The organism is Vibrio sp. TRT 1302, from assembly GCF_050113875.1.
In the GTDB taxonomy this organism is placed as follows: domain Bacteria; phylum Pseudomonadota; class Gammaproteobacteria; order Enterobacterales; family Vibrionaceae; genus Vibrio.
In genome coordinates, this window is sequence record NZ_JBNJOF010000014.1 from 1 (window position 1) to 57671 (window position 57671).

At 44.5% G+C, this 57671-nt stretch carries 56 protein-coding genes (1 of these 56 running past the window's edge); 17 read left to right on the forward strand and 39 right to left on the reverse strand.

Annotation, left to right across the window (positions count from 1 at the left end; genetic code table 11):
* Positions 1–356: 356 nt before the first annotated feature.
* The gene (locus tag ACQEXP_RS15070) at positions 357–1427 is read left to right on the forward strand and encodes an efflux RND transporter periplasmic adaptor subunit (RefSeq protein WP_426970746.1); all 1071 of its coding nucleotides are present in this window, start codon (positions 357–359) and stop codon (positions 1425–1427) included.
* Positions 1427–4549, forward strand: a complete 3123-nt coding sequence (vexH, locus tag ACQEXP_RS15075; protein WP_269378087.1) for a vibriobactin export RND transporter permease subunit VexH — start codon at positions 1427–1429, stop codon at positions 4547–4549. The genes ACQEXP_RS15070 and vexH overlap by 1 nt, the downstream gene beginning before the upstream one ends.
* Before the next feature lie 61 nt (positions 4550–4610).
* On the opposite strand, the gene ACQEXP_RS15080 is transcribed toward vexH, so the two are convergent.
* Complete coding sequence (locus ACQEXP_RS15080) at positions 4611–5210, reverse strand: YitT family protein (RefSeq protein WP_426970748.1); 600 nt, start codon at positions 5208–5210, stop codon at positions 4611–4613.
* 345 nt (positions 5211–5555) lie between these two features.
* Between ACQEXP_RS15080 and glyA the strand changes: the two genes are divergently transcribed.
* Entirely contained in the window at positions 5556–6806 is a 1251-nt protein-coding gene (gene glyA / locus ACQEXP_RS15085; protein ID WP_269378085.1) for a serine hydroxymethyltransferase, read from the forward strand.
* Between the two features lie 409 nt (positions 6807–7215).
* Positions 7216–7731 carry a hypothetical protein gene (locus tag ACQEXP_RS15090; RefSeq protein ID WP_426970749.1) on the forward strand — a complete coding sequence of 172 codons (516 nt, stop codon included), beginning with the start codon at positions 7216–7218 and terminating at the stop codon, positions 7729–7731.
* A gap of 73 nt (positions 7732–7804) precedes the next feature.
* Here the strand turns inward: ACQEXP_RS15090 and ACQEXP_RS15095 are convergent, their stop codons facing one another.
* The 13 genes from ACQEXP_RS15095 to leuS form a co-directional block, all read right to left on the reverse strand.
* Entirely contained in the window at positions 7805–8131 is a 327-nt protein-coding gene (locus tag ACQEXP_RS15095) for a hypothetical protein (RefSeq protein WP_269378083.1), read from the reverse strand.
* A gap of 132 nt (positions 8132–8263) precedes the next feature.
* Entirely contained in the window at positions 8264–9229 is a 966-nt protein-coding gene (gene lipA, locus ACQEXP_RS15100; RefSeq protein ID WP_269378082.1) for a lipoyl synthase, read from the reverse strand.
* A gap of 7 nt (positions 9230–9236) precedes the next feature.
* A complete protein-coding gene (lipB, locus tag ACQEXP_RS15105) occupies positions 9237–9902 on the reverse strand; it encodes a lipoyl(octanoyl) transferase LipB (protein WP_331416088.1) in 666 nt (221 codons plus the stop codon).
* Positions 9903–10081: 179 nt separating this feature from the next.
* Complete coding sequence (gene ybeD, locus ACQEXP_RS15110; RefSeq protein ID WP_138973409.1) at positions 10082–10360, reverse strand: DUF493 family protein YbeD; 279 nt, start codon at positions 10358–10360, stop codon at positions 10082–10084.
* 148 nt (positions 10361–10508) lie between these two features.
* A complete protein-coding gene (locus tag ACQEXP_RS15115) occupies positions 10509–11687 on the reverse strand; it encodes a serine hydrolase (RefSeq protein ID WP_138973408.1) in 1179 nt (392 codons plus the stop codon).
* Positions 11688–11777: 90 nt separating this feature from the next.
* Positions 11778–12560: a septal ring lytic transglycosylase RlpA family protein gene (locus ACQEXP_RS15120; protein ID WP_426970751.1), complete on the reverse strand. Its 783-nt coding sequence runs from the start codon at positions 12558–12560 to the stop codon at positions 11778–11780.
* Positions 12561–13682 carry a rod shape-determining protein RodA gene (gene rodA, locus ACQEXP_RS15125; protein WP_138973406.1) on the reverse strand — a complete coding sequence of 374 codons (1122 nt, stop codon included), beginning with the start codon at positions 13680–13682 and terminating at the stop codon, positions 12561–12563.
* Between the two features lie 2 nt (positions 13683–13684).
* A complete protein-coding gene (gene mrdA / locus ACQEXP_RS15130; protein ID WP_426970753.1) occupies positions 13685–15565 on the reverse strand; it encodes a penicillin-binding protein 2 in 1881 nt (626 codons plus the stop codon).
* A 6-nt stretch (positions 15566–15571) separates the two neighbouring features.
* Entirely contained in the window at positions 15572–16042 is a 471-nt protein-coding gene (rlmH, locus tag ACQEXP_RS15135; RefSeq protein WP_269378078.1) for a 23S rRNA (pseudouridine(1915)-N(3))-methyltransferase RlmH, read from the reverse strand.
* Between the two features lie 3 nt (positions 16043–16045).
* Positions 16046–16363 carry a ribosome silencing factor gene (gene rsfS / locus ACQEXP_RS15140; RefSeq protein ID WP_138973403.1) on the reverse strand — a complete coding sequence of 106 codons (318 nt, stop codon included), beginning with the start codon at positions 16361–16363 and terminating at the stop codon, positions 16046–16048.
* 72 nt (positions 16364–16435) lie between these two features.
* Positions 16436–17449 carry a DNA polymerase III subunit delta gene (holA, locus tag ACQEXP_RS15145; protein WP_426970755.1) on the reverse strand — a complete coding sequence of 338 codons (1014 nt, stop codon included), beginning with the start codon at positions 17447–17449 and terminating at the stop codon, positions 16436–16438.
* 2 nt (positions 17450–17451) lie between these two features.
* Positions 17452–18090, reverse strand: coding sequence for an LPS assembly lipoprotein LptE (gene lptE, locus ACQEXP_RS15150; RefSeq protein ID WP_426970836.1), 639 nt, complete (start codon positions 18088–18090; stop codon positions 17452–17454).
* Positions 18091–18227: 137 nt separating this feature from the next.
* Entirely contained in the window at positions 18228–20801 is a 2574-nt protein-coding gene (gene leuS, locus ACQEXP_RS15155) for a leucine--tRNA ligase (RefSeq protein ID WP_426970757.1), read from the reverse strand.
* A 189-nt stretch (positions 20802–20990) separates the two neighbouring features.
* Between leuS and ACQEXP_RS15160 the strand changes: the two genes are divergently transcribed.
* A complete protein-coding gene (locus ACQEXP_RS15160; RefSeq protein WP_138973400.1) occupies positions 20991–21461 on the forward strand; it encodes a zinc ribbon-containing protein in 471 nt (156 codons plus the stop codon).
* A 223-nt stretch (positions 21462–21684) separates the two neighbouring features.
* Here ACQEXP_RS15160 and lnt read toward each other — a convergent pair whose 3' ends face one another.
* The 5 genes from lnt to miaB all read right to left on the reverse strand — a co-directional run bounded on the left by lnt (position 21685) and on the right by miaB (position 27373).
* The gene (gene lnt / locus ACQEXP_RS15165) at positions 21685–23208 is read right to left on the reverse strand and encodes an apolipoprotein N-acyltransferase (RefSeq protein WP_426970759.1); all 1524 of its coding nucleotides are present in this window, start codon (positions 23206–23208) and stop codon (positions 21685–21687) included.
* Between the two features lie 32 nt (positions 23209–23240).
* Positions 23241–24140 (reverse strand): CNNM family magnesium/cobalt transport protein CorC, encoded by a 900-nt coding sequence (corC, locus tag ACQEXP_RS15170; RefSeq protein ID WP_331416081.1) that lies wholly within the window; start codon positions 24138–24140, stop codon positions 23241–23243.
* 111 nt (positions 24141–24251) lie between these two features.
* Positions 24252–24716, reverse strand: coding sequence for an rRNA maturation RNase YbeY (gene ybeY / locus ACQEXP_RS15175; RefSeq protein ID WP_269378089.1), 465 nt, complete (start codon positions 24714–24716; stop codon positions 24252–24254).
* Complete coding sequence (locus ACQEXP_RS15180; protein ID WP_269378073.1) at positions 24716–25819, reverse strand: PhoH family protein; 1104 nt, start codon at positions 25817–25819, stop codon at positions 24716–24718. The genes ybeY and ACQEXP_RS15180 overlap by 1 nt, the downstream gene beginning before the upstream one ends.
* A 129-nt stretch (positions 25820–25948) precedes the next feature.
* Entirely contained in the window at positions 25949–27373 is a 1425-nt protein-coding gene (gene miaB / locus ACQEXP_RS15185; protein ID WP_426970762.1) for a tRNA (N6-isopentenyl adenosine(37)-C2)-methylthiotransferase MiaB, read from the reverse strand.
* Positions 27374–27662: 289 nt separating this feature from the next.
* Between miaB and ACQEXP_RS15190 the strand changes: the two genes are divergently transcribed.
* Positions 27663–28817, forward strand: coding sequence for a 2-octaprenyl-3-methyl-6-methoxy-1,4-benzoquinol hydroxylase (locus ACQEXP_RS15190; RefSeq protein WP_426970764.1), 1155 nt, complete (start codon positions 27663–27665; stop codon positions 28815–28817).
* Positions 28818–28878: 61 nt separating this feature from the next.
* Here the strand turns inward: ACQEXP_RS15190 and crr are convergent, their stop codons facing one another.
* From crr to cysZ, 5 genes are all read right to left on the reverse strand, one after another.
* On the reverse strand, positions 28879–29388 hold the full coding sequence (gene crr / locus ACQEXP_RS15195) for a PTS glucose transporter subunit IIA (protein WP_138973394.1): 510 nt from the start codon (positions 29386–29388) through the stop codon (positions 28879–28881).
* Positions 29389–29493: 105 nt separating this feature from the next.
* Positions 29494–31218: a phosphoenolpyruvate-protein phosphotransferase PtsI gene (gene ptsI / locus ACQEXP_RS15200; protein WP_269378071.1), complete on the reverse strand. Its 1725-nt coding sequence runs from the start codon at positions 31216–31218 to the stop codon at positions 29494–29496.
* A gap of 137 nt (positions 31219–31355) precedes the next feature.
* Complete coding sequence (locus ACQEXP_RS15205) at positions 31356–31613, reverse strand: HPr family phosphocarrier protein (RefSeq protein WP_004415108.1); 258 nt, start codon at positions 31611–31613, stop codon at positions 31356–31358.
* Between the two features lie 299 nt (positions 31614–31912).
* Positions 31913–32881 carry a cysteine synthase A gene (gene cysK / locus ACQEXP_RS15210; protein WP_269378070.1) on the reverse strand — a complete coding sequence of 323 codons (969 nt, stop codon included), beginning with the start codon at positions 32879–32881 and terminating at the stop codon, positions 31913–31915.
* Positions 32882–33097: 216 nt separating this feature from the next.
* Positions 33098–33835, reverse strand: a complete 738-nt coding sequence (cysZ, locus tag ACQEXP_RS15215; RefSeq protein ID WP_426970766.1) for a sulfate transporter CysZ — start codon at positions 33833–33835, stop codon at positions 33098–33100.
* 205 nt (positions 33836–34040) lie between these two features.
* On the opposite strand from cysZ, the gene zipA reads away from it, so the two are divergent.
* The 3 genes from zipA to ACQEXP_RS15230 all read left to right on the forward strand — a co-directional run bounded on the left by zipA (position 34041) and on the right by ACQEXP_RS15230 (position 38643).
* On the forward strand, positions 34041–34919 hold the full coding sequence (gene zipA, locus ACQEXP_RS15220) for a cell division protein ZipA (protein WP_269378068.1): 879 nt from the start codon (positions 34041–34043) through the stop codon (positions 34917–34919).
* A 177-nt stretch (positions 34920–35096) separates the two neighbouring features.
* The gene (gene ligA / locus ACQEXP_RS15225) at positions 35097–37106 is read left to right on the forward strand and encodes an NAD-dependent DNA ligase LigA (RefSeq protein WP_426970769.1); all 2010 of its coding nucleotides are present in this window, start codon (positions 35097–35099) and stop codon (positions 37104–37106) included.
* 496 nt (positions 37107–37602) lie between these two features.
* A complete protein-coding gene (locus ACQEXP_RS15230) occupies positions 37603–38643 on the forward strand; it encodes a porin (protein WP_426970771.1) in 1041 nt (346 codons plus the stop codon).
* Between the two features lie 180 nt (positions 38644–38823).
* Here ACQEXP_RS15230 and ACQEXP_RS15235 read toward each other — a convergent pair whose 3' ends face one another.
* The 7 genes from ACQEXP_RS15235 to ACQEXP_RS15265 form a co-directional block, all read right to left on the reverse strand.
* Positions 38824–39474, reverse strand: a complete 651-nt coding sequence (locus ACQEXP_RS15235; protein WP_426970772.1) for a YccT family protein — start codon at positions 39472–39474, stop codon at positions 38824–38826.
* Between the two features lie 132 nt (positions 39475–39606).
* A complete protein-coding gene (locus ACQEXP_RS15240) occupies positions 39607–39780 on the reverse strand; it encodes a hypothetical protein (RefSeq protein WP_426970774.1) in 174 nt (57 codons plus the stop codon).
* A gap of 342 nt (positions 39781–40122) precedes the next feature.
* Positions 40123–40575 carry an NfeD family protein gene (locus tag ACQEXP_RS15245; protein WP_426970776.1) on the reverse strand — a complete coding sequence of 151 codons (453 nt, stop codon included), beginning with the start codon at positions 40573–40575 and terminating at the stop codon, positions 40123–40125.
* A gap of 8 nt (positions 40576–40583) precedes the next feature.
* Entirely contained in the window at positions 40584–41507 is a 924-nt protein-coding gene (locus ACQEXP_RS15250) for an SPFH domain-containing protein (protein WP_426970778.1), read from the reverse strand.
* 140 nt (positions 41508–41647) lie between these two features.
* On the reverse strand, positions 41648–42502 hold the full coding sequence (locus tag ACQEXP_RS15255) for a co-chaperone YbbN (RefSeq protein ID WP_426970779.1): 855 nt from the start codon (positions 42500–42502) through the stop codon (positions 41648–41650).
* 323 nt (positions 42503–42825) lie between these two features.
* Entirely contained in the window at positions 42826–43653 is an 828-nt protein-coding gene (locus tag ACQEXP_RS15260) for an SDR family oxidoreductase (RefSeq protein WP_426970780.1), read from the reverse strand.
* A 43-nt stretch (positions 43654–43696) separates the two neighbouring features.
* Positions 43697–44611, reverse strand: coding sequence for a TIGR01777 family oxidoreductase (locus tag ACQEXP_RS15265; protein ID WP_426970782.1), 915 nt, complete (start codon positions 44609–44611; stop codon positions 43697–43699).
* Positions 44612–44837: 226 nt separating this feature from the next.
* Between ACQEXP_RS15265 and ACQEXP_RS15270 the strand changes: the two genes are divergently transcribed.
* Genes ACQEXP_RS15270 through yfcE form a run of 5 tightly spaced genes read left to right on the forward strand, consistent with a single transcriptional unit; the run spans position 44838 to position 47709 of the window.
* A complete protein-coding gene (locus tag ACQEXP_RS15270) occupies positions 44838–45572 on the forward strand; it encodes a DUF1538 domain-containing protein (RefSeq protein ID WP_138973381.1) in 735 nt (244 codons plus the stop codon).
* Positions 45569–46363 (forward strand): DUF1538 domain-containing protein, encoded by a 795-nt coding sequence (locus ACQEXP_RS15275; RefSeq protein ID WP_269378058.1) that lies wholly within the window; start codon positions 45569–45571, stop codon positions 46361–46363. Before ACQEXP_RS15270 ends, ACQEXP_RS15275 begins: the two co-directional genes overlap by 4 nt.
* Entirely contained in the window at positions 46353–46703 is a 351-nt protein-coding gene (locus ACQEXP_RS15280) for a P-II family nitrogen regulator (protein WP_269378057.1), read from the forward strand. The genes ACQEXP_RS15275 and ACQEXP_RS15280 overlap by 11 nt, the downstream gene beginning before the upstream one ends.
* Positions 46700–47104, forward strand: coding sequence for a CBS domain-containing protein (locus ACQEXP_RS15285; RefSeq protein ID WP_269378056.1), 405 nt, complete (start codon positions 46700–46702; stop codon positions 47102–47104). The genes ACQEXP_RS15280 and ACQEXP_RS15285 overlap by 4 nt, the downstream gene beginning before the upstream one ends.
* Positions 47105–47154: 50 nt before the next feature.
* Positions 47155–47709 carry a phosphodiesterase gene (gene yfcE / locus ACQEXP_RS15290; protein ID WP_426970784.1) on the forward strand — a complete coding sequence of 185 codons (555 nt, stop codon included), beginning with the start codon at positions 47155–47157 and terminating at the stop codon, positions 47707–47709.
* A 28-nt stretch (positions 47710–47737) separates the two neighbouring features.
* On the opposite strand, the gene ACQEXP_RS15295 is transcribed toward yfcE, so the two are convergent.
* Genes ACQEXP_RS15295 through ACQEXP_RS15310 form a run of 4 tightly spaced genes read right to left on the reverse strand, consistent with a single transcriptional unit; the run spans position 47738 to position 50219 of the window.
* Complete coding sequence (locus ACQEXP_RS15295; RefSeq protein WP_138973376.1) at positions 47738–48016, reverse strand: SelT/SelW/SelH family protein; 279 nt, start codon at positions 48014–48016, stop codon at positions 47738–47740.
* Between the two features lie 11 nt (positions 48017–48027).
* Positions 48028–48783, reverse strand: coding sequence for a sulfite exporter TauE/SafE family protein (locus ACQEXP_RS15300; protein ID WP_426970785.1), 756 nt, complete (start codon positions 48781–48783; stop codon positions 48028–48030).
* A 45-nt stretch (positions 48784–48828) separates the two neighbouring features.
* Positions 48829–49344: a regulatory protein ToxS gene (locus ACQEXP_RS15305; protein WP_426970787.1), complete on the reverse strand. Its 516-nt coding sequence runs from the start codon at positions 49342–49344 to the stop codon at positions 48829–48831.
* Between the two features lie 11 nt (positions 49345–49355).
* Complete coding sequence (locus tag ACQEXP_RS15310) at positions 49356–50219, reverse strand: winged helix-turn-helix domain-containing protein (RefSeq protein WP_426970789.1); 864 nt, start codon at positions 50217–50219, stop codon at positions 49356–49358.
* Between the two features lie 264 nt (positions 50220–50483).
* On the opposite strand from ACQEXP_RS15310, the gene htpG reads away from it, so the two are divergent.
* The 3 genes from htpG (at position 50484) to hemH (ending at position 54439) form a co-directional block, all read left to right on the forward strand.
* Positions 50484–52388, forward strand: coding sequence for a molecular chaperone HtpG (gene htpG, locus ACQEXP_RS15315; RefSeq protein ID WP_426970791.1), 1905 nt, complete (start codon positions 50484–50486; stop codon positions 52386–52388).
* A gap of 314 nt (positions 52389–52702) precedes the next feature.
* Positions 52703–53347 carry an adenylate kinase gene (adk, locus tag ACQEXP_RS15320; protein WP_138973371.1) on the forward strand — a complete coding sequence of 215 codons (645 nt, stop codon included), beginning with the start codon at positions 52703–52705 and terminating at the stop codon, positions 53345–53347.
* Positions 53348–53479: 132 nt separating this feature from the next.
* Positions 53480–54439: a ferrochelatase gene (gene hemH, locus ACQEXP_RS15325; protein WP_426970793.1), complete on the forward strand. Its 960-nt coding sequence runs from the start codon at positions 53480–53482 to the stop codon at positions 54437–54439.
* 89 nt (positions 54440–54528) lie between these two features.
* Here hemH and ACQEXP_RS15330 read toward each other — a convergent pair whose 3' ends face one another.
* The 4 genes from ACQEXP_RS15330 to ACQEXP_RS15345 all read right to left on the reverse strand — a co-directional run.
* Positions 54529–56016 (reverse strand): winged helix-turn-helix domain-containing protein, encoded by a 1488-nt coding sequence (locus tag ACQEXP_RS15330; protein WP_426970795.1) that lies wholly within the window; start codon positions 56014–56016, stop codon positions 54529–54531.
* A 142-nt stretch (positions 56017–56158) separates the two neighbouring features.
* A complete protein-coding gene (locus tag ACQEXP_RS15335; protein ID WP_426970797.1) occupies positions 56159–56785 on the reverse strand; it encodes an outer membrane beta-barrel protein in 627 nt (208 codons plus the stop codon).
* 278 nt (positions 56786–57063) lie between these two features.
* Positions 57064–57507 carry a DUF411 domain-containing protein gene (locus ACQEXP_RS15340; RefSeq protein ID WP_426970799.1) on the reverse strand — a complete coding sequence of 148 codons (444 nt, stop codon included), beginning with the start codon at positions 57505–57507 and terminating at the stop codon, positions 57064–57066.
* Positions 57508–57515: 8 nt separating this feature from the next.
* Positions 57516–57671, reverse strand: partial view of a copper-translocating P-type ATPase gene (locus ACQEXP_RS15345; RefSeq protein ID WP_426970801.1) — the end only. 2529 nt of this gene lie beyond the right edge of the window; the window shows 156 of its 2685 coding nt (coding positions 2530–2685); its start codon lies off the right edge, out of view; the stop codon is at positions 57516–57518.

Consider the following 57671-nt stretch of genomic DNA (forward strand, 5'->3'; position numbering starts at 1 on the left):
CGGATTCGAACCATCGAAGGCAGTGCCAGCAGATTTACAGTCTGATCCCTTTGGCCACTCGGGAACCCCTCCAGGGTGTTTTCTATTCTCATTAAGGAATAGCTTAAGTAATGTTTTCCCAACACATTGCTCAAGTGCGGAGCGCATCATAGCAAACTCGTAAATGCTGTAAAGACTTTTCTTGTATTTTTGAATTGAATGATGTCTTTTTGGACAAAGAAGCTAGGAAATGAGCATAAAGCTCAAACAATCAACGGCTTCACTTACAGAATATTTCTCGCTCTTTACATTACTTGACGTTCATAATGGATTTTAGCGGATACAATATATCTAGTTTATCTATGCAGAATCTCACTATGAAAAATAAAATTGTTTTGAGTCTTTTGTCTCTGTCTATTCTTACAGCAGCACCACTCTCTTATGCAAAGAGGCAAGGACCTTCGACAGTTACAGTCGTCACTGAGCTTGTTCAAACACACAATGTCTCTCAGTCCCTTGTCTTGGTCGGTAAGTTGGAAGCTGAGCAATCGGTAGAGATCTCTCCCGAAGTCGCCGGAAAAGTCGACACTATTGCTGTCAAAGCGAATCAAGCTGTGCGCCAAGGTCAAATGATCATCCAGCTTAACGATGATAAAGCTCGCGCTTCTGTCGCTGAGGCAAAAGCGTATTTGAAAGATGAACAACGTAAGTTGAAAGAATTCGAGCGTCTTGTTAAACGCAATGCCATTACGCAGACAGAGATCGATGCGCAAAAAGCCAGTGTGGAAATTGCTCAGGCTCGCCTAGATGCGGCCAACGCAAACCTTAAAGATCTTCATATTACAGCCCCGTTTGCAGGCACCGTCGGTTTTATCGATTTTAGTCGCGGAAAAATGGTGACGGCAGGCGAGGCGTTACTCACATTGGACAATCTATCCGTGATGCAGTTGGATCTTCAGGTGCCAGAGCGTTACCTGTCACAGCTTTCTGAAGGAATGAAAGTGACGGCGACTACGGCTGCTTGGCAGAATAAAGTGTTTGAGGGACAAGTTGTTGCCATTGACTCTCGTATTAACCAAGAAACGCTTAATCTTAGAGTGCGTATTCACTTTAGTAATCCATCCAAAGATCTAAAACCCGGCATGCTGGTATCAGCCAATATGGATTTCCCTGCTATAGAAGCACCAATTATTCCAGTACAGGCTCTGGAGTATTCGGGCACTAAGCGTTACGTCTATGTTATTGATCAAGACAACAATGCTAAACGAACCGAGGTATTGCTGGGCGCTCGTGTCGATAACTTAGTGGTCATAGAGCAAGGGTTATCGATTGGCGACAAAATTGTCGTGCAGGGCATAGTAAATATGCGTGATGGCGTAGTGGTTTCTGAGTTAGGTAGCGATGGTCGCCCTAAAGAGAAAGCAAAGCCGCAAGAAGGGGCTAACTAATGCTGCTGTCGGATGTTTCAGTTAAGCGACCCGTTGCCGCGGTTGTTTTAAGTTTGTTGTTGTGCGTTTTCGGTATTGTTTCCTTTAATAAGCTGGCCGTGCGAGAAATGCCGGACATTGAAAGTCCCGTGGTCTCTATTAGTACTCGCTACGAAGGTGCTTCAGCGACCATTATTGAAAGCCAGATAACCTCAGTATTAGAAGATCAATTGTCGGGTATTAGTGGTATTGATGAGATATCGTCGACAACTCGCAACAGTATGTCGCGTATTACCATCACTTTTGATCTTGGTTATGACCTCAATACGGGCGTGAGTGATGTTCGTGATGCCGTTGCCCGTGCCCAGCGTTCACTACCCGATGAAGCGGATGATCCTGTTGTGTTCAAAAACAACGGTTCAGGTGAAGCCTCACTCTATATCAACCTCAGTTCTTCTGAAATGGATAGAACTCAGTTAACGGACTACGTTGAACGCGTATTGATTGACAGGTTCAGTCTTATCTCAGGTGTCAGCTCTGTCGATATCTCGGGTGGCTTATACAAAGTTATGTACGTCAAGTTGAAGCCAGAGCAGATGGCAGGCCGAGGCGTAACCACATCTGATATTACGTCAGCTCTTCGTAGTGAGAATATGGAAAGCCCTGGAGGTGAAGTGCGTAACGACCAGATTGTGATGTCGGTACGTACTGCTCGTAGTTATAACAAGGCAGAAGACTTTGAGTATCTGGTGGTCAAGCGCGCATCCGATAACACACCTATCTACCTAAAAGATGTCGCTGATGTCTACATAGGTGCAGAAAACGAGAACTCGACGTTTAAGAGTGATGGCGTGGTTAACGTCAGTATGGGGATTGTGCCGCAGTCAGATGCCAACCCACTAGAAGTGGCCGATTTAGTCCATCAAGAAGTTGAAAACATCCAGAAGTTTCTGCCGCAAGGTACTCGTTTAGCGATCGATTATGATTCGACAGTGTTCATTGAACGCTCAATTGCAGAAGTGTACAGCACCTTGTTTATTACCGGTGGTTTAGTCATCTTGGTGCTCTACATTTTTATTGGTCAGGCAAGGGCGACCCTTATCCCTGCGGTAACCGTTCCTGTCTCTTTGATTTCATCGTTTATCGCGGCTTACTATTTTGGTTTCTCGATTAACTTGATTACCTTGATGGCGTTGATTCTGTCGATTGGTCTGGTTGTCGATGATGCTATCGTTGTTGTAGAGAACATTTTCCATCATATCGAAAATGGTGAAAAACCATTGCTTGCGGCATACAAAGGGACCCGCGAAGTGGGTTTTGCGGTTATTGCGACCACGTTGGTTTTGGTTATGGTGTTCCTGCCTATCTCCTTTATGGACGGCATGGTAGGTCTGCTATTTACTGAGTTTTCGGTTTTGCTTGCGATGTCGGTGATTTTTTCTTCACTCATCGCATTGACGTTGACACCTGTTTTGGGAAGTAAGCTGCTTAAAGCGAATGTCAAACCGAATCGATTTAATCTGTTCATTGACCAAGTATTTGGTCGTTTGGAGTTGCTATACCGTCGAGTATTGACTGGGGCATTGAAATGGAAATGGGCTGCACCGCTGATTATTGTCTCCTGTATTGGTGGCAGTTGGGGACTGATGCAACAAGTACCTGCACAGTTAACACCATCTGAGGACCGTGGCGTCATTTTTGCGTTTGTTCGCGGTGCTGATGCGACGAGTTACAATCGCATGGCGGCAAATATGGACATTGTCGAAGACAGACTAATGCCTCTGCTTGGGCAAGGTTTTCTGAAGTCTTTCAGCATCCAATCGCCTGCGTTTGGTGGTAATGCGGGAGATCAGACCGGCTTCGTTATTATGATTCTGGAAGATTGGAATGATCGCCAAGTCACAGCACAGCAGGCGTTAGGTGAAGTGCGTAAGGCGTTGTCTGGAATGGCGGATGTGCGCGTGTTCCCATTTATGCCAGGGTTTAGAGGTGGGTCAAGTGAGCCTGTTCAATTTGTACTTGGTGGTTCAGATTACAGTGAACTGAAAACTTGGGCTGAGAAATTGGAGCAGATCGCGGAAGACTCACCTTACATGGAAGGCAGCGACATTAACTACTCTGAGAAAACACCAGAGCTAGTGGTGAGCGTAGACAAACAGCGTGCGGCTGAACTCGGGATCAGCGTACAAGACATTTCCGATACTTTGGAGATCATGCTGGGCGGTAAGAGCGAGACGACCTTTGTCGAACGAGGTGAAGAGTATGACGTTTATCTGCGTGGTGATGAAAATAGCTTTAACAATGCGTCAGACTTGAGCCAAATCTACATGCGTACATCATCAGGTGAACTTGTTACGCTTGATGCGGTAACGAAGATTGAAGAAGTGGCTTCGTCGATTCGACTCTCTCACTACAACAAGCAAAAAGCGGTCACGATAACAGCGAACTTATCGGACGGGTACACTCTTGGTGAGGCGCTTGATTTCCTTGACCAGCAAGCGATTGAACTACTACCTAGTGATATTTCAGTTAGCTACTCTGGGGAATCGAAAGATTACAAAGAGAACCAATCGAGCATTCTATTGGTGTTTGCGTTAGCACTTTTAGTCGCTTATCTGGTACTGGCTGCGCAGTTTGAAAGTTTTATCAACCCATTGGTGGTGATGTTTACGGTTCCTATGGGGGTATTCGGTGGTTTTCTTGGTCTATTTCTGATGGGGCAGGGACTGAATATCTATAGCCAGATTGGGATGATCATGCTGATTGGTATGGTTACTAAGAACGGTATTTTGATTGTAGAGTTCGCGAACCAGCTGCGTGATCGTGGGATTGAGTTCGAAAAAGCGATTCTTGATGCCTCTGCGCGTCGTTTACGCCCGATTATGATGACCGCATTCACCACATTAGCGGGAGCGATACCGTTAATTCTTTCGACGGGTGCTGGTTATGAGAGCCGTGTTGCGGTAGGGACAGTAATATTCTTCGGTATGGGCTTTGCGACCTTTGTTACCTTGTTTGTCATCCCTGCCATGTATCGTCTGATTTCGCAAGGCACACAATCACCAGGTCATGTCGAGGCTGAACTGAATAAAGAGTTAAGCCATGATGTGAAAGCTAGAAGCTCACATGGTGAGCTGAACTAAATAACGTAATAAGCCCGCGAGTGATCGCGGGCTTAATTGTATCTGCAGCAGAAATTGACGATTAACCGTAAGTCACCGAGTAGCGAGTTGGTTTGTGGTTCATTGCTAAGACAAGATTTAGAGCGATAGCCCCGAGAATCGATAAACCAATCACTTCTGAAGAGACAAAAAAGAACGAAGCAAAAAGAATCGCACAATCTATAGCCAGTTGAGATTTACCCACCGAAATGCCGAATTTGTCCTGAATGAACAGGCACAGCACATTGAAGCCCCCCAAACTAGAACGATGGCGAAAAAGAATCAGCATCCCTAATCCCATCAAAAGACCTCCAGCGATCGCGCAGTAGACTTGGTTGATGGTCTCTAGACTGATGACTAAATAGAGGTGATCAGTAATCAGTGACACAAGAGCACCAGAAATCGCACTATTAATCGCAAATCGAGTACCGAAACGCTTCCACGCTAATAAATAGAATGGACAGTTGGCTATAAAGTACAGAGTGCCGAGTGAAAAGTGGGTCATCTGGCTGGCTAAAAGTGCCAGTCCCGCTGTGCCTCCAGTCAACAGTGATGCTGATTGGAGAAAGAAGAAGCCTTGGGCGACTAAAAAGGTGCCGGTCAAAATTGCGACCCAATCTTCTCGTCTTGAGTGTTTTTCCATCAATTTGAAATTTAACAAGTAAATAATGGCGTGCATACTATTTAAAAAAATAGGATTTCGGTAGCTTGAGAGCGAAATTTAAGGTAAACCTATGTAATTATCGTTTTACGGGGTGTAAAGGATGGAATTGACACTTAGCTGGCGAAACGTACGGATAAGTGCTCAACATGAGATTCCCTGTAAAGCATTATGAAAAAACTGCATGAGAAAAACTGAAATTTTCTCTTTATGACAAAGATCAAATTATGTAGAATGCGCGTCATTAGCTTGATGCAAACGTTTGCGTGAGTGTCAAAGGTCGGTTTTTTTGCAATTTAAAGTCTCAATCTGAGTCAGGAGATACAGATGCTAAAGCGTGATATGAACATCGCAGATTACGATGCGGAACTGTTCGCAGCAATTCAAGAAGAAACTCTTCGCCAGGAAGAACACATTGAACTTATTGCTTCAGAAAACTACACAAGTCCACGTGTAATGGAAGCTCAAGGTTCTCAGCTTACAAATAAGTACGCTGAAGGTTACCCAGGCAAGCGCTACTACGGTGGTTGTGAGTACGTTGATAAAGCTGAATCTCTGGCTATTGATCGTGCATGTCAGCTATTTGGTTGTGAATACGCAAACGTACAGCCTCACTCAGGCTCACAGGCAAACAGTGCTGTTTACATGGCTCTACTTAACCCTGGTGATACTGTTCTTGGCATGAGCTTAGCACACGGCGGTCACCTTACACACGGTTCTCCAGTTAACTTCTCTGGTAAACACTACAACGTTATTCCTTACGGTATCGACGAAGCGGGTCAAATCAACTACGACGAAATGGAAGCACTTGCTCTAGAGCACAAACCGAAGATGATCATCGGTGGTTTCTCTGCTTACTCACAGATCGTAGATTGGGCTCGCATGCGTGAAATCGCAGATAAAGCAGGTGCGTACCTATTTGTAGATATGGCTCACGTTGCGGGTCTAATCGCAGCGGGCGTATACCCAACGCCTGTACCACACGCTCACGTTGTCACTACAACAACTCACAAAACGCTAGCAGGTCCACGTGGTGGTCTTATCCTGTCTAACGCGGGTGAAGAGATGTACAAAAAACTGAACTCAGCCGTCTTCCCTGGTGGCCAAGGTGGTCCGTTAATGCATGTTATCGCTGGTAAAGCGGTTGCATTCAAAGAAGCGATGGAGCCAGAGTTTAAAGAGTACCAAGCTCGCGTAGTTAAAAACGCGAAAGCAATGGTTGCTCAGTTCCAAGAGCGCGGCTACAAGATCGTTTCTAACGGTACTGAAAACCATCTATTCCTTGTTGACCTAATTGACAAAGATATTACAGGTAAAGATGCAGATGCGGCACTAGGCGCAGCAAACATCACAGTTAACAAGAACTCTGTACCAAATGACCCTCGTAGCCCGTTTGTAACGTCTGGTATCCGTGTTGGTTCTCCTGCAATTACTCGTCGTGGTTTCACCGAAGAAGACGCAAAAGAGCTAGCAAACTGGATGTGTGATGTTTTAGATAACATCGGTAATGAGGACGTTATCGCAGCAACGAAAGCGAAGGTGCTCGATATCTGTAAGCGTCTACCAGTTTACGCTTAATGGTTCTACCTGACTTGGTCTATTTCGTTGTCAAAGGTGCCCATTTACTAGCGTAAACTCCGCCCCTTTTCCTCGAGCTAGAGCCAACACAGTTTGAAATACGACAAGCCCCTTATTAAGGGGCTTTTTGTTTTTTTGGGGAATTGTCACGTGCTCTCTTTGAGCGGCAGTCCGCTATTTTCCGCAGGTAGGTAGCACTGCCGAACTTTGATATGACGGTGTAGCAGTAAATCGGGGTGCTTACTGATTTATTATTTGAAATCTTACACTTGTCTCAACCTTCTACGTTGAAGTTGAATAATCCTCGTTTTGATTTTATAAGACAGAGAGTTCCGATATATCGACGTGGGAGAGTTGAATGAGGCCAACGAAAGAAAATTTAACCAAGCTAATAGGCAAAGAGATCGAAATGGATAATCGCCTAACTAGCCAGCCTGACGATAGTCCCAATGGTTACTTAGAGAAACAGTACGGGGTTACGATTCTTGAAAAGAACGGAAAGTATATTCTAACTCGAGATGATCAAGCGGCGGATCGCGGTGTTTGGGTACCTTACGCAGAAACCAAAGCCGTCATTGGGCGCAGTACCGGTTCAGGAGTGAGCTGGATGGCCTCTGGTCCGTTTAGTGGCTGTGAAATGGCGGTGGGTGTAGACAAGTCGGTCGATCGTGTGTTCGTAGCCCATATCGCCAAACAGCGCGGCTCTACTGCACCTGCGGATTATCGTAAATTTCGAGTCGACACGCGAGCGAGTGAGTTTTACTGGAATAAAATTCCGATGCCATTTGAGGACCGATTCTCTTGTGCGTATGTCTTTGTCATCTGCTCACCCAATGGGATAGTGTCGATGAACTCTCTTGAAGTGGCGGTTACGTCTATGGGCGGGGGAAATGGTACAGTGATTTCTGTACGCACGTTTAAGTAGTTTAGTAGTAATGTCTTAGATAATAAAAAGGGCCGATGTGACAACATCGGCCCTTTTTATTGGTCATTTTCTGTTACTTAGGTAGGCTAAGAAGAGTGCCAGACTTACATTTGAACGAGTAATACTTACTGCTTTCGTTGAATTTACCTAAGCCTTCACCGTCACAGTAGTCGATATTAATGTCACGCATTGTTTCCAGAGTGCTTTCATTCGTCAGTGCGAATTTAGAACCGTCAGAGCAAACAATGCGCACGCGACCGTCATCACTCACTGAGTAGATCTCCACTTCGGTATTGCAAAGCTCAAATGAAGCTTCTCGAAAATTGTCTTGCTCGGTATTTGAAGCACAGCCAGCAGACAGGGCCGCCAGAGTCATTGCCGCTAGTCCAAACTTTTTCATACTAGTTCCTTGGAATACGCTTAGTAGTAATGGTTGTAGATTAAGCCTATCGAAGTGTGGTGATTCATTCAACAACCGATAACAAAAAGGGTCGACTTATTATGTCGACCCTTGCCACAAAATTGACTTACTCTAGCTCACTTCTAAACCTTGAGCCTGAAGGTCTGCATGGTACGACGAGCGAACAAATGGTCCACATGCTGCGTGTGTGAAACCAAGCTCTAGAGCAATTTCTTTTAACTCATCAAACTCTGATGGTGGCACATAGCGTTCAACCGGCAAATGGTGGCGGCTTGGTGCAAGGTATTGACCCAATGTCAGCATAGTGACACCGTGTGCACGAAGGTCTTTGAGAACCTCAATGATCTCTTCTTTCGTCTCACCAAGGCCCATCATCAAACCAGACTTAGTTGGAATGCTAGGGTGCTGCTCTTTGAATTTTTTCAATAACTCCAGTGACCACTTGTAGTTCGCTCCTGGACGCGCCTTACGATAAAGACGAGGTGCCGTTTCAAGGTTGTGGTTGAAGACATCTGGCGGGTTATCTTTGAGAAGTTCAAGGGCGATATCCATGCGACCACGGAAATCAGGAACCAAGGTTTCAATCTTGATGTTAGGGTTGAGAGCACGAATTTCACGGTTACAGTCTGCAAAATGCTGAGCGCCGCCATCACGAAGATCATCACGGTCTACCGATGTGATCACCACATACTTCAGCTTCATGTCTTGAATAGTCTTCGCCAGTTTTTGTGGTTCATCATTTTCTGGGGCGAGTGGGCGTCCATGAGCAACGTCACAGAAAGGGCAACGACGAGTACAGATTGCACCAAGGATCATGAAAGTTGCTGTTCCGTGGTTAAAACATTCTGCTAGGTTTGGACACGAAGCTTCTTCACAAACGGAGTGCAGGTTGTTTTTTCGCATTGCAGATTTGATATCTTGAATACGTTGGCTGTCAGAAGGCAGTTTGATCTTCATCCATTCTGGCTTACGAAGAACTTCTTTCTGCTCGGTAGGCATGTTCTTTACCGGGATCAGAGCCATTTTGTCAGCGTCGCGGTACTTAACGCCTTTTTCCATTTGGATTGGTTTACTCATGCTTCTCTTACTTCTCGTTGTTGCTTGCCGATTTTGCGGCTGTATCTAGTTCTACGTGGTCATAACCAAGTAAAGTCACCAGTTCTTCGACTAGCTTTGTCTCAACTTGAGCGATATCGTCAGGTCCACCTAATTGGCTGACTTGTACCATCTCCATACCAGCATAACCACATGGGTTGATGCGTAGGAAAGGTGATAAGTCCATGTTGACGTTAAGTGCCAAGCCGTGGAATGAACAACCTTTACGAATTCTAAGCCCTAAGGAACAAATCTTTTTGCCATCGACGTAGACACCAGGAGCATCAGGTCGAGCAGCGGATTCGATATTGTATGCTTTTAGGGTGTTGATTACGAGGTTCTCGATATGTGTAACGAGTTCTCTAACACCTAGCTTTTTACGACGAAGGTTGATAAGAAAATAAGCGACCAGTTGTCCGGGACCATGGTAGGTGACTTGCCCACCACGATCGCTTTGAACGACAGGAATATCACCGGTGTTCAACAGGTGTTCAGCTTTGCCGGCTTGTCCTTGTGTGAAGACAGGGTTGTGTTCGACAAGCCATACTTCATCAGGCGTTTCTTCTGTTCGATTGTCAGTGAAATCGTGCATCGCTTGCCAGATAGGCTTGTAGTCCTGTCTACCAAGATGTTTCACAACAAGCTGGTTTTGCATTCCGCTCTTCCATCGTCGGTTAGTAAAGTGGAAAGATTATAAACTGCTTCTGGTTATTGAACTATATGCCAGTAACACATTTTTAACCCTAGAGTTTTTGCAGGATATTTATCTAATTGATATCTAAAAAGAAAGCAGCTTTCGCTGCTTTCAATAAAATTTGAATGTATTCAAATTTTTTATAGCACCATGCGCACGATGTCAATCTCACCAAGCTCTTTATAAAGCGTTTCAACCTGTTCAATTGAGGTTGCAGTGATGTTGATTGATACCGAGTGGTAATTCCCCTTAGCACTTGGTTTTACTGTTGGGCTGTAATCACCTGGAGCATGGCGTTGGATGACTTCAAGAACCTTTTCTGGCAGCTCTGGTTTAGCGTAGCCCATTACCTTGTATGTGAAAGAACAAGGAAACTCAAGCAGGTCTCTCAATTTTGCATCTGAGTTAATGTTCAGCATGTTGAAACTCCAAGTTGGAAAGTCGTTATTAGCAGCGCGGAATAGTACTGTCTATCTGAGATGATCTCAAGACGTGGCTCACGCTAGTCACTACTGAGATAAATAAAAAAAGCCGCTAACGGCGGCTTTTTTCTGCTAAGTACTTAGATTACAAGAAGCTTTTGAACAGCATGACAATGTAATCCCATAGGCGGCTGAATAGGCTACCTTGTTCTACGTCTTCAAGAGCAAGTAGTGGGTACTCGGCAATATCTTCACCTTCTAGTTGATAGTATAGCTTACCAACTACGTCACCTTTCATTATTGGGGCTTCAAGCTCTTTTTCAAGGATAAAGCTAGCCTTCAGATTTTTCGCTTGTCCGCGAGGTAAAGTCACATAGGTGTCTTGATCCAGCCCAAGTGCCACAGTGTCTTTATTACCCATCCAGATTTTTTCTTCTACGAACGTTTCACCTGCTTTGTGAGGCGCGACTGTTTCGAAGAAACGGAAGCCGTAGCTGAGTAACTTCTTACTTTCTGATTTACGAGCGTTAGCATCTTTAGTCCCCATCACGACGGCAACAAGGCGCATTTTACCCTCTGTTGCAGAGCTTACTAAGCTGTAACCAGCATTGCTTGTGTGACCCGTTTTAATGCCATCAACGTTCATGCTTTTATCCCAAAGCAGGCCGTTACGGTTGTACTGGGTAATGCCGTTATAGGTGAATTTTTTCTCAGAGTAGATACGGTATTCTTCCGGTACGTCGCGAATAAGCGCAGTACCAAGTAGTGCCATATCGTAAGGTGTCGAGTAAAGATTCGCGTTGTCTAGGCCATGAACGTTGGCGAAGTGTGTGTCCTTCATACCAATTGTGTCAGCCCATGCGTTCATTAGGTCAACAAATGCATCTTCAGAACCCGCGATATGTTCAGCCATCGCAACACAAGCATCATTACCAGACTGGATAATGATTCCTCGGTTGAGGTCTTCTACTTTTACGGTAGTGCCGACTTCGATGAACATTTTTGATGAATCAGGGAAGTTTTTCGCCCAAGCGTTCTTGCTGATGGTGACATCGTCTTGCAGTGAGATGTTACCGCGTTCCAACTCTTGACCAATAACATAGCTGGTCATCATTTTCGTTAAGCTTGCTGGAGAGAGTTTCGTGTTCATCTCTTTTTCAGCTAAAACTTTACCTGAATGATAATCCATCAAAACGTAGCCTTTAGCGGCGATTTGAGGCGCGTCTGGCATCACAATTGGTGATGCGAAGGCAGAAGATGCGATGGTTGCAGAAAGCGCAATAGAAGACGCAAAAACTGATTTAATTAGCGTTGTTTTTTTCATATTGACTACAGGTTTATCGTTAACTGTCCATATCTTAACAGAATCAATCTCTCAAACCAGTATAGGAATAGGGGTACACTGGATTGAGGACTAGTGGGATTTAATGAAAGCACTGGTATAACCCAGTTCTTTCACTCTTTCTAGTGCTTTTTGGCTCGACATATAGTCGTCGAAAGGGCCCAAAAAGACGCGGTGTACATTACTATTCGAGTTGACATAGCTTTTCACCGATAGTTTTTGACTTAAATCTCGCGCTAAAGTTTCAACGCGATCTTGATGTTGTGAAGAGGCTACCTGAACGGCAAACTTAGACAGGGAGTCCTGTTTATTGGTTTGCGTTGGTTTATCGACCGTAATGACTTCGATAGCGACGTTGGCAGTACCCGTTTTAATCACATCTAACTTCGTTGCAGCTGCGTAGCTCAGGTCAATGATACGGCCTGGGTGAAATGGACCACGGTCGTTGACGCGAACGATCGCTGTCTTGCCATTGTCTTTGTTTGTGACTTTGACATAACTCGGGATCGGCAACTCTTTGTGGGCAGCTGACATGGAATACATATCATAGACTTCGCCGTTGGATGTTAAGTGGCCGTGAAATTTTTTACCATACCACGAAGCAATGCCTTCCTGTTTGAAGCCTTTAGGCTCTTTAATGATGGTGTAGCTATTGCCTCTTAGCGTGTAGTTACTGTTACCTCCTAAACTATAGGATTCGTATTGTGGAGTAGCATCTTCAATATGATCGACTGAAATTGGTGCATCAGGCGCAATGTCATCATCAATGGTGTAGCGTTTTGATGGTGCTGAAGAGCAGCCAGCTAAAACCGTACAAGTTGCAACAAGAGTAAGCAGTAGTCGCTTGTTTATCATTTAAATTGCCTTCGAAAATGCTTTTCTATGAGTGTGAATTGACATCAGTATCCCGAAACCCGCCATTAGAGTTACCATGGATGTGCCACCATAACTGATTAAAGGGAGCGGTACGCCAACAACAGGTAAAATTCCACTCACCATGCCAATATTTACGAAGACGTAAACGAAAAAGCTGAGAACGATACTACCCGCCATCATTCGACCGAATGCGGTTTGTGCTTTGCTGGCTAACACCAAGCCTCGACCAATAATAAACAGGTACAAGCCTAAAAGGATAAGAATACCAATCAGTCCCCACTCTTCGGCAATGACGGCAAAAATGAAGTCAGTATGACGTTCAGGCAAAAACTCCAACTGTGACTGGGTACCTTGGAGCCATCCTTTCCCTGATATGCCTCCTGAGCCGATAGCGATCTTACTTTGAATAATGTGATACCCCGCACCAAGTGGGTCAGACTCAGGGTTAAATAGCGTTCTCACTCGTACCTTTTGATACTCTCGCATCAGGAAGAACCATAAAATAGGCAAAAAGGCACCTAGGCCACAGGCGGCTGCAAAAATGATTCTCCAACTGATACCCGCGAGAAAGATAACGAAAATGCCTGATGCGGCAATCAGTATTGAGGTACCTAAATCGGGTTGCTTAGCAATCAGAATGGTCGGGACAAACACCATGACCAATGACATGACCAGAGTCTGAAATGTGGGCGGAAGAGGGCGTTTACCAATATAACGAGCCACCATAAGAGGCACTGCGAGTTTAAGCAGTTCAGAGGGCTGGAAGCGAATAAACCCCAAGTTTAACCAGCGCTGAGCTCCCTTAGAGGCTTCACCGAAAAAGAGCACGCCTAGCAGTAGCACCACACCACCAGCAAACATGATCGGCGCCATCGCCTCATAAGTGCGTGGTGGAATTTGTGCTAGAAGTAACATCACGCCAAGGGAGAGAGCCATTCTCATTGCTTGACGATCCATCATGGCTAAACTTTGCCCGCTAGCGCTGTACATGACGACAAGACCAAATCCCATCAGTACCAGAATTCCCAGTAACAAAGGTAGATCGAGGTGGAAGCGTTCAAACAGAACTCGGTTTTGACCCGTTGCTGGATTCAAATCCATGATTAGTTCGCCTCTTTGTTTTCCACGAGTACGTGGTCAAATATCTTTCTTACCACTGGGCCACCCTGAGAAGAGCCACCCCCAGCATTTTCTAATACGATTGTGACAATCACCTTTGGATTGTCAATCGGAGCAAACCCAGTGAAGAGCGCATGGTCGCGAAGGTGTTCCGCAATTTCATCTGCGTTGTATTCTTCATCCTCACCTAGACCAAACACCTGCGCTGTCCCTGATTTACCCGCACTGACATACGGTGTCTTAGTGAATGCTCGACGTGCGGTTCCCTTCTTACCATGGTTAACCAGTCTCATGCCTTCAATGGCCATGTCCCAGTAACGAGGTTTGACACCAGCAATAGGTGGATAGGTTTCAATATCGGATAACTGTTGTTTTTCAAACACTTCACCATTGTCGATAGTAGCTCTTAGCAGGTGAGGAGCGACCACCTCCCCGCGTTTTACGAGTACCGATGTTGCCTTAGCAAGTTGCATTGGTGTCGATGTCCAGTACCCTTGTCCAATACCGACAGGAATAGTGTCACCCTGATACCAAGGCGTTCGGTGTCGTGCCATTTTCCATTCACGGGTTGGCATGTTGGCTTTACTTTCTTCGTAAATATCAATGCCAGTGTAGTCACCGAATCCGAACATCATCATCCAACGCGATATGCGATCAATGCCCATATCGTAAGCGACTTGATAGAAAAAGGTATCAACAGATTCTTCAATCGACTGAACAATATCTACTTTGCCGTGACCCCAGCGTAACCAATCGCGAAATGGCTTTGTTTTAGAGTTCGGAATCTTCCAGTATCCAGGATCATTTCGAGTGGTGTAAGGGGTAACCACGCCTTCTTGCAACGCCGCCACGGCCATAAATGGTTTGATTGTTGAAGCGGGTGGATATATTCCGAGTGTTGCTCGATTCACCAAGGGGCGGTTTTTGTCGTTAAGTAACGAGCTGTATGCCTCTCCTGAAATGCCATGAACAAAAGCATTGGGGTCGTAACTTGGGCTAGACACCATCGCTAATACGCCGTTGTCTTTAGGATCGAGAACGACCGCACTGCCGCGACGCCCATCGAGCAACTTATGGACATAGAGCTGAAGGTCAATATCTAGGTTAAGTACAATGTCTTTGCCCGGAACCGGAGGTACATACTTAAGTGTACGAATGACGCGACCACGACTGTTAACTTCGACTTCCTGATAACCCGCCGTACCATGCAGCATATCTTCGTAATAGCGTTCAATGCCGAGTTTACCGATATCGCGTGTGGCCTGATAGTTGGCATCTTTCTCTTCACGAACTAGACGTTGCATGTCACGGTCATTGATACGCGACACGTAACCAATAACGTGAGTCAGCACTTCACCATAAGGGTAGTGACGTTTGAGCGCGGCATTAACCGATACACCAGGAAAGTTATGCTGGTTGACCGAAAATTTGGCGACTTGCTCTGGAGTCAGTTGGTTTAAGATCGGAACAGATTTAAAGCGTCGAGTTTGCCGACGTTCTTTTTGAAAACGATCTACTTGCTCTGGAGTAATGGTTAAGATTTTTTGCAGACGAGCAATGGTATCGTCCATATCTTTGATCTTTTCCGGCGTCAGTTCGAGACTGAATACTGGGCGGTTTTCCGCCAGCAGTTTACCGTTACGGTCGTAGATTAAGCCGCGGTTAGGCGCGATAGGGACAACTTTAATTCGGTTGTCATTAGAGCGGGTTTTGTAATCTTGGTATTGGTTAATCTGGATGTTGTACAGGTTGGTCACCAAGATGCCCAGCATAGCGACAATACCGATGAAAGCGACGATAGCGCGGCTTTTAAATAGTCGCGCTTCTTCATGGTAATCCCTTATTTGGGTACGCTTCCTTAACATTGATGGTTATTCTCGATGATATGGGTGGTTAGCAGTAATGCTCCACGCTCTATACAGGCTTTCTGCCATTACAATGCGCACGAGTGGGTGTGGTAGCGTGAGTGCTGATAGTGACCAGCTCTGGTCTGCGGCTGCTTTGCATGCAGGTGCTAGACCTTCTGGGCCACCGATCAGAATAGACACGTCTCTGGCGTCAAGTTTCCAAAGCTCTAGTTGTTCAGCTAATTGTGGTGTATCCCACTTTTTGCCAGGAATATCGAGAGTAACAATTCGGTTGCCTTTTGGCACTGCCGCAAGCATCGCTTCGCCCTCTTTTTGCAAAATTCTTGCAATGTCGGCGTTTTTTCCACGTTTTCCAGCTGGAATTTCAACCAGTTCAAGCGGCATGTCGTGTGGGAAACGACGACGATACTCCTGAAAGCCCTCTTCAACCCATTTCGGCATTTTAGTGCCAACGGCAATTAGCTGTAATTTCATCGCTTAGCCCCAAAGCTTTTCAAGTTGGTATAGCTCGCGTTGCTCTTCCTGCATAACATGGATAATCGTTGTACCCATATCAAGTACAACCCATTCACCTTCAGCTTCGCCATCGATGCCTAGTGGAATAATACCAGCAAGTTTAGATTCTTTTGCGACGTGTTCAGCAATAGAGGCAACATGGCGCTTTGACGTGCCAGTACAAACGATCATGTAATCTGTAATGCTTGATTTACCCTGAACATCAATAGTTTTAATGTCTTGAGCTTTCATATCATCAACTTTGTCGACTAGAAATTCGTTTAACTGTTCAAGTTGCAAGGTTTTTTCCTCGTTATTTAATCGATTGACACTTGGTAGTGTATTTTGGGGCGGCGAAGTATACCACGCTTTTTATAGCTTAACTTGAGGTAAGCAAATCTCAGTACTCAACTGGTGTAATAGTGGCCAGCTAGATTGTTCGTACTGAGTTTTTATTGTCCTCTCTGCCTGTGCCAATAACTGAAGTAGTTGCATCAGTCTCACTGGCGTTAATCGGTTTAGAGCCGCAGAGTAAAGAGGACGCTTTGACTGCCAAATTCTGTATTTCTCAAACACTTGTCCGATAGGCAGTGTTTGTAGAAGCTGAGACATTGTCAGTAGTTGTGTGAGTTCCTTTTGTACTGTACGGGCTAAGATGACGGTTTCTACACCTTCAGCTTCCAGTTGACGAAGGATGCGCTGAGAACGCTTAGCCTTGCCCGCCAATAGGGCGTCTATCCAATGAAACGCAGTAAAATGGTTATGACGGCTAAGGGACTCTTCTAACCGAATAAGATTAAGTACGCCATCTGGATAGAGCAGAGCCAGCTTTTCCAAACTCTGAGTCAGTGCAAACAAGTTACCTTCATGCCATTGAGCCAGCATTTGAACTGCTTCAGGATCCGGCTTGAGACCAAGAGCGCGGCAACGGATTTGAACAAACTGAGGTAGGCGCTGAATATCTGGCGTGAGGCAGTTGACCAAACAACCCGTTCCAGCAAGAGCTTTAAACCACTTAGCACTCTCTTGGGCCTTGGTGAGCTTGCTTCCAATTAGAACCAGAATTACATCACTATGGAGCAAGTCGGAGACCGCAAGCAACTCTTTAGCGATGGTGGTATTCACACCAGATTCAGGTAGCTCCAACTCAATAATTTGTCGGGCAGAAAAAAGGCTCATCGCCTGACAGCAATCGTAAACTAAGTTCCAGTCAAAGGAGTTATCGATAGCAAATCTATGTTTTTCCTCAAAACCTTGCTTATAGGCAGCTTGTTGAATCGCTTGGCGAGATTCCTGAAGAAGTAGCGGTTCATTACCGAAAATTAAGTAGGTAGGGTGGAGCTGTTTGGTTAACTGCTCCACCAATCGATCAGCGAAAACTCGCATAGTTACTGCTGGTTCTCAGAAGAAGTTGTGACGGTTTGTTGAGGTTCATCACTAGCGAATGTCTTCACTCGGTACTGTTCCTCTTCTGCCTTAAGTTGTGCCTCTTGCTCAGCTTCACTAAGCATAGTGCCGGATTCGATATTGGTTTTTAGGCGAGCCATCTGACGAATGATCTGTGACGCTGCGAGTTTACGCATTTCATCTTCGATCATGTCACGTTCTACCGATTTCGCTAAAGCTGTCAGTGGGTTATCTAAGTAGCTGCGCGTTACGCTGGTAGAAAACGTTTTGGAACCTAGCTCTGGAATAGTCACACGGTAAGAGGTACGGAATGTCAGCTCTTTTTCGGCTGCACGGGTGTTTTGGTATAGCGAGAGTGTACGTTCACCCACACCTTCGCTAATTAGGTGCAAATTCGGAACATCTGCCGCAGGAGAAACCAACTTAATTTCACTCATACGTAGCTGACCTTTCATCATGCGCGTGAAGTTGCTGTACTGGTCATAACTGGTCAGTGACATCGTATCGAGCTCTTCAGGGATTGAGTAGTCACCGCGTAGGTGGAAACCACAAGCAGATAGAAGGCTTGCAGCAAGAACAACCGTAGATAGCTTTACAGAACGAGTTGAAATGAGTCGCATGACTTGAGGAAACATAGGTTGATGGCTCTCGATTATTGGAATACTTATCTTAGAGTTCTGAGTTATTGTGGGTCAAAACGCTAAGATAAATAAAACAGGGTAGGTGGCTACCCTGTTTATGACGTTATTAGAACAGATTAGTTCGCAACGATGTTTAGAAGTTTACCTGGTACGTAAATAACTTTACGTACAGTTTTATCTTCAGTGAACTTAGTCACGTTCTCATCGTTTAGACCTAGCTGTTCAATCTCTTCTTTAGAGATATCTGCCGGTACTGTTAGTTTCGCACGTAGTTTGCCGTTAACTTGAACAACGATGGTTTTCTCATCTTCGACGAGTGCTTTTTCGTCAAACGTTGGCCATACCGCGTTATCGATATCTGATTCACCTAGCGCAACCCATAGTTCGTATGAAATATGCGGAGTGATTGGGTAAAGCATTGCGACAACTGCTTTTAACGCTTCATCTAGGATCGCGCGGTCTTGCGCTGATTCTTGAGGCGCTTTCGCTAGCTTGTTCATGAGTTCCATAATAGCTGCGATTGCTGTGTTGAACGTTTGACGACGAGCGATATCGTCTGTCACTTTAGCGATAGTTTTGTGAACGTCACGACGTAGTGCTTTTTGGTCACCAGACAGTGCTGAGGTGTCAATAGCTTCAGCCGCGCCTTTCGATGCATGCTCTTTAACCAGCTTCCAAACACGTTTCAAGAAGCGGTTAGCGCCTTCAACGCCTGATTCTTGCCACTCAAGAGTCATGTCTGCTGGAGAGGCAAACATCATAAATAGGCGTACTGTATCAGCGCCGTACTTGTCTACCATCTCTTGTGGGTCGATACCGTTGTTCTTTGACTTAGACATCTTGATCATGCCTGAGTGCTCAACGTCGCGGCCTTGGTCATCTTTCGCAGAAGTGATGCGGCCTTTGCCATCGCGCTCTACCGTCACATCTGTAGGTGCAACCCACTCTTTACCGCCTTTCTCGTTCTCAAAGTAGAACGCATCAGCCAGTACCATACCTTGACATAGCAGCTGTTTGAACGGCTCGTCAGAGGTTACGTAACCCGCGTCACGTAGTAGTTTATGGAAGAAGCGAGAGTACAGTAGGTGCATACAAGCGTGCTCGATACCACCGATGTATTGGTCTACTGGTAGCCAGTAGTTTGCTTTTTCTGGATCTAAGATGTCATCAGCTTGCGGAGAACAGTAACGAGCGTAGTACCAAGATGATTCCATAAAGGTATCAAATGTATCGGTTTCGCGTAGTGCTGGTTCACCGTTGAATGTGGTCTTCGCCCACTCTTTATCTGCTTTGATCGGGCTAGTTACACCGTCCATTACCACATCTTCTGGAAGAATCACTGGTAGTTGGTCTGCTGGCACTGGATGAACTTGGCCATCTTCCGTTGTGACCATTGGAATTGGAGCACCCCAGTAACGCTGACGAGAAACACCCCAGTCACGTAGACGGAAGTTAACGGTTTTAGTGCCTTTACCTTCAGCTTCTAGCTTCGCTGCAATAGCATCAAATGCTGCTTGGAATTCAAGACCGTCAAATTCGCCTGAATCGAACAGTACACCTTTCTCTGTATATGCTTCTTCAGCGATGTTTAGCTCGCTGCCGTCAGTTGGCTTGATAACAGGGATGATATCTAGACCGTACTTAGTCGCGAACTCGAAGTCACGTTGGTCGTGCGCAGGTACGGCCATAACAGCGCCTGTGCCGTAATCCATCAGTACGAAGTTAGCAATGTAAACAGGAACTTCACGGCCATTCAATGGATGAATTGCGGTAAGGCCAGTCGCCATACCTTTTTTCTCCATTGTTGCTAGTTCCGCTTCAGCGACTTTAGTGTTCTTACACTCTTCGATGAAAGCTGCAAGCTCTGCGTTATTTTCCGCTGCGATAGTCGCTAGAGGGTGACCTGCTGCGATGCCCACGTATGTCACACCCATCAGTGTGTCTGGACGTGTTGTGTAAACTTCTAGGTCTTGCTGACCTTTTACTTCGAATTTAAGTTCAACACCTTCAGAACGGCCAATCCAGTTGCGCTGCATGGTTTTAACCATTTCAGGCCAACCGTCTAGGTTGTCTAGATCGTCTAGCAATTCTTGAGCGTATTCAGTGATCTTAATGAACCACTGAGGGATCTCTTTTTGTTCTACCGGTGTGTCACAACGCCAGCAGCAGCCGTCTTCAACCTGCTCGTTAGCTAGAACCGTCTGGTCGTTTGGACACCAGTTAACTGAAGAAGTCTTTTTGTAAACTAAGCCTTTATTGTAAAGCTTAGTGAAGAACTCTTGTTCCCAACGGTAGTACTCTGGTGTACAGGTTGCAAACTCACGATTCCAGTCGTAACCAAAGCCTAGAAGTTTCAGCTGGTTTTTCATGTACTCAATGTTTTCGTAAGTCCAAGGCGCTGGTGCCGTGTTGTTTTTAACTGCTGCATTTTCTGCTGGTAGACCGAATGCATCCCAACCAATTGGTTGCATTACGTTTTTACCTTGAAGGCGTTGGAAACGAGATACCACATCACCGATAGTGTAGTTACGCACGTGACCCATGTGCAGTCGGCCACTTGGGTATGGGAACATAGAGAGACAGTAGAATTTTTCTTTGTTTGGGTCTTCACTTACAACAAAGGTCTTGTTGTTATCCCAGTGCTGTTGAACTTTTTGTTCAATATCTTGCGGGTTATATTGTTCTTGCATCGATGATATCCGGTTATCTTGGAATTTGTGAGTTCGGTTAGAACAGACATTAATAGATCGTCATAGAATACCTAAAGGAGAGGGGCACAACAATAGCCAATACCCACTCAAATCACGTAAAGATGGTGATGTTTAATGCCTTAACGGGGCTTTATGAATGTGCACCACCGAATCGAAAGGAGGTTAGCGATGGCAAAACGCAAAGCAGGTTACGAGGAGATGTTTGAAGATGTTGTCGAAGCTCTAAAGCATAGTCCTGATGAAGTTAACCACGTTTTAGAAACCTCTGGTAAGGTCGTCGACGCCGCGAATGACTTAACCAAAGATGAGTTAGCACTTGTGTCTGCATATGTTAAGTCAGATTTAAAAGAGTTTGCTGACAACTATGAAGACTCAAAAAGTGGTCCATTTTATATCATGATTGCCGACTCTATCTGGCAAGGTCTACTTGATATTACGGATAGAACGAAAGTCGAGTGGGTCGAGTTATTTCAGGATCTAGAGCACCAAGGTCTATATCAGGCGGGCGAAGTGATTGGTTTGGGGATGCTTGTTTGTGATGAGTGTGGTCATAAAACACAATACACCCACCCAACAGTCATTATTCCTTGCACCCACTGTGGCCACAAAGGATTCAGTCGACAGGCATTGAAACCATAAAAAAGAGCGGACTACGCTAACGAAAATACGTTCTACCGTGAATCGAGCGCGCGCTTCGAGAGGTGGGCGGAACCGTTTTCTATAGGTGTTAACAAAATGACGCCTTAACAAACCATAACTATCTCGATTTTCAAAAAAGGGTCGATGTCTTCACATCAACCCTTTCATTTTTTTTGAGAGACTAGAGACTAGAGACTAGAGACTAGAGACTAGAGACTAGAGACTAGAGACTAGAGACTCCCTTCCTCATTCTCCACCCAATTACCAGACTTAATCCAACCCAGATATACAGCGGCCAGGTGCCAAGGTTTCGGTAGGGTGTTTCTCCCTTAGTCGCAGGAACTTCAGCGCGCAGCACTGCCGTTTCAAATTGTGGTACTTGCGCAGTGATATGACCGCGATAATCAGTCACAGCAGTGATGCCATTGTTTGTTGCACGAATCACTGGCTTACCTAGCTCCAGAGCTCGCATACGGGCAATCTCCATGTGCTGGAGTGGGCCGATAGAGCGACCAAACCAAGCGTCATTGGAAAGCGTTAAAATAAAATCTGTATCGTCATCGACATTTTGTCTGACTTGCTCGTTGAAGATAATCTCGTAACACAATGCAGGAGCCATCTGCTTACCATTGGCGTCAATATTCGGCTGGATAAAATCTCCTCGGCTGAATGAAGACATGGGCAAGTTGAAGAAAGGAGCAAGCGGTCTCAGGATGCTCTCAAATGGTACGAACTCCCCAAAGGGTAGCAGGTGATGTTTGTGGTAACGCTTGTTCATATCGTAACGATAATCGCCATAAGGAGTTTGACCTACAGTGAGAATACTGTTGTAGAACTTCTTGTCTTCACCTTGGTTTACAATTCCAGTAATGACCGCGCTGTTGTTCATACGAGCTGCGGCATCGAGATTGCTTAGAAATGAGGAGATCTCGAATTCAAAAGCAGGTATTGCCGCTTCAGGCCAGATGATAATGTCTGCATCCCAATTTTCTCGCGTCAGGTCGGTATACTTCATTATGGTTGGCCAACGTTGACTCGGTTGCCATTTCAGCTCTTGCGCGATATTGCCCTGAATAAGCGCTACTTTAGTGACTTTATCCATAGAAGGAGAGACCCACTGAGCGGATTGTAATCCAAAGCCTGTCATCAGAATAACGGCAGGAATAAGTAGATGTAGCCATTGACGCGAAAGAGCGGCGTAAGCGATGGAGCCCGCACTAATCATCACCAACAAGGTAATAAGTTCGACCCCACCTAGCGGAGCAAAATTGGCGAGTGGACTATCTATTTGGCTATAGCCAAGCCATAACCAGGGAAAGCCTGTCATTACCCAGCCACGCAACCAATCCATGATTAGCCATAGAGCCGGTGCAGCGAGCAGCAATTGTGAGCGCTGCTTATTCGGGAAAAAGCGGTTTAGACTCCAGGCAAATAGTGCGGCATAAACAGCGAGGTAGCCAACTAATAGCACCATGAGGAAGACGCTGGCTATTTTGGGCATACCACCGAAGTTGTCGATACTGACATGTACCCAGCTAATGCCTGTAGAAAATTGCCCGATGCCCCAAGCGTAGCCTATCCATAGCGAGTGTTTAGCAGACTGCTTGTTAATCAGCAGTAACAGGAGTGCAGGGCTGACAATTGCCAGAGGCCAAATTTGATAAGGGGCAAATGCCAGAGTTGTTAATGCGCCAACAAAAACGGCCGCAAGCGGCCGTTTGAGGCGATGAAAAAGTGAATTCATCATCGTATTATTTCGTTTCCCTTAGGGGAGTAGCGTTACTCTTCAGTAGAGTCAGTAACCAGCTCTTCATCAGGAATGGTTACCTGAAGTTGGAGTACTCGGCGGTTGTCCGCAGAGGTTACTTTGAAGCTGTAACCATCAATATCAACAACTTCGCCACGAGATGGTAAATGGCCAAATGCCGTCATTACCATACCGCCGACAGTGTCGACCTCTTCATCACTGAAAGTGGTACCGAATGTAGTATTAAACTCTTCGATAGTGGTCAGTGCTTTTACCGCAAATGTATGTTTGCTGAGCTTACGAATATCAAGTTCTTCATTATCATCGAACTCGTCTTCAATATCGCCCACGATCTCTTCGAGAATATCTTCGATAGTCACAAGACCGGATACACCACCAAACTCATCGACAACGATAGACATGTGATAACGCTCTTCACGGAATTCCTTTAGCAGACGATCTACTCGCTTGCTTTCAGGAACGACAACCGCAGGGCGGATCACTTGCTCAATATCGAATGGTTCACTTCCAGAACCTAAGTATCTAAGTAAGTCCTTCGCTAACAGAATACCTTCAACATGGTCCTTATCTTCACTGATGACTGGGTAGCGAGAGTGCTGAGCATCGGTGATGAGGTTGATCAAGGTGTCTAAATCGTCACTGCGATCAACGGTAACCATCTGCGAACGTGGCAACATGATGTCGCGCACACGCATTTCTGAGATCTCCATGACACCTTCGAGCATATCTCGAGTGTCGTGGTCGATCAGGTCATTTTCTTCAGAGTCGCGGATGACATCGACGAGCTCTTGGCGATCTTTTGGTTCACCTTGAAAAAGTTGACCTAGGCGTCCGAAGAAGGACTTTCTACTCGGACCTTCAGATTTTTCTTTCTTACCTTCTAGAGAAGAGGGCGAATTGTCTTCGTTCATTGTTTCTCATTTAAGTAACGCTATCAGAAGTGTGATAGCACACATTAGTAGTAAGACATCAGCTTGCAGCGAGAGAGGCGACTCTGCTTGCTGGTTCTGGATGAGTCTTGACTACTCTTTTTCGGCAAGATACGGATCATCAAATCCCATCTCTTGCATAATTTCTGTTTCGAGTGACTCCATCTCTTCGGCTTCGTCATCTTCGATATGATCATAACCTAGCAGATGCAGACTACCATGTACAACCATATGCGCCCAGTGAGCCATTAAAGGCTTGTTTTGCTCGATGGCTTCACGTTCTACAACCTGACGGCAGATGATTAAATCGCCAAGTAGGTCGATATCCATTCCTGGTGGCGCTTCGAAAGGAAAAGACAGCACATTAGTCGGCTTGTCTTTTCCACGGTAGTCGCTATTGAGCTGCTGGCTCTCTTGCTCGTCAACAATTCGAACGGTAACTTCGGCTTGAGGCTGAAATTTGGTAACGGATGAGCTTAACCAAAGTTGAAAATCTTCAGTGTTTGGTAAGCCGCTTTCATCTTCGACAGCTAATTGTAGATCAAGTTCGATTGTCATCACTGTTTGCTCTCTGTTGTCACTTCAGGTTGAGGTGCGGCTGCAACTTGGGCTTCAATAAGTTTTGCTTCACGCTCTTCGCGGCGACGTTTCTCGTATTCTTTGCGCTCTTTTTGGTCTTGAGCTTCCCATTTCTCGTAAGCATTAACGATGCGTGCCACAACCGGGTGACGAACAACGTCGTCAGATTGGAAAAAGTTAAAGCTAATTTCCTCTACGTCGCTCAGAACTTCAATGGCATGGCGCAGACCAGACTTGGCGCCACGAGGTAAGTCGATCTGAGTAATATCGCCAGTGATCACCGCTCGAGAGTTGAAGCCGATACGAGTGAGGAACATTTTCATCTGCTCTACAGTAGTGTTCTGGCTTTCATCGAGAATAATAAACGCATCATTTAAAGTTCGACCACGCATATAGGCAAGTGGGGCGACTTCGATAACGTTTCGTTCAATCAGTTTTTCAACCTTTTCGAATCCGAGCATTTCGAATAGAGCATCGTAAAGTGGACGAAGGTAAGGATCGACTTTCTGGCTGAGATCTCCCGGTAGGAAACCGAGCTTTTCACCTGCTTCGACTGCAGGTCGAGTCAGCAGAATTCGACGAATTTCTTGTCGCTCTAGCGCATCGACAGCAGCGGCAACAGCAAGATAGGTTTTACCCGTACCCGCTGGACCAACGCCAAAGGAAATATCATGAGTGACCATATTGACCAGATACTGTCCCTGATTTGGAGTACGAGGTTTAATCACCCCTTTTTTGGTCTTAATGAACACTTCTTTGCCGTGCTCAATACTGGATTCTACATTTTGCTCTAGAACACCGGTCTCTTTGATCGCTAAGTGGATTTCATCAGGTTCGATATCGGGAATGTTGCCGCGAACTGGCGCAGTATTAACATACAGTGTTTTGATGATTTCCAAGGCGGCCGCGGAAGTATGTGGTTTTCCAACGATGGTAAAGAAGTTGCCACGGTAGCTGATTTCAACACCTAGGCGGCGTTCAAGATGTTTAATGTTGTCGTCGAAAGGACCACAAAGACTGGCTAAACGGCGGTTGTCAGAAGGTTCTAGATTGATTTCTAGCGTAACGATTTTCGTGCTCAAAGTTGCCTCTCATATTTGACCATTAGTATGAAGCCCGATTTAGACCGGGCTTCGAATGGTTACGATACCTATTTCTAAGATGGTCACTTAGAGAGGTATTTTCAAGCTTCTAGTGGCGAAGAGTAGTAATTAAGGTGTAAATGTTGCTACACCTAACTCATCTTCACGCTTGGTTTTCGCCATCATTTGAGTCGGTGAAATGACTGTACGCAGATCCATGTCTTTCTCTGTACGCACGAGCTCACCACGAAGAGAGTTAGCAAATACGTCCGTGATCTTAACATCCACAAATTGACCGATAAGATCCGCACTGCCTTCAAAGTTAACCACTCGGTTGTTCTCTGTACGAGCACGTAACTCCATCAGGTTCTTCTTAGAAGGACCTTCAACAAGAACACGTTGCTCAGTACCAAGCATTAAGCGAGAGTAACGCATTGCTTGAGCATTAATGGTTTGTTGTAGTTCATATAGACGCTCTTTCTTCTCTTGCTCTGGAACATCACACGGATAGTCCGCCGCAGGAGTACCTGGGCGTGGTGAGAAGATAAAGCTGAAGCTCATATCAAAATCAACGTCTTTAATTAACTTCATTGTATCTTGATGATCTTTTGCCGTTTCGCCTGGGAAACCAACAATAAAGTCTGAGCTGATTTGAATATCAGGACGCGCTTTACGTAGTTTACGGATGATTGATTTGTACTCAATTGCCGTGTGTGGACGTTTCATCATCGTAAGAATACGGTCGCTACCGCTCTGCACGGGTAGGTGCAAGAAACTTACTAGCTCTGGTGTGTCCTCGTATACCGCAATGATGTCATCAGTAAACTCGAGTGGGTGACTTGTAGTAAAGCGGATACGGTCAATACCATCAATAGATGCGACAAGACGAAGCAGTTCAGCAAATGAGCAGATTTCACCATCGTGCATTGGACCACGGTAAGCGTTAACGTTTTGACCCAGTAGGTTAACTTCACGCACGCCTTGGTCAGCCAATTGCGCAATTTCAAACAGAACATCATCCATTGGACGGCTAACTTCTTCGCCACGAGTGTAAGGCACTACGCAGTAAGTACAGTATTTAGAACAGCCTTCCATGATTGAAACAAAAGCAGTCGCGCCTTCTGCACGTGGTTCTGGAAGACGGTCAAACTTTTCAATCTCAGGGAATGAAATGTCCATTACCGGCGCTTCATCCAGTTGAGACTGTTTAATCATCTCTGGTAAGCGGTGAAGTGTTTGAGGACCAAAAATTACGTCTACAAATGGTGCACGTTCGCGAATGTGGTCGCCTTCCTGTGTTGCTACACAGCCACCAACACCAATCACAACACCTGGCTTTTTGTCTTTTAGGGTTTTCCAACGACCTAGCTGGTGGAATACCTTCTCTTGCGCTTTTTCGCGGATAGAACAGGTATTAAGTAATAACACATCTGCTTCTTCTGGTTCTTCTGTCAGCTTATAGCCGTTAGCCGCGTTCAGTAGATCCGCCATTTTAGACGAATCGTATTCATTCATCTGGCAGCCCCAGGTTTTAATTAGCAGTTTTTTACTCATGTTGTTCGCTCGATCGTTAGTTTAAATTAAGGGAGCAAATCGCCCAATATTTCCAGTGAGTCACTCGCATCGACATGCTTGGGTGACCTTATTTTAGCCGCCCTCTCGGCGGTAAGCCGCGTATTGTACTGCTTTAAAAACCTACTGACTAGTGTTGGTGCAAAAACAGTTAAACCCCATATTGCGCAAGGGGTTTGCCCTGATAGCGGGTAAGGTTTTTCGTTACATTTTGGTAATGAAAACGTACAATAAAAAACAGTCAATTTATCAAGTAATTGAAGTGCAAAATATGAGCAGATTTGATGTCGCAGTTATCGGTGGTGGTATGGTTGGCGCCGCAGTTGCAGTGGGCTTTGCCAAACAGGGGCGGAAGGTTGTTGTTGTTGAAGGTACGGCACCTGAAAAATTCTCCCCCGAGCAACCTATGGATATACGTGTTTCTGCTATATCACAGCATTCGGTCGATATTTTGAATGAGCTTGGGGCTTGGCATGCGACATCACAAATGCGCGTGTGTCCATACCGCCGTTTAGAAACGTGGGAGCATCCTGAGTGCCGAACCCGTTTTCATAGCGATGAACTTGGTATGGAGCGTCTGGGTTTTATTGTTGAAAATCGCCTGATTCAGCTTGGACTGTGGGCTCAGTTCTCCCACTACTCGAATATAAGTTTACGCTGTCCAGATACCTTATCTGATATTGAGTTTGATGAAGTATCGAAAGTGACTCTCAGCTCTGGAGAAGAGCTGTTGGTTGATTTGGTGGTTGGCGCTGATGGAGCGAATTCAAAGGTTCGTGATTTAGCGGGGATAGGGGTTACTGCGTGGGATTACCGTCAGCACTGTATGCTGATCAACGTCAAAACTGAGATCGAACAGCAAGATATTACTTGGCAACAGTTCACCCCATCAGGCCCTCGTTCCTTTTTGCCTTTATGTGGCAATCAAGGCTCACTGGTTTGGTATGATTCACCAAAGCGCATCAGGCAGTTATGCGCGATGACGCCAGCACAGCTTCGAGAAGAAGTATTGGCTTACTTTCCTGCGGAATTGGGTGATATCGAAGTGCTTCAATACGGCTCGTTTCCGTTAACTCGCCGTCATGCTCAACGCTATTCTGCATTAGGCTGTGTGTTAGTCGGTGATTCTGCACATACTATCAATCCATTAGCTGGGCAGGGGGTGAATCTTGGATTTAAAGATGTTGAAGCTCTGCTGGCGGCCACTCAAAATCACGAGGTATTAACTCAATCCTTACTTGAGCAATATGAACGTAATAGGCGTTATGACAACTTGCTGATGCAATCAGGAATGGATTTTTTCTATAAGGGTTTCAGTAATGATTTTGCGCCGCTTAAGCTGTTAAGAAATGCGGCACTTAAGGTCGCTGAGAATGCAGGACCTCTGAAAACTCAAGTGCTGAAATATGCATTGGGGCTGAAGTAGCAAAATAAGCAAAAAAAACGCAGCCATCGGCTGCGTTTTTTAATATCTAGCTAAGTAAAAATTACTTAGTTACACGTAGAACTGGAGTTTCACCAACAGTTACAGAACCAGAAAGCTTGTTCAGCTCTTTGATTTCGTCCATGTTAGAGATAACAACTGGAGTAAGAGTAGACTTTGCTTTCTCTTCAAGTAGTGCTAGATCGAACTCAATGATAGTGTCGCCAGCTTTCACTGCTTGACCTTCTTCAGCGATACGCTTGAAGCCTTCACCTTTCAGTTCAACAGTGTCGATACCGAAGTGAACAAATAGCTCTACGCCATCGTCAGACTCGATAGAGAACGCGTGGTTCGTTTCGAAGATCTTACCGATAGTACCGTTTACAGGAGCTACCATTTTGTTACCAGCAGGTTTGATAGCAATACCATCACCAACGATTTTTTCAGCAAAAACAACATCTGGCACATCTTCGATGTTTACGATTTCACCAGATAGAGGTGCGATGATTTCGATTGCACCAGCGTCAGCGCTGTCGTCAGATACTAGCTTCTTAAGTTTGTCAAACAGACCCATTGTGTCATGCTCCTAACGTTTTCATTTAATTCTGTCGAATTATAGTATACCAATATAGAGAGATAGACGACTTTTTTTACCGTCTATCTCATTGGAATTAGTTGGTTATTGAGTTTTCTCAGCGATGAATTTCTCAACAACTGCTTCGATCTCAGCAGCAGTTGGTAGAGATAGAGCTTCTTCCGCCATCGCTTTCACTTCAGCGAAGTTAGAGTTACGAATAACTTTCTTCACTTTAGGGATAGAGATACCACTCATAGAGAACTCATCTAAGCCCATGCCTAGTAGAAGTAGCGTAGCGCGCTCATCGCCCGCAAGCTCACCACACATACCAGTCCACTTACCTTCAGCGTGAGATGCATCGATAACTTGCTTGATCACGGTGAGTACAGCTGGAGACAGTGGGTTGTACAGGTGAGAAATCATCTCGTTACCACGGTCAACGGCTAGCGTGTACTGAGTTAGGTCGTTAGTACCGATAGAGAAGAAAGCTACTTCTTTTGCTAGGTGGTGTGCAATCGCTGCTGCTGCAGGTGTTTCAACCATCACACCGATTTCGATGTTTTCGTCGAATGCAAGACCTTCAGCACGTAGTTCAGCTTTGTACTCTTCGATAGCGTTTTTCAGTTCACGGATCTCTTCAACAGAGATAATCATTGGGAACATGATGCGTAGTTTACCGTGCGCAGATGCGCGTAGGATACCACGTAGCTGGTCACGTAGGATTTCACGACGATCCAAGCTGATACGTACTGCACGCCAGCCTAGGAACGGGTTCATCTCTTGAGGAAGATCCATGTACGGTAGATCTTTATCGCCACCGATATCCATAGTACGGATGATCACTGACTCACCGTTCATAGCTTCAGCTACTTCTTTGTAAGCTTGGTATTGTTCATCTTCCGTTGGTAGGGCATCACGGTCCATAAATAGGAATTCAGTACGGTACAGACCTACGCCTTCACCACCGTTGCGGATGATACCGTCACAGTCTTTAACAGTACCGATGTTACCGCAAACTTCTACACGGTGACCGTCTAGAGTCTCTGCGTGTAGATCTTTCAGTTTAGCCAGTTCTTCTTTCTCAGCGATGAAAGCGGCTTTAACTGCTTTCGCTTCTTCTAGCTCAGCTTCTGATGGGTTGATAACGATTTTGTTGTTCATCGCATCAAGAATCAGCATATCGCCGTTCTTAACTTGCTTAGTGATGTCGTTAGTACCAACGATAGCTGGAAGTTCAAGAGAACGAGCCATGATAGATGTGTGAGAAGTACGACCGCCGATGTCACAAGCGAAACCAAGAACGTAGTCTAGGTTGATTTGTGCAGTTTCAGATGGCGTTAGGTCGTAAGCGACTAGGATCACTTGTTCGTTAATATCGCTTAGCGAAACAATGTTGATGCCTAGAGCATTTTTAACAAAACGAGAGCCGATATCACGGATATCAGTTGCACGCTCTTTTAGATATTCGTCGTCTAGAGATTCTAGCGCCGATGCTTGCTCTTCGATAACCGTGTAGATCGCGTTATCAGCGTGCATCTTGTCATTTTTAATCAGTGCTAGGATTTCTTCCTCTAGCTCTTCGTCTTCAAGAAGCATGATATGACCTTCAAAGATCGCTTCTTTCTCTTCACCGAAGGTTTCAAGTGCTTTCTGTTTAACAGTTTCTAACTGAGCAGATGACTTGTTGCGAGCGTCATAGAAACGCGCAACTTCTGCTTCAACTTGATCATCAGAAATGGTGTTTGTGTTTAGGACAATTTCATCTTCTTGAAGTAGTAGTGCTTTACCGATAGCAATACCAGGAGATGCTAGGATGCCTGAAATCATAGCCTTACCTTAAATTGGTCAACTTTAAAACGGGAGAATAATGAGTGCGCTAACGAATAGTTGTAGCTTATATTTTGGCCTATTTCCAACAAAGCCATTTTGCGTTGGCAAAATGGCTTTGAAAATAGGAGACCGAATTAGTGTAGTTGATCCATTAGAGCAACTAGGTGGTCAACAGCTTGTTGAGCTTGTGGGCCCTCAGCTGAGATAGAAACTACTGTACCTTTAACTAGGCCAAGAGTTTGTAGCTTGAAAAGGCTCTTCGCGCTAGCGCTTTTGCCGTTAGAAGTCACAGTGATGTCCGCGTCGAATGCTTTAGCTTCTTTAACGAACTGTGCAGCTGGACGAGTGTGAAGGCCGTTTTCTGCAGTGATTTCTACTTGCTTCTCGTACATGTTATATACCCCAATTGATTTATATTTTGATAGTTTCTTAACCAGAATCAGCTTAACTCCAATTATAGTATTCCGCTAGTTGCAGAACGTTCAATTCGTGTCATAAGTGATACTGGTTGTAAATTTAACAATTGCGCTTTCAATCTTTGCTGTCATTCGCAATTGATATGAATTCTTATCTGGCTTTTATTTTGAAGCTAGAAATAAAACAGTCCTGATATTACCAAAGGTGAGGCAGGGATCAACAAAAAAGCCCCTGAATGGGGCTTTTTTAGACGAAAAATTGATTTCGACACATATTACTGTTGGTTCTCTTTCTCAGTAAAGATGCCTGCAAATAGGGCTGTGCTCAAGTAACGTTCACCTGAGCTTGGTAGGATAGTAACGATGGTTTTTCCTTCAAATTCAGGAAGTTCTGCAAGGCGGTTGGCTGCAACCACTGCCGCACCAGAAGAGATACCCGCTAGGATACCTTCCTCTTCCATTAGGCGACGAGCCATCGCAATCGCTTCATCAGAAGTTACTGCTTCAACACGGTCAATTAGCTCTAAATCGAGGTTTCCTGGAATGAAACCAGCACCGATACCCTGAATTTTGTGTGGTGCAGGCTGGATTTCGTCACCCGCTAGCGCTTGAGCGATAACTGGAGATTCAGCTGGCTCTACCGCGACAGAGACAATGTTCTTGCCTTTTTCGCCCTTAATGTAACGGCTCGTACCTGTGATAGTACCGCCAGTACCAACACCCGCAACGAATACGTCAATTTGACCGTCAGTGGCATCCCAAATCTCTGGTCCCGTTGTTTTTTCGTGAATCTGTGGGTTTGCTGGGTTGTTGAATTGCTGAAGAAGCAAGTACTTATCAGGATTGCTAGCAACAATTTCTTCTGCTTTAGCAATTGCGCCTTTCATCCCTTTTGCTGCTTCAGTCAGTTCTAAGTTTGCACCTAGAGCTTTTAGCAGCTTACGACGTTCTAGACTCATTGACTCAGGCATTGTAAGAGTCAGCTTGTAACCACGAGCTGCTGCAACGAAGGCTAGAGCAATACCAGTGTTACCACTCGTTGGTTCAACAAGCTCTACGCCTGGTTTAAGAGTACCAGCCTTTTCTGCTTCCCAAATCATGTTTGCACCGATACGACATTTAACGCTGAAGCTCGGGTTGCGTGCTTCGATTTTCGCTAACACCTTACCGTTACTTACTTTGTTTAGGCGTACTAGAGGAGTGTTACCAATAGTTTGAGAATTGTCTTCGTAGATTTTGCTCATGGTGTGATCCTTCATCTTTGTTTCGGTCTGCTTGATAGTTACCAAACAGAAGTATGTATGGAGATAATTTATTGGGTAGAGATTAGGACAGCTTGAAAAATGAGAAAAGGATTAAATAGTTATATGATATGAAAGGGTGAGGTGATGGAACCATTTGTTCATCGGGTGTGACTGAACTTGTCCTTAATAAAGACATAATGATTCCATCTCTTGCCTCTATTTCTTGAACTCCGATACCCACATCGAAGTTGCACCACATACAGCGACGGGCATCACGATTAGGTTTAAGATAGGAATCGTCGTAAATACCGACACCAGTGCGCCAAAGCTATATGCCTTCCCTTGTTTTTGTTTCAAATTGTAACGCATCTCGTTAAAGGAGACTTTGTGATTGTCAAACGGGTAGTCACAATACTGAATCGCTAAAATCCAAGCTGTAAATATAAACCACAGTATTGGGCCAATTGTTTGGCCTAGAGCAGGGATGAGCAGGAGCAAAAATAAACCAATCGCCTTTGGCAGGACATAGACCAACTTGCGCCATTCACGCGCTAGGATCCTTGGTGTATCTTTTACTACCGCGAGCATTCCATCGTCGTTAACTTTTTCTCCAGTGAGGTAAACTTCCACTTTTTCAGCCAGAAGCCCATTAAAGGGAGCGGCGATGAAGTTTGCTAGAGTACTAAAAAAGTATGAAAACGTAGCCAGTATAGTGAGCACAAGCAAAGGCCATAAAAGGTAGCTCAACCAAGAAAGAAACTCTGGCAATTGTCCTAGCAACTGCTCAATCCACATATCTAGGTGAGAAAAAAGATAAAATAGGGCACCACCGACCAGAAGGATATTGGCCATTAGGGGTAAAACAACAAACTGGCGAATGCCAGGAGTGAGCGCTAATTCTAAGCCATGAAAGAAATAGCCAAATCCAGAACGCTGTCGAATATGTGTATTCATAGTGATTTTTAGTGGTTTAAAAACGAACGTATTCTATCTTATCAAGAAAAAAGCGTGTTCAAAATCACAACATTATCAGAACTTCTAACATTAAGTTGTTCTAAAACGGGCTAGAGTTTTGGTAGAGTAACTTAGATATAGGTTTAAACAGATTCAATCTAAGCAATGTTATCGCATTGTCTTATTGAACAAATGAGAGCTAAACATGCAGGAACTGCGATTTGTACTCATAATTGTTGGAGCATTAGCGATTGCCGCTCTTTTGTTCCATGGTTTATGGACAAGTAAAAAAGAAGGTAAGACCAAGTTTGGAAGTAAGCCACTTGGTAAGTTAGATGTCGAAAATGAAGAGTCGGACGTAGTACCTGAACGTGCCTTTGCTCCAGAAGACGATTTCGAGATTATCAAAAAAGAGCGTAAAGAGCCGGGATTTGTTGCGCAGGAAGAAGTGATAGCGGATCCGTTGATTGATAGTTACCAAGATCTTGAGCAAGCAGAGCCTGTGCAACCAGCTAAGAGAGAAGACGAGCTAGAACTGGATGTACCATCCATTTCAACTCAAGTGTTGGATGAGATTGAGCCGATTGCCGACACGAGCATCGAAATGGCTGCCGAATCTGAAGCTTCGGAAGTTAAAGGAGCAGACAGTGTTGAAGAAGCTCCATTAGAAGTAATTGTGCTTAATGTGCACTGCTCGGGTGATGAGCCTTTTATTGGCACGAAACTGTTTGAAAGTATGCAGCAGAATGGCCTAATTTACGGTGAGATGGATATTTTCCACCGACATGCAGATCTTTCTGGGACTGGAAAAGTGTTATTTAGCGTTGCCAATATGATGCAACCAGGGACGTTGCAGCATGATGACCCTGCAGAGTTTTCTACAAAAGGCATCTCGTTCTTTATGACACTGCCATGTTACGGTGACCCAGATCCAAACTTCAAACTGATGCTAAAAACGGCACAGCAAATTGCTGACGATCTTGGTGCGAATGTACTCGACGATGCGAGAAACTTAATGACGCCAAATCGTATCGATGCTTACAAAGCTCAAATCCAAAAGTTTAAGGCCGCCGCTACAGCGTAGTGATGTTACCACGAACCCCAATTTAAAGGCTCCTTAATGGAGCCTTTATTATTTTTGATTACAGCTTCAGGCTATTGATAACTTGTACTGGCATGGTCATACTTCATGGCAACTAAATTGCCGTACTGCATATCAATGCGGTCTGTGATTCAAACTAGATAAAAATCAGAGTTAGTTATGTCGCAACAGATTCAAGAAAAACTAAACCAGTTACGTGAAAGTCTGCATTATCACGGTGTAAAGTATTACGTAGAGGATAGTCCTGAAATTCCAGATGCCGAGTATGATCGCTTGATGCGCGAGCTGATGGACATAGAGGCCCAGCATCCTGACTTAGTAACACTTGACTCTCCAAGCCAGCGTGTTGGTGGTGCTCCATTAGATGGCTTTGATTCTGTCAGCCATGAGATCCCAATGCTATCTCTCGACAACGCATTCGATGATGGTGAACTTGACGCGTTTAACAAGCGTATGTCTGATCGACTCATTGGCACTCAGATAGACACATTTTGTTGTGAGCCTAAGCTTGATGGCTTGGCGGTGAGTCTTCTCTACGTGAATGGCCTATTTGTTCAAGCGGCAACTCGCGGTGATGGTGCTACTGGCGAAAACATCACGGAAAATGTGCGCACGATTAAAGCCATCCCTTTGAAGTTACAAGGAGAAGGCTGGCCGGAGCGACTTGAGGTGCGTGGTGAAGTGTTTATGCCTAAAGAAGGTTTTGCCAAGCTCAATGAACAGGCATTAAAGAAAGGTGACAAAGTCTTTGTTAATCCACGCAATGCCGCAGCCGGCAGTTTACGTCAGCTTGATTCTCGTATTACTGCTAAGCGCCCGTTGAGCTTTTATGCCTACAGCGTGGGCGTGGTAGAGGGGATGTCATTATCAGAAAGTCATTACGAGCGATTTCTCCAGTTAAAAGGCTGGGGACTGCCGATGTGTCCAGAGACTCGACGGGTAGCAAATCTCGATCAAGTTAAGGATTACTATCGCGATATTCTAAATCGCCGAGATCAACTGCCGTATGAAATCGATGGCGTCGTGATCAAAGTGGATGATATTGCTATCCAAGAGCAACTAGGCTTCGTCGCTAGAGCTCCACGTTGGGCCATTGCTTACAAATTTCCTGCGCAAGAAGAAATTACTCTTTTAAATGATGTTGAGTTCCAAGTTGGACGCACTGGCGCCATTACGCCAGTAGCAAAACTAGAACCTGTCTTTGTCGGTGGTGTTACGGTCAGCAATGCCACTTTGCATAACGCGGATGAAATCGCTCGTCTAGGCGTAAAAATTGGCGACAGTGTTGTCATTCGCCGAGCTGGCGATGTTATTCCACAGATTGTCTCAATTGTTTTAGACCGTCGTCCGGAAAACGCTCAAGAGATCGTGTTTCCAACCCTTTGTCCAGTGTGTGGCTCCGCTGTTGAGCGTGTCGAAGGTGAAGCTGTTGCTCGTTGTAGCGGCGGCTTAGTGTGTCAGGCTCAACGTAAGGAAGCTCTTAAACACTTTGTATCAAGAAAGGCGCTGGATGTGGATGGTTTAGGTGAAAAGGTCATCGAGCAACTTGTCGATCGCGAGATGGTCGAAACTCCTGCTGATCTGTTTAAACTATCTGCTGGTGTGATAACCGTGCTCGATCGAATGGGGCCAAAATCGGCGCAAAATGTCGTGGATGCGTTATCGAAAGCCAAAGCAACCACATTACCTCGATTCCTATATTCGTTAGGGATCCGTGAAGTAGGTGAGGCAACGGCGGCAAACCTAGCTCTACATTTCAAATCATTGGAAGCGGTGCAATCGGCGAGTCATGAAGAACTTATCGAAGTTCAAGATATTGGTGGAATTGTTGCGAGTCATATCACGGCATTTTTTGCTCAGGATAAAAACAAACTGGTGATAGATGAGCTGCGTGCTCAAGGTGTTCACTGGCCAGATGTTGAAGCGAAAGATTCAAGTGCTCCTCAACCTTTGGCTGGCAAGATAGTGGTATTAACTGGATCGTTGTCGCAGCTAACGCGAACGGATGCAAAAGCCGCCTTAGAAGGGCTTGGTGCAAAAGTGACCGGTAGCGTATCTAAGAAAACGGATATTCTTTTTGCTGGCGACAACGCCGGCTCTAAGCTCGCGAAGGCGCAGGAACTGGGTGTGGAAATTCGCACTGAAGCAGACTTAATTGCCTTAATGTAGCACTGAAATAAATGATGAAAGCCACCGTTATGGTGGCTTTTTTTTTGTTTGTAATTAATGGGGCGTTTTTGTTGAGGTTGAGCGTATTTTTGCGTCTGTGAAGTTTGTCAATAAAATTGAAATTTATCTTTTTTGGACAAAAAAATGCGATGCACTTCAATGCTATTTTTGACCTTTTTATATCTAAGTGTTTGTTTTTTATGTTTTTATATTTGTTTTTTATAAGTGGTGGTGATTTTTGTCGATCTAGATCACTCGTTTGATAAAAGTTTGTGGCTGGTCATATTTTTTTATATGGAAATTAAGTTCTGGTTGATGTTTTTCGCCGCGAAGTTAGTCTGTAGCCATGGATACACGGTGTGTATGCAGGAAATAGAGGGCTAACAATTAATGACTAACTTGCAGCTCTCAGATAGGAAATGATTTCTCCCTTCGGCGGCCAACTTAAGGTGAGAAAGATAATAAGACAGCTATATCCATTTTTAGGAGTTTTTCCATGGACAAAATGTTTAAACGTACTCTTCTAGGTGCAGCGGTAGCATCTGTAGCGTTCTCAGGTTCTGCTCTAGCAAAGCCTGCGACTGAAACTGTAGACCTTTACGGCCAAATCGCTATCTCTATTGCGCAAAACGCAAATACAGATTCTTCAGCAGACAAGCCAATTGTGATGGACAATGAATCACGTATCGGTGTACGTGGTGCAGCTCAGTTCGAGCGTGGCCCAAAAATTATTTGGCAACTTGAAGGCGGTAACGTCGAAGATGATGGCTCAAACAGTGGTCTAGGTGTGCGTGATACATACGGCGGCTTCGACTTTGGTCAAGGTGGCAAACTTTACTTCGGTCGCGTTCTAACTCCACTTTTCGAAGTTATCGATGGCTACACTGGCCAATCTTCAGGCGCTGGTTTCACTACTGGTAACACTGGTAACGTAAACTATGACCGTCAGCCAAACATGATTCGTTACGATTCAGCTAACTTAGGTGGTTTCAGCTTTGATCTTGCTGTGGGTCGTGGTGAGGAAGATATTGAAGGTTCAAACGTATACAGTGGTTCTGCACAGTTCACTGCTGGTGTAGCAACGTTCAAAGCGGCTTACGAGCACAACAATGATCGTCCTCTTGGTTCTGATGTTTATGGTGAAGCAAACGCGTATATTGCGGGTGTTAACTTAGACTTTGATAACATGGGTTTCCACGCTGCATACTTAAATGCAGAAATCCAAGCTGATGCTGCAAACGAAAACACAACAGCAACTCCTGGTTACAACAAAAAAACTCAGGATGCTATTAAGCTAGGTGCCTACTACACTGGCGTTGAGCACTGGACATTTAACCTTAACTACGCAGCTAACTCTGATGTTAAAACTGATGGCGTAAAAGCTACAGGTAACACAACAGCAATCACTGGTCAGGCGATGTACTCAATCGACCCAGCTGCAGTTGTTTACCTACGTCTAGTTCATAAAACTGATGAAACAGCAGCAGGTTCAGAATCTGATCTTGGCTGGCGCGTAGGTATGGAATACTACTTCTAATTAAGACATCGTATATCTACTACTCTTTTCTATTGGCTAGCCTTTCGGCTAGCCTTTTTTGTTTACAGAATAAATAACATGCACGTGTGGTTGAAGGCTTAAGTGTTTTTCATTTTGATACTCTGAAATAAAGATAAAATAAAAGCTGCCTAATGGCAGCTTTTATTTTATCTAATGTCATTACATGTTTTTAATAGCCCAAGAGAGAAATTCTTGCTTTTCTTGATAAGACTTATTTAAAAATAGAGATTTCAAATCGGTATTCACCTTTTCATTCGAAGAAGTTGTTTTCTCTGGAAGCGGAGCTGTCACTTTACTTGATTGAATTGATGTTGAAGCCAGATGTGCTAAGCTAGCTGGTTCACTACTCTTGTTGAAATTTTCAGTAGCCTGAACAAAATCAGAACCAAATGTTGCAAGAGTTCTTAGTTGACCTTGTTTGAAATATTCTAACTTACCGCTTTTAGTACTAATTTCAAAGTTTGGGTTACTATCGAAGTCTGAACCAGACTGGAGTGTTTTTAAATCGGGTACTTCTAAACTTAGTTGACTATCAGAACTTTCGAAAGTGGCAACCAAAGGTTTAGATTTAAATTTGGTTGATTTATTTCCACTTTCATTCACCACTTTTGAAATTCGAAATACAATCTGGTTAATACCATCATTTAGTTGTAAGTTGTCTTTATAGTCAAAACCAAAGCTAGAATATCCAGCATCCTCACCATTGATGACTAAGATCTGAACATCTCTTGGAATGTCAATGTTTACATCTGCAAAAGTGAGTGGAGCAATTAAACCGCAGCTAACAGCTAATAATTTATTTAATTTCATTGTCAGTCCATAACTATAGATATCAAATGACAATTATATGATGAAAGTTGGTGTGGATCTATTGGATATTCTTTGAATTGCTGTATTTGTCATAATGTGAATATTTAAGGAGGAAAAATCCTCCTTAAATTATTATATCTGTTTACCACCTTTATTTTTGCATACTAAATGTGGGGTATAGGTCATGGAACCGTCTGGCAATTGGCAGTCTACATATGGGCCTGATACACCTGCTCCTATTTCAGGTGCCTCTGCTGAAGCGAATAGAGGTGCAAATGCCAAAGCGATAATAGCTAAAACTTTCATAACAAACTCCTTTAAATGCGACTCATCTCACTAAATTGAGATATATTTAGTATGTATAAATAAGCATAAAGATCAAAAGTTGTTAGCTGGATTTTAATTTTAAGAGATAAATAACTAATAGTTATTTGTTGTAGTTAATTAATAAAGGTATGAAATTAAATAACTTAATTATTAAGAGTTATATCTGCTTTAGAATGAAAGGTTTTAGCTTGGATGAAATGTAATGTACTTAATTTTTTGTGATTAATAATTAACCTACTGATATAGGGGTATGTTTTGGGGAAGGATTGAGGATAGTCGGTGTTATGGCTCTCTATTTTACTTTGAGAGCCATATATGTGGTTAAATTTTTTTTCTAATCGTCAAAATAATTCCATTTAGTTGGGTGATTTCGACTGTAGAACCTGCACCAATGGCAACTTCAGATCGAGCTGTCCAAGTCGTATCACCCACTTTTACTCGACCTTTACCCGCAGGGAAATCTTCATCAAGGACAAAAGTTTGACCTACTAACTGCTTACTTTTTTGGTTGAGTTCGCGGTTGTCATCGGATGCTCGATCTGATTTAAATTGCCTGCGCCACCATAGCCATGTAGTTACCAAGGAAAATACGCCAAACGAGACCCACTGCAACTGCCAGCTCATGGGTATCAGAGTCAGCAGAGCCCCAACTACCATTGCGGACAGACCTAACCAAAGTAAGTAGCCAGCGGTGCCGAGCAGTTCACAAGCGAGCAGCGCAAGCCCCAAGGCTAGCCAATGCCAGTAGTTCACAGTTTCAAGTAATTCCAGCAATTGAACCTCTATTTGTCTGTCGGTTTGTTGTGATTAAACATTTCAGCGATACCAGCAATCGAACCCATCAAGCCAGCGGCTTCGAGAGGCAACATGATAATCTTGCCGTTTTCTGCCTGACCAATTGATTTTAAAGCCTCGGTATAACCTTGAGCAATGAAGTAATTGACGGCTTGCATGTCGCCTTTGGCGATCGCTTCAGAAACCATAGTGGTCGCACGAGCTTCCGCTTCGGCAGCACGTTCACGAGCTTCTGCTTGAAGTATAGCGGCTTGTTTGTCGCCCTCAGCTTTAAGAATCTCAGATTGTTTATGACCTTCTGCGCGCAAGATTTCTGCTTGTCGAACCCCTTCAGCTTCAAGTACTTCCGCGCGTTTGTTACGCTCTGCCTTCATCTGCGCGTTCATCGCTGCGGTTAGATCGGCGGGTGGTTGTACGTCTTTGATTTCAATACGGGTTACTTTTACACCCCAAGGATTAGTTGCTTCATCAACGATTGCCAGTAACTTGGTGTTGATCATGTCGCGCTGGCTAAGCATTTCATCGAGTTCCATTGAGCCTAGCACTGTACGGATGTTTGTCAGGGTCAGATTACGGATGGCATGTTCGAGATCGTTAACTTCATAGGCAGCCTGCGAGGCATCAATAACTTGGACGAAACAAACTGCATCAATAGTGACATTGGCGTTATCTTTGGAGATGACCTCTTGTGCGGGGATATCCAACACTCGCTCCATCATGTTGATTTTATGGCCAACTTGATCGATTAACGGAATGATTAAGTTAAGACCTGGCTTTAGGGTATGTGTATAACGTCCAAAGCGCTCAACCGTCCAGTTATTGCCTTGAGGGACAGTTTTTACGCCTGCCACCACTAAGGCAATGGCGACGAAGATGAAGACGCCGATAGTAATCAATGAATCAATAGCCATATTAGAGTTCCTTATGAGAGTCGTTTTATAATTGTTGCTTAATTGAACGACTGAAACAATGGCATAAATGAGAACTTAAGGCGAATTTTGACAAAATAAAAGCCGGTATAACCGGCTTTAAGTTCATGATTTAGAAGGAACTAATATAACATTGAATACAATTGACGGCGGTATTTACTTGCGACTGTATTTCCCTGTCCCAAAGCAGCAAGAATATCCATAAATGATTTTTTAATTTCACCATCAAGAGCATTCAGGTTGCCCTTTAGTGCTGACATAAGCAATTCAAGCGCTTCTTCATCTCTGTTCACCTGATGGTAGCTGAGCGCGAGTTCGTTGGTAAGCTTTAAATCGTTTGGATCTGCTTCTAGCGCTTGTTCCAGCAACTGGATCTCAGGGCTATTTGCAGCTTGGGCTTGCAGATCGAGTTTGGCAATTAAGCCTTTGTAGTAGTTGTCTTGGTATTCAAGGGGGATGTGGTCAAGCAGCGCTCTCGCTTGTTGGTAATCTTTTCCTTCAATGTAACAATCTGCAAGAGCCAACTTAACGTCGCCTTTTTGTTGAATCGTTGCATCTAATGATTCTAATAGCGGTAGAGCTTGTGCATGGTTACCTGCTTGGATCCACTCAAATGCTTGTTGTAGGTTGCGTTCGTCTTGGCTTGGCAGGTGTTTAGTCAGCATCTCTTGGATTGCTGAAATAGGCTGAGGGCCGCCCAGTCCATCAACGGGTTGACCATTCATAAACAGTGCAATCGTAGGCAAGGTTTGAACGCCAAACTGACTTGCAATCATCTGTTCTTGTTCACAGTTAAGCAGGGCCAGAGTAAATGCGCCGTTATATTGTTGGGCAAGTGTTTGCAGTTCAGGTATCACTTGTGAACTCTCTTGGCTCATTGGCGCCCAGAAGTGAATAAGCACAGGTGTTTGTATTGATTCTTCAAGTACTTGGCGGAAGTTCTGCTCATTGAGCTCAACAATATATGGTGATTGCATGTAAGGTTTCCTTGCAACATGGTCTGTATAGACAAGATATGGGCGTGACAGGCTGAGTTCAAGTTAACGAGTTGAAATATCTCGTGGCGAAAACAAGAACACCGCCTAGCGTAGGCGGTGTTCTTGTTTCCCAAACGGGCAAGCGAAGGGTATCTATAAAACGATAAACAACGTTAGTGCAACTCCCACACTCAGCCAGTTTAACTGTATTAAAGACATTGAGTTATTCCGAATGTAGCATTGGCAAAATCTGTATAAGGGTTTCCCCAAGCTTCAATATAGAGTCTCAATGTTACGAAATCATGACAACAGCGTTAGTTATTTTACGCGGCATGCCACAATATTCTATCCAACAGTCGAGTAGGCAGAATCCGTTTGAGGACGGCAAAAACTTTGGTCGGGGTAGTAATTCGATAACGAATCTTTGGTTTGTTTGCTTCAAGGGCATGGATGAGAGGAGCAACACATGCGTCGGCTGGTAAGACAAAAGCATTGTTTGAACTTTGACTATCAAGCCGAGACATTTGTTGCTGATATTGCTCTTGATGGACACTTGATTCAATGGTAATCCAGCGCTGGAATGCCTTTAAGGCATTGGCTCGAAATTGAGTTTCGATAGGACCAGGTTCAATAAGACTGATATGAATGTTACTGCCTTTGAGCTCTAAGCGTAATGTATCACTCCAACCTTCAAGTGCGAATTTAGATGCGTTGTAAGCACCTCGGTACTTCATGGCTGCAAATCCGAGTACGGAGCTGTTCTGAATGATTCTTCCTGAACCTTGGCGGCGCATTGTGGGTAAGATTTCACATACTAACTGATGCCAACCGAAAAAGTTACTCTCGAATTGCTCACGTAATCCGTCAGTAGGCAGATCTTCCAACGCTCCCGGTTGACCATACGCACCATTATTGAATAACGCGTCGAGCTTCCCATCGGTTAGCTCCAAAGTTTGTTTGACGGAGAGCTTGATGCTGTTGCTGTCATTGAGATCAAGTTGCAGACAAGTCAGCCCTTCGGAGCGTAACCTCTCAACGTCAGCTTGTTTACGACAAGAGGCGATGACTTGATAACCGCGCTTGTGTAAGGCATGTGCACACGTATAACCAATGCCTGTTGAGCAACCGGTAATGAGAATGGATTTTTGCATTTCAAGTAATAAGTTGAGCGATAGTTAATTTTAGAGTACTGGATTACTCTTGGTGTTGTAACAGATTTTTTAGCGCTGGTTCAATACGTGAATAGCTAAAATGAAAACCCAGTTCGGTCAATTTTTTAGGTTTGGCTCGAATACTGTCAAACAACAACACGGAGCTTTCACCCATCGCTAAGGAGATCAACCATTTAGGTGTCCGTAATAGGTGAGGGCGCTTTAAGGTTTTAGCCAGAGTCTGACTAAACAGTTTGTTTGTCACCGGATGCGGTGCACAGAAGTTAAACTCACCATGTGCGTGAGGGGTTTCGAGTAAATAGATGATTCCTCTCACCATGTCTAGCATATGAATCCACGGAATATACTGGCGTCCACTCCCGAGAGGACCACCTAAACCAAATCGATAGGGTGGCAGCATTTTAAGCAGTGCACCGCCTTGCGGGGCTAGCACGACACCAGTGCGAAGAATACAGACACGCGTCATTTCGGAACGCGCGCGATTGGCTATTTGTTCCCACTTGCTACACACATGGTGAGGAAATCCACGATCGGAGACGTGCAGAGATTCATCGAAAGGGTGTTCTTGCTGATCGCCGTAATAGCCCACCGCAGAACCACTGATCAATACGTCTGGGGGATTTGTGCTGGCATGAATCAATTCAACTAAATGCTCTGTTAATGACCAGCGACTGTCACAAATAATGCCTTTCTGCGTTTTACTCCAACGTTTATCCGCGATGGGTTCACCCGCTAAGTTAATTACCGCATCAAAATCGTTGAGGTGTTGAAAGCGATCTAGGGTCGTTACGTAGGTCACGTTGCCCATATCGGTGTGGCTGAGCTTCTCTTTTGCCCTTTTGGGGTCGCGAGTAAGCAGTACAATCTCATGGGTGGTTAAGTGTTTGAGGAGTTCTCGGCCAATAAAGCCTGTCCCACCTGTGAGCAGTACCTTCATTCCTTATCCTTTTATGATTCATGGCAACCTCGATTAGGTTTTACCATAGACAACTATTGTTACTAATTATAGCGACTTAGCATGAAAAGTGATCACATGTATCAATATCACAATTTTAACATTTTGTTACCTTTCTATTCCTCTACGTCGCGGCAATCACATCCGAAGTCGTATTTGTTTGTCATGCTAATAAGTAGGGATATAGCACCGACTGACAGGAGGTTATGTGCAGGCAATGATAGCGTTAGCTAAGGCGCTACTTGGAAGTCTCAGGGATTTAATGCCTATTGTGGTTGTAATTGCTTTCTTTCAACTGGTGGTATTACAGGAACCCTTACCGAATTTAGTTTCAATCCTATTTGGCTTAGTGCTGGTGGTGTTCGGTCTGACCTTCTTCATTTTTGGTTTGGAAATGGGGCTCTTTCCTATAGGGGAGACGATGGCTCAGGCATTTGCTCGCAAAGGCAGTGTGTTTTGGTTGCTGGCTTTTGCTTTTTGTTTGGGTTTTGGTACTACCGTCGCAGAGCCTGCACTTACCGCTGTTGCTGATGAAGCTGCCGAAGTGGCCGCGGAAGGCGGTATGATTGCCCACCAAGAGCAAGCGATGGAAGATTATGCGAATGGATTGCGTTACACCGTTGCGCTTTCTGTCGGTATAGCGATTTTACTTGGTGTCCTTCGAATTCTGAAAGGCTGGCCGATTCAATACATGATCATCGGTGGTTACATTGGAGTCGTGGTTCTGACCATGTTTGCGCCTCAAAGCATTATAGGCGTTGCTTACGACTCTGGCGGTGTGACCACTTCTACGATTACTGTACCTCTGGTTACGGCTTTAGGGGTGGGGCTTGCATCAGCAATTAAAGGACGTAATCCGATGATTGATGGATTTGGTTTAATCGCGTTTGCATCTCTACTTCCCATGATGTTCGTTATGGTCTACGGAATGGTGATCGCATGATCGAATGGTCCCACTTTATTGACGTTTTCATCGGTACCATAAGTGATGTTGTGCCTATTGCGACGATAATATTTGGTTTTCAGTTTGCGGTATTGAGACGACCAGTTAACAACTTGCCTAAGGTTATTTTGGGTTTCTTCTATGTCATTCTTGGATTGTCTCTGTTTCTCATCGGCCTTGATTTTGCCTTATTCCCACTGGGTGAAACCATGGCAACCCAGCTAACTGAGCCAAATTTTATTGCTGAGTTTCGTGTCTCGGTTGGCGAGCAAATTGAGTGGATTGACTACTACTGGGTCTATTTGTTCGCATTCTTTATCGGGTTTAGCACGACCATAGCCGAACCCTCTTTAATCGCGGTGGCAATAAAAGCCAATCAGGTCTCGGGGGGCAGTATTAGCGTCAACGGTTTGAGAATTGCGGTTGCGCTAGGGGTTGCATTTGGTATCGCGTTGGGAAGCTATCGCATTGTAGTTGGAGATCCTATTCACTATTACATCATTGCTGGTTACATCATTGTCGTTATTCAAACCTTCTACGCGCCCCAATTAATCATTCCCCTTGCATACGATTCAGGCGGGGTGACGACATCCACGGTTACCGTTCCTTTAGTGGCAGCGTTAGGGTTAGGGCTTGCTTCAACTGTACCGGGACGAAGTCCAATGATAGATGGGTTTGGACTAATTGCTTTTGCTAGTTTATTTCCGATGATCTCGGTCATGGGATACGCACAAATCACTCAGTGGCTCAATAAAGGTACTGAGCAGGAGGACAAAGAAAATGCGCTTTAAATTACTCGTTGCATTTGTTGAAGATAGTAAAACAAATGTTGTACTGGACGCCGCTCGAAAGGCTGGGGCAACAGGGGCGACAGTGATAAATAATGCTCGTGGTGAGGGACTAAATCAAAAAAGGACTTTTTTCGGTTTAACCCTAGATGTCCAAAAGGACGTATTACTCTTTGTGGTTGAAGAACACTTATCAAGGCACATCTTGGAGACGATTAACGAGGTGGGAGAATTTGATCAGGCATCCGGACAGGGTATTGCGATACAGATAGACATAGAAGATGCGGTAGGCGTTGCCCACCAAGTAGAAAAACTGACTAAGGTAGTGGAGGATGAGATATGAGAGACCATGTGAAAGTCAGAGTGCGTGATGTAATGACTAGCAACTATGTCATTGTGGATGGCTTAACTACGGTTAAAGAGGGGATTCAACTAGCGCGCAGCCATGAAGTGAAAGCGCTGGTGGTCGACAAACGTAACGATGAGGATGAGTACGGAGTAGTGTTGATGAATGACATCGCCAAGAAGGTACTCGCTCAGAACCGTTCGCCTGAACGAACGAATATTTACGAAATTATGACCAAACCCGCGCTGTCTGTTTCTCCTGACATGAATGTGAAGTATTGCGCTCGCTTGTTTGAACGTTTTGGTATCAGCCGTGCTCCCGTTATTGAACAAGGCAAAGTGATTGGTATGGTCAGCTACAATAACATAGTGATAAACGGCATGGTCAGAGATGACTAATTGGGTCTCAGGGAGTAGAATCTGCAGCGTATTTTTGAGGAGATGATGTCGTGAAACTCTTTTTTGCCTCTGACCTGCATGGTTCTTTACCTGCAACCGAACTTGTCTTGGATGCGTTTGAACAATCGGGCGCGCAAACCTTATTTTTGCTGGGGGACACGTTAAATCATGGTCCCCGCAACCCTGTGCCAGAAGGATATAACCCACAGCAAGTGAGTGAACGGCTTAATCAGTATGCTAAGCAAATCATTGCTGTCCGCGGTAATTGTGATAGTGAAGTGGATCAGATGCTACTGTCGTTTCCCATGATGATGGATTACGCATGGGTTATGTTGGAAAGCGGTCAACGCCTATTTGTAACGCATGGCCACTTATACAACGCTGCTAATCGACCGCCACTAAAGGTTGGAGATGTGATTGTTCACGGGCACAGCCATATTCCGGTTGCTGAGTTAGATGGCGATCAGTATATCTTTAATCCTGGTTCTGCAACCTTTCCTCGGCAAGGTTACGCAGCAAGCTATGGCATGCTTGACGACTCTCAATTGAAAGTCATGACATTTGACAATCAAGTGATGATGCAAACAACGATAGCGCCACGTTAATGACGCCGTTGATGTTAGTTGAACGTCGTTACTTAGAATCAGAATGACCAAGATCGCGCTCAGGGTCGATCAGATCCCTGACGCGTTGTTTAAGTACTTTAGCTTCCGGAAAACCGCCGTCTCGCTTACGTTCCCAAATCATCTTTCCATTGCAGTGGATCTCAAATCGTCCGCCTGTATCAGGGTGAAGAGTGAGTGACTCAATCTCTTCACTAAAGGTATGCAGTAACTCCTGACTGAGCCAAGTAGAACGTAGCATCCAGTTACACTGACGGCAGTAGTAGATATTAATATTGGCCTTTTGCATGGTCCTTCCCTCTAGATAATTAATTTAATGCCGACAGCAAAGGTAAGCAGCTCAAAACACAGCTTGATTACGCGATTGTTCACACGGGTCGTCAGGTAGGCACCTAGCCCACCACCAATAAACGAGCCTAACAGCAAAGCGGGTAACCAAGGCCAGTAAACGGGAGCACCTGCGTGAATCATAGCGATACCCCCAATCCCATTCCAGAATAAACCAACACATAACATGGTTAACGCAACGGCTTGTTTATAGCTGTATCCAAACCAACGAACAAGAAAAATAGTCACTAGGAGACCAGAACCCGCGGTCAGTGAACCGTTGATAACGCCGATGACCATCAAACCAATCCCACCTAGCGCCCAGCCGAGGTAATGACGGTTGCGGTGGAGCTCTTGCTGGCCGAGTTGTGGCTTAAACCGAGAGTAGATTCCTAGAGCGAGTATCATCAGACCGAGAGCGGTCTCCGCGATTTGCTCTGGGATGAGAAGAACAATATTCGCACCGATAATGACGCCTAAGCTACCGACGATAACCAGATATAACGCAACCTTGTAATTAAAGCTTTTGTGTTTGATATGGGTATAGGCAGCTCCAATGCCGAGCGCAACACTGGCAATCTTATGGGTTGCTAGAGCAATAGAGAAAGGTAGACCCAAGAATATCAGTAATGGGAACTGAAGTAGTCCAGCGCCTCCGCCAGAGAGTGAGGCGAGAGTGTTAGCAATCAGAGAGCCAACAAATAGTCCAACAGTGTTTATCCAATCCATGTGATGCTTAGAAAAAAGGGGCGTCATGCCCCTTTGTTTTATTGTTTAGTTGGTGAAAAGTACCGTAGAACCGTGACTTAAGCTAGTCAGAAGTAATGTTTTATCGTTCACAATATCGATACGGCGACTTTGCTGTGCGTCCATTTTAAACAACTGAGTAATCAGACTTAGCTGATCTTCGGTAAAGTCTTTACTTTGCGCCGAAGAGACATCTTTAAACTCGGTCGGAGAGACGAGTAAGTAGTTATCGCTGATGTCCCAAGTGCCTGTCTCTGAAATGTTGATAATGCTTTCATTTTCAGTGTCGTTACCATAGAGACGCACTGTAGCTACACGAATATAAGTATTGTTTGGCAGATACTTAACGTTAGATACGACATTCGCTTTACGTAAAGGCCCCACTGAGTCATCGGGAATCTTTGCCGCGATAACAGTAACCATTTTTGACTGCCACTCATTTGAAGTTAGCACTTGCTCTACTTTGAGGTCACTTCCCCAGTAAAGCCAACCACTAAATACCGCTGACAGAATAAGTAGGCCTGCTGCAATTTTCTGATTCATCTTGGTGGTTCCTATTGGCAAACTTTACTGAGATCTTGTTGCTCAGCGAAGATACGTAATGTCACGTTCTCACCTGAGTTATCCAGAGAATGAATGTAGTTGAGAACCAACTGATTATTCTGACCACCTGTGGCAATGACTTCGACTGGCGCAAGCTCGTTAGTATGTGTTTCATTGTACTTTTTCACACACTGCTCAATTGACGGGTACCAACGACTTAAATCAGGATGATTAAGTGGCGTTTTAACTGGAGTATTGTCATAAACAGCAAGTTGACGGAATTTTGATTCACTTGGGTTAGTAAATAAAATAACGCACAGTGGCAATAGCAGAGCGAGTGCGACCAACACCTTGGCGATTAAGCTTGAAGATTTCGTTACTTCAGGCGCTGGAATAGGTGCTTCTAATTGAGGTTCTGCAGAAATAAGCTCTGTATCAATTACAGGTTCAGAAGCTTGCTGAAGAGGTATTTCTACGTCTTCCATTGAAACCGCAGGTTGTTCAACTTCGTTAACACCACTCATCAATGGCGTTGTACGTTCTACCGAGCAGATTAGCTGGTAACCGCGTTTTGGCACCGTTTTAACGAACATTGGTGACTTGGTTGAGTCTTTGAGAAGCTTGCGTAGTGTAGAAATGGCTTGCGTTAGGCTTGAATCATCGACTTCGAAGCCTTGTTTACGCCATACGAAATCGTGTAAATCATTACGCGAGACGATTTCACTTGGTTTTTCACAAAGTAAAAGAAGAATCCGGCTTTCGTTGCTCCCTAAACGAATCAGTTCGTTTTCGCATTCCTTGTCTGTGAGGGAGTTTGTATTGGGATCAAAAGTAAATCTGTTCGCAAGATTAAACTTAGTACCTATATTACTCATTAATGATGGCCATTTAATTTAAGTTTCAGACAGTTATTCAAGTAAGGCGCTTTCTAAGACTAGTCCAAAATTACTCTAGTTTAGATTTTTTGATTTTTAGAGAGTGCAAGGATAGTAAAGATTGAGATAAAAAAACACTGTTTTTATGATTCTTGACCTTGAATTTACATTTGTCACCCTCATGTTAACTGACAGATTTGGGCCAAATTACTCTTTTTTTCATTAGGGTAGTGGCTTGATAACTATAGAACTTATGGAGTTATCATGAGCGAAACAGTAACACAAAACAAAGAAACTCGCGGTTTTCAGTCTGAGGTAAAACAACTACTTCATTTGATGATTCATTCTCTTTATTCAAACAAAGAGATTTTCCTTCGCGAGCTGATTTCTAATGCGTCTGACGCTTCTGACAAACTGCGCTTTCAAGCACTGTCAAATCCAGACTTGTACCAAGGTGACGCTGAACTTGGCGTGAAACTTTCTTTTAATGAAGAAGCGAATACCTTAACGATCTCAGATAACGGTATTGGTATGAGCCGTGAGGATGTCATCGAGCATCTAGGCACCATCGCGAAATCTGGCACCGCTGAGTTTTTCTCTAAGCTTTCAGAAGATCAATCGAAAGATTCTCAATTAATTGGTCAATTCGGTGTTGGCTTTTACTCTGCATTTATCGTTGCTGATGCTGTCACGGTTCGTACTCGCGCAGCTGGCCTAGCGAGTGACCAAGCGGTTCAATGGCACTCAGCGGGTGAAGGTGAGTACACCATCGAAAACATCACCAAAGAAACTCGCGGTACAGATATCGTTCTTCATATGCGAGAAGAAGGTAAAGAGTTCCTAAACGAATGGCGTCTGCGTGAAGTGATCAGTAAGTATTCTGATCACATTGGTATCCCTGTTGCGATTCAAACGTCAGTTCGTGATGATGAAGGTAAAGAAACTGGTGAGAAAAAATGGGAGCAGATCAACAAGGCTCAAGCACTTTGGACTCGCAATAAATCCGATATTTCTGAAGAAGAGTATCAAGAGTTCTACAAGCACGTTTCTCACGATTTTGCCGATCCTCTAACATGGAGCCACAACCGTGTTGAGGGTAAAAACGACTACACAAGTTTACTTTATATCCCTGCTAAAGCGCCTTGGGATATGATGAACCGTGACCACAAGTCTGGTCTGAAGTTGTATGTACAGCGTGTATTCATCATGGATGACGCCGAGCAGTTTATGCCATCGTACCTACGTTTCGTACGCGGCCTCATAGATTCCAACGATCTGCCACTCAACGTATCGCGTGAAATCCTACAAGACAACAAAGTGACTCAGTCTCTGCGCAATGCTTGTACTAAGCGTGTTCTAACTATGCTAGAGCGCATGGCTAAGAATGATGAAGAAAAGTATCAATCATTCTGGAAAGAGTTTGGCTTGGTCCTAAAAGAAGGCCCAGCAGAAGACTTCAGCAATAAAGAAAAAATTGCGGCCTTGTTGCGTTTTGCTTCGACGGAAGTGGACTCCTCTGAACAGACCGTTAGCCTTGCGTCATACATTGAGCGCATGAAAGAGGGCCAAGATAAGATCTACTACTTGACTGCGGATAGTTATGCTGCGGCTAAGAATAGCCCACACTTAGAACAGTTCCGTTCTAAAGGCATCGAAGTCATTCTCATGTTTGACCGTATTGATGAGTGGCTGATGAACTACCTCACCGAATTTGATGGTAAGCAGTTCCAGTCGATCACAAAGGCGGGTCTAGATCTTAGCAAGTTTGAAGATGAAGCTGAGAAAGAGAAACACAAAGAAACCGAGGAAGAGTTCAAGTCAGTTGTTGAACGTACTAAAGAGTACTTAGGCGATCGCGTTAAGGAGGTTCGTACCACCTTTAAGCTAGCAACAACGCCAGCCGTTGTAGTGACTGACGATTTTGAAATGGGTACGCAGATGGCCAAACTGCTGGAAGCCGCAGGTCAAGCCGCACCAGAAGTGAAGTACATCTTCGAAATTAACCCTGAACATACCTTGGTTAAGCGTATGGCTGATGAAGCAGACGAAGAAGCCTTTGGCCGTTGGGTTGAACTTCTACTTGGCCAAGCGATGTTAGCTGAACGTGGTTCAATGGAAGATCCATCTCAATTCTTAGGTGCAATTAATGCGCTTTTGACTAAGGGCTAATAGCTGAAAATTGGTAAAAAGCTCGCATCTTGCGGGCTTTTTAGCTTAATTGCTTTAATCGTGAATGAAGCGCGTTAAATAAGCGGCAAATGTGAGTGTTTAAGCATTCTTTAGTCGTAATTCGCGCTTTGGTTTTAAATTGTATGATAGAATGCATTCTTGAAACCAAACGAGCGGGCGTGTAATGTGCACGCCTGTTTTATTGTTAACTGTAATAACAGTTATACCGAAACTTACCGTGAGCTAAGGCTGTGTGATTTACGACACCATAGTGAGCTTCGGTATAAATCATCATTATCTTAAGAGGATTCAACATGCGCATCATTCTTCTAGGTGCTCCAGGTGCAGGTAAAGGCACACAAGCAAATTTCATCATGGAAAAATACGGTGTTCCGCAAATCTCTACTGGTGACATGCTACGTGCTGCTATCAAAGCAGGTACAGAGCTTGGTAAGCAAGCTAAAGCTGTTATTGACGCTGGTCAGCTAGTTTCTGATGAAATCATCCTTGGTCTAATCAAAGAGCGCATCGCTCAAGATGACTGCGAAAAAGGTTTCCTACTAGATGGCTTCCCACGCACTATCCCTCAGGCTGACGGTCTAAAAGAAATGGGCGTAGCGGTAGATTACGTTATCGAATTTGACGTTGCCGATGATGTTATCGTTGAGCGTATGGCAGGCCGTCGTGCTCACCTTGCTTCTGGTCGTACGTACCACGTTGTTTACAACCCGCCTAAAGTTGAAGGTAAAGATGACGTAACTGGTGAAGACCTTGTTGTTCGTGATGACGACAAAGAAGAGACAGTACGTGCTCGTCTAGGTGTCTACCATGATCAAACTGCGCCACTAATCGAGTACTACGGTAAAGAAGCAGAAGCGGGTAACACTAAATACCTTAAATTCGATGGTACTAAGCAAGTTGCTGAAGTAAGTGCTGATATCGAGAAAGCGCTAGCATAAATAGCTAACAGCGAATTTTGAAAATTTGTTATAGTTAAAGCGACCCAAGTTGGGTCGCTTTTTTTATGTTTATTCGTTGATCTATCAAGATCTTAACTACGTAAATATCCCTTTTAGGATTGATAGGAAGCTATGCAAAACAATAAGAGACAAGGCGTATTATTGGTCAACCTTGGTACCCCTGATGAAGCAACGGCCCCAGCAGTAAAGCAGTTTTTGGGTCAGTTCCTCCATGACAAACGAGTGGTCGATATGACTCGCTGGTTGTGGTGTCCAATTTTGCATGGTGTTATCTTGCCTGTTCGTGCACCTAAAGTAGCCAAGTTGTACCAGTCAGTTTGGATGGAGCAGGGCTCACCGTTAATGGTCTATTCGAAAAAACAAGCAGAGAAGCTAAAAGCTTTAATTGATATGCCTGTTGAACTTGGTATGACTTATGGTAACCCTAGCCTACAAACAGGTTTGGAGGCTCTACTTGAGCAAGGTGTTGAAGAGGTGATCGTCCTACCTCTATACCCTCAGTATTCAGGTACAACGACGGCGGCAGTCTCGGATGGATTGACCAAAGCATTTAAAAAGATGCCCGTTGTACCAAGTTATCGGTTCATTCGTGATTATCATGATCATCCTTTGTACATCAAAGCATTGGCAGAGAGCGTAAAACGTTCTTGGCAAGAAAACGGCAAAGGTGACTACCTGCTGTGTTCTTACCATGGAATTCCTAAGCGCTATGCGGATAACGGTGATATCTACCCACAGCATTGTGACGTCACCACCACGCTTCTTGCGCGTGAGTTAGGATTGGCACCCAATCAAATCGGTATGACTTACCAGTCTCGTTTTGGTCGTGAAGAGTGGTTACAGCCCTATACGGACAAGACCTTGGAAACACTGCCTAGTAAAGGTATTAAGAAGCTCGATATTCTTGCGCCTGCATTTTCTGTCGATTGTTTGGAAACACTGGAAGAACTGGCTGAGCAGTGTTGTGAGATTTTCACCGAGAATGGTGGTGAAACATTTACCTATATTCCTTGCCTCAATGACGATGATTTGCATATTGAGATGATGGCGCAGTTAGTGACTCAAGGTTAGTGCGTGCTAACTGACTCTGAAAGGGCTGCTAGTGGCAGCCTTTTTTGTGCATCCTGACAAAGCCCAGTTCTTATACTGGGCTTTGCCATTTATGCGCCATCTATAGGCGAACAAAACCGTTCTACTGCCTGCCAAAGAATGCTGTCTGGCATCTGGATATAGTCAATGTTTGAGAGCGCATTTTTCCATAAATCTAAGCAGGCGGCTGGCCTGTTTTCACTCGTATAGTGAGCCAAAACTTGCTTGGCTGGCACACTACTTGTTAGAGCCGCTGTTGCCTTTAGGTAGTTGCTCAAGTATTGATCAATGTTGCGTTTCTTACGGCTAATATTGGCTTGAAGCAATAAGATCAAAGCGTTGCTCGGTATTTCTGCTACATACTCTCTTTGCAGCATCTGTAGGCTTTTTTCAATGTCTCCAGCGCGATAAGTGAGTAATGCAAGTAGCATATGTAATTCTGGAGACGGCGTTGGCGTGGTTTGTTTTACTTTATTGATCCACTTTCTCAGCGCATCTGACGACTGGGCACTGAACAGCAATTCTCGAGTATAGAAACTGATTTCAGCTCCGCTCATCTGCTGATCTACCAGACGGTCAAAATCAATCTCAGTAAGTGGACTAAGACGGGTTTGTAGCTTGTGTTCGATCTGCATGATTGGCGTCGGCAGCTTGAAATACTCCGTTAAATCAGCATTGATTTTATTGACCGTCTCCAATAGGTTGCTGGTCTTCAACGTATATAGATTTCGCCATGCGACCCGTGCTGAAACCGAATGATTCAGGATGACTTCCAGTTTATCGCTGACATCTTTATCCTTTATCAGGTTAAATGTGAGTTTGTAATCGGAATCATTCAGGGCATCTGAACCAGGAAAATGATGATATTCGCTCAGACTCATTAAGTAGTAGCTTGGCGAGCGCATGTTCGCCAAATGGATGTAGGGAGAGTGGCTGTATGCATGGAGAAAAAGCACTTTGAGTTTAAGTGCATCGTGCTGAGTAGATGGCTGAGAAGAAGAGATCTGATCAAGCAACAGACGTACTTGAGGAACGTACAAAGCCTGACCTTTTGACTCGACTTTTACATCAAAGTAAGTATTCACTAGGGTTGCGAGGCCAACCACACAAGCGATAATAAGAGCGGTGCAGGCAGTTACCCTCTTTGACGGTTTGGAGTGTCTCTTGTTTTCCTCTTTCAGAGGCAAAAGAGTGTGTGACTTCTCTATTAATTGAACATGGCAATTTGGGATGTAATAACCACGTTTAGGGTAGGTCACAATGAGCTTGGTTGAATCGATGCCAGGGACATTTTCTCTGAACAAGTTACGCAATAGGCTTATGCGATTAGTGACGACATTTTTAGAAATATACTGATTGCCCCATACCTGATCGATGAAGTGTTCGATGGACGTTGGTTCACCAACGTTAGCTAACAAGACTTCTAATAGCGCCACATTGCGTGGTTCCAATGCAATTTCTTGCTGGTTATTTGTCAGCGTTTTATGAATAGGGTCATAGATTAGGTCGGCTATAGCGATGTGTTTACCGCTTTGTTTAGCCTGATCGAGTAGATTCATAGAGGTATTTGGGGAACAAAAAGACGCCGCGCATTCTACAAAAATATTCCTGTGACTTATAGATTCCTAGCTAACTTAGTGCCCCTGTATCAATAATGAGAAACTCGGTGCGCTAGGGGTAACGCACCGAGTTTTACAGCGATTAGAATTTGTAAGTCGCGTTGATGTAGCCTTGATTAGAAGAGCTGAACTTAGCCAGTGGTTCGTCGCTCACTTTATGCTCATTACCTGAGTAGTAGTTGAAACGGTAGCCTGCTTCCATGCCAAAATGGTCGGTGAACATATAGCCTAAGCCTGCGTTAAGACCGTAAGTTAGGCCTGAGTTTTTGCTAGTCGTCGTACCCGTGCCAAAACCAGAGATAGTCACACTTGTCTCTAGTTCACTTTGGTAAAAGCCCAGAGAGCCACCTGCTAGAACGTAAAAGCTATTGTCGATGCGGTAAACATAATCTGAACCCACACCGAATTGGTAGCCTTCTAAATTGAACTTCACTTGCTCATTTTCGATTGGATCGGTAATGGTTAGCTCGTTTTCGCCGTTGTATTGTAGGTAACCGTACACACGTACGTCGTCGTTTACGTAGCTGCCTGCTTTGATAGCGAATGAGCCTGCATTATCAAGTTTGTCGGCGACCATTTTATCTTCTGCGTCCGTGACAGATGTGTTGTATGAACCTGCTGCAAGCTCTACTGCTACGTATGGAGTGTTAGCGAAAGCTGGTAAAGAAACGATAGCAGCAGTAGCTACGACAATTAGGTGTTTACGCATAATTCTTCTCAATTCTATCTGGTAGTTAAGTGGTGAACTCTGCATCTTAGTTTGGGTGTGGTGATGCAGATGAGTCAGGATGAGCGCCATACTGTTGGGCGTCAGTTAACGGAAGAGGAAGTTATCTGAGGATGAGAAATAATGCGAAACACAAAACTACACGTAGTTAAATTTGATGTTAATTTAGATCTAAATTGATGATTTTATTGAAAGTAACTGGCGCTCAAACATGTGGAGAACACGTTTAAGCGCCGTTGATATAATCTCAACAGATTTGGTTATTTGTTGCCTTTATAGTGTCGGTACTCAAATACCTGACCTTTTTCGTTGAACGCGTAGACTGAATATTCGTCTTTTTCATTGCCGTATTCCATGCCTGGAGAACCCATTGGCATTCCCGGAACAGCAAGTCCTTTCGCATTGCGTGGTGGGTTTTCAAGGAAAGCTTGAATGTCTTCCGCTGGAATATGGCCTTCGAATACGTAGCCATTAATTTCTGCTGTATGACAAGAAGTAAGTTCAGGTGTAATCCCCAACTTTTGCTTAATAGGATTCATGTTTTCGTGCAGCTTCTCTTCAACCGTAAAGCCTGCATCTTGCATATGTTTCGTCCACTCAGTACAACAGCCGCAGTATGGAGATTTATGGTTGAGAACATCGGTAGCTAATGCGTGACCAGAAATCAGAGTCAGTGTTGCTAGGGCAAAAAATTTACGTTTCATAATAACCTCTACGAGCTTTTAAACAGTCTTAAACGATTAGCGTTGCTTACTACGGTAATCGAGGAAAGTGCCATTGCTGCACCTGCAACGACAGGGCTAAGCAAAAAGCCAAAGCCGGGATAAAGAACACCCGCGGCAATAGGGATACCTAGCGAGTTATAGAC

What these genes read in the sequence shown, in the direction of transcription:
- ACQEXP_RS15070 (WP_426970746.1), top strand. Translation starts at nt 357, where the DNA reads ATGAAAAATAAAATTGTTTTGAGTCTTTTGTCTCTGTCTATTCTTACA.
- vexH (WP_269378087.1), top strand. Translation starts at nt 1,427, where the DNA reads ATGCTGCTGTCGGATGTTTCAGTTAAGCGACCCGTTGCCGCGGTTGTT.
- ACQEXP_RS15080 (WP_426970748.1), bottom strand. Translation starts at nt 5,210, where the DNA reads ATGGAAAAACACTCAAGACGAGAAGATTGGGTCGCAATTTTGACCGGC.
- glyA (WP_269378085.1), top strand. Translation starts at nt 5,556, where the DNA reads ATGCTAAAGCGTGATATGAACATCGCAGATTACGATGCGGAACTGTTC.
- ACQEXP_RS15090 (WP_426970749.1), top strand. Translation starts at nt 7,216, where the DNA reads ATGGATAATCGCCTAACTAGCCAGCCTGACGATAGTCCCAATGGTTAC.
- ACQEXP_RS15095 (WP_269378083.1), bottom strand. Translation starts at nt 8,131, where the DNA reads ATGAAAAAGTTTGGACTAGCGGCAATGACTCTGGCGGCCCTGTCTGCT.
- lipA (WP_269378082.1), bottom strand. Translation starts at nt 9,229, where the DNA reads ATGAGTAAACCAATCCAAATGGAAAAAGGCGTTAAGTACCGCGACGCT.
- lipB (WP_331416088.1), bottom strand. Translation starts at nt 9,902, where the DNA reads ATGCAAAACCAGCTTGTTGTGAAACATCTTGGTAGACAGGACTACAAG.
- ybeD (WP_138973409.1), bottom strand. Translation starts at nt 10,360, where the DNA reads ATGCTGAACATTAACTCAGATGCAAAATTGAGAGACCTGCTTGAGTTT.
- ACQEXP_RS15115 (WP_138973408.1), bottom strand. Translation starts at nt 11,687, where the DNA reads ATGAAAAAAACAACGCTAATTAAATCAGTTTTTGCGTCTTCTATTGCG.
- ACQEXP_RS15120 (WP_426970751.1), bottom strand. Translation starts at nt 12,560, where the DNA reads ATGATAAACAAGCGACTACTGCTTACTCTTGTTGCAACTTGTACGGTT.
- rodA (WP_138973406.1), bottom strand. Translation starts at nt 13,682, where the DNA reads ATGGATTTGAATCCAGCAACGGGTCAAAACCGAGTTCTGTTTGAACGC.
- mrdA (WP_426970753.1), bottom strand. Translation starts at nt 15,565, where the DNA reads ATGTTAAGGAAGCGTACCCAAATAAGGGATTACCATGAAGAAGCGCGA.
- rlmH (WP_269378078.1), bottom strand. Translation starts at nt 16,042, where the DNA reads ATGAAATTACAGCTAATTGCCGTTGGCACTAAAATGCCGAAATGGGTT.
- holA (WP_426970755.1), bottom strand. Translation starts at nt 17,449, where the DNA reads ATGCGAGTTTTCGCTGATCGATTGGTGGAGCAGTTAACCAAACAGCTC.
- lptE (WP_426970836.1), bottom strand. Translation starts at nt 18,090, where the DNA reads ATGCGACTCATTTCAACTCGTTCTGTAAAGCTATCTACGGTTGTTCTT.
- leuS (WP_426970757.1), bottom strand. Translation starts at nt 20,801, where the DNA reads ATGCAAGAACAATATAACCCGCAAGATATTGAACAAAAAGTTCAACAG.
- ACQEXP_RS15160 (WP_138973400.1), top strand. Translation starts at nt 20,991, where the DNA reads ATGGCAAAACGCAAAGCAGGTTACGAGGAGATGTTTGAAGATGTTGTC.
- lnt (WP_426970759.1), bottom strand. Translation starts at nt 23,208, where the DNA reads ATGATGAATTCACTTTTTCATCGCCTCAAACGGCCGCTTGCGGCCGTT.
- corC (WP_331416081.1), bottom strand. Translation starts at nt 24,140, where the DNA reads ATGAACGAAGACAATTCGCCCTCTTCTCTAGAAGGTAAGAAAGAAAAA.
- ybeY (WP_269378089.1), bottom strand. Translation starts at nt 24,716, where the DNA reads ATGACAATCGAACTTGATCTACAATTAGCTGTCGAAGATGAAAGCGGC.
- miaB (WP_426970762.1), bottom strand. Translation starts at nt 27,373, where the DNA reads ATGAGTAAAAAACTGCTAATTAAAACCTGGGGCTGCCAGATGAATGAA.
- ACQEXP_RS15190 (WP_426970764.1), top strand. Translation starts at nt 27,663, where the DNA reads ATGAGCAGATTTGATGTCGCAGTTATCGGTGGTGGTATGGTTGGCGCC.
- crr (WP_138973394.1), bottom strand. Translation starts at nt 29,388, where the DNA reads ATGGGTCTGTTTGACAAACTTAAGAAGCTAGTATCTGACGACAGCGCT.
- ptsI (WP_269378071.1), bottom strand. Translation starts at nt 31,218, where the DNA reads ATGATTTCAGGCATCCTAGCATCTCCTGGTATTGCTATCGGTAAAGCA.
- ACQEXP_RS15205 (WP_004415108.1), bottom strand. Translation starts at nt 31,613, where the DNA reads ATGTACGAGAAGCAAGTAGAAATCACTGCAGAAAACGGCCTTCACACT.
- cysK (WP_269378070.1), bottom strand. Translation starts at nt 32,881, where the DNA reads ATGAGCAAAATCTACGAAGACAATTCTCAAACTATTGGTAACACTCCT.
- cysZ (WP_426970766.1), bottom strand. Translation starts at nt 33,835, where the DNA reads ATGAATACACATATTCGACAGCGTTCTGGATTTGGCTATTTCTTTCAT.
- zipA (WP_269378068.1), top strand. Translation starts at nt 34,041, where the DNA reads ATGCAGGAACTGCGATTTGTACTCATAATTGTTGGAGCATTAGCGATT.
- ligA (WP_426970769.1), top strand. Translation starts at nt 35,097, where the DNA reads ATGTCGCAACAGATTCAAGAAAAACTAAACCAGTTACGTGAAAGTCTG.
- ACQEXP_RS15230 (WP_426970771.1), top strand. Translation starts at nt 37,603, where the DNA reads ATGGACAAAATGTTTAAACGTACTCTTCTAGGTGCAGCGGTAGCATCT.
- ACQEXP_RS15235 (WP_426970772.1), bottom strand. Translation starts at nt 39,474, where the DNA reads ATGAAATTAAATAAATTATTAGCTGTTAGCTGCGGTTTAATTGCTCCA.
- ACQEXP_RS15240 (WP_426970774.1), bottom strand. Translation starts at nt 39,780, where the DNA reads ATGAAAGTTTTAGCTATTATCGCTTTGGCATTTGCACCTCTATTCGCT.
- ACQEXP_RS15250 (WP_426970778.1), bottom strand. Translation starts at nt 41,507, where the DNA reads ATGGCTATTGATTCATTGATTACTATCGGCGTCTTCATCTTCGTCGCC.
- ACQEXP_RS15255 (WP_426970779.1), bottom strand. Translation starts at nt 42,502, where the DNA reads ATGCAATCACCATATATTGTTGAGCTCAATGAGCAGAACTTCCGCCAA.
- ACQEXP_RS15260 (WP_426970780.1), bottom strand. Translation starts at nt 43,653, where the DNA reads ATGCAAAAATCCATTCTCATTACCGGTTGCTCAACAGGCATTGGTTAT.
- ACQEXP_RS15265 (WP_426970782.1), bottom strand. Translation starts at nt 44,611, where the DNA reads ATGAAGGTACTGCTCACAGGTGGGACAGGCTTTATTGGCCGAGAACTC.
- ACQEXP_RS15275 (WP_269378058.1), top strand. Translation starts at nt 45,569, where the DNA reads ATGATCGAATGGTCCCACTTTATTGACGTTTTCATCGGTACCATAAGT.
- ACQEXP_RS15280 (WP_269378057.1), top strand. Translation starts at nt 46,353, where the DNA reads ATGCGCTTTAAATTACTCGTTGCATTTGTTGAAGATAGTAAAACAAAT.
- ACQEXP_RS15285 (WP_269378056.1), top strand. Translation starts at nt 46,700, where the DNA reads ATGAGAGACCATGTGAAAGTCAGAGTGCGTGATGTAATGACTAGCAAC.
- ACQEXP_RS15295 (WP_138973376.1), bottom strand. Translation starts at nt 48,016, where the DNA reads ATGCAAAAGGCCAATATTAATATCTACTACTGCCGTCAGTGTAACTGG.
- ACQEXP_RS15300 (WP_426970785.1), bottom strand. Translation starts at nt 48,783, where the DNA reads ATGGATTGGATAAACACTGTTGGACTATTTGTTGGCTCTCTGATTGCT.
- ACQEXP_RS15305 (WP_426970787.1), bottom strand. Translation starts at nt 49,344, where the DNA reads ATGAATCAGAAAATTGCAGCAGGCCTACTTATTCTGTCAGCGGTATTT.
- ACQEXP_RS15310 (WP_426970789.1), bottom strand. Translation starts at nt 50,219, where the DNA reads ATGAGTAATATAGGTACTAAGTTTAATCTTGCGAACAGATTTACTTTT.
- htpG (WP_426970791.1), top strand. Translation starts at nt 50,484, where the DNA reads ATGAGCGAAACAGTAACACAAAACAAAGAAACTCGCGGTTTTCAGTCT.
- adk (WP_138973371.1), top strand. Translation starts at nt 52,703, where the DNA reads ATGCGCATCATTCTTCTAGGTGCTCCAGGTGCAGGTAAAGGCACACAA.
- hemH (WP_426970793.1), top strand. Translation starts at nt 53,480, where the DNA reads ATGCAAAACAATAAGAGACAAGGCGTATTATTGGTCAACCTTGGTACC.
- ACQEXP_RS15330 (WP_426970795.1), bottom strand. Translation starts at nt 56,016, where the DNA reads ATGAATCTACTCGATCAGGCTAAACAAAGCGGTAAACACATCGCTATA.
- ACQEXP_RS15335 (WP_426970797.1), bottom strand. Translation starts at nt 56,785, where the DNA reads ATGCGTAAACACCTAATTGTCGTAGCTACTGCTGCTATCGTTTCTTTA.
- ACQEXP_RS15340 (WP_426970799.1), bottom strand. Translation starts at nt 57,507, where the DNA reads ATGAAACGTAAATTTTTTGCCCTAGCAACACTGACTCTGATTTCTGGT.